Annotated in this window: 54 protein-coding genes and 1 other RNA gene (2 of these 55 running past the window's edge); 30 read left to right on the top strand and 25 right to left on the bottom strand. The window is 45.3% G+C overall.

Features of this window, described 5'->3' with window-relative positions; translation table 11 throughout:
- Positions 1-101 carry the end of a PilC/PilY family type IV pilus protein gene (locus tag IEY18_RS03495; protein ID WP_188917809.1) on the top strand. It extends 3,508 nt beyond the left edge of the window, so the window shows 101 of its 3,609 coding nt (coding positions 3,509-3,609); the start codon falls outside the window, past its left edge; it ends in the stop codon at positions 99-101.
- Positions 102-150: 49 nt separating this feature from the next.
- Positions 151-453 (top strand): TapY2 family type IVa secretion system protein, encoded by a 303-nt coding sequence (locus IEY18_RS03490; protein WP_188917807.1) that lies wholly within the window; start codon positions 151-153, stop codon positions 451-453.
- A gap of 59 nt (positions 454-512) precedes the next feature.
- Here IEY18_RS03490 and norR read toward each other — a convergent pair whose 3' ends face one another.
- The 6 genes from norR to IEY18_RS03460 all read right to left on the bottom strand — a co-directional run bounded on the left by norR (position 513) and on the right by IEY18_RS03460 (position 6,646).
- Positions 513-2,087 carry a nitric oxide reductase transcriptional regulator NorR gene (norR, locus tag IEY18_RS03485; protein ID WP_188917805.1) on the bottom strand — a complete coding sequence of 525 codons (1,575 nt, stop codon included), beginning with the start codon at positions 2,085-2,087 and terminating at the stop codon, positions 513-515.
- A 264-nt stretch (positions 2,088-2,351) separates the two neighbouring features.
- Positions 2,352-3,707 (bottom strand): magnesium transporter, encoded by a 1,356-nt coding sequence (locus tag IEY18_RS03480; RefSeq protein ID WP_188917803.1) that lies wholly within the window; start codon positions 3,705-3,707, stop codon positions 2,352-2,354.
- A gap of 128 nt (positions 3,708-3,835) precedes the next feature.
- Positions 3,836-4,270: an ATP-dependent zinc protease family protein gene (locus IEY18_RS03475; RefSeq protein ID WP_188917801.1), complete on the bottom strand. Its 435-nt coding sequence runs from the start codon at positions 4,268-4,270 to the stop codon at positions 3,836-3,838.
- Positions 4,271-4,320: 50 nt separating this feature from the next.
- A complete protein-coding gene (locus tag IEY18_RS03470; RefSeq protein ID WP_188917799.1) occupies positions 4,321-5,349 on the bottom strand; it encodes a succinylglutamate desuccinylase/aspartoacylase family protein in 1,029 nt (342 codons plus the stop codon).
- Positions 5,349-6,254, bottom strand: coding sequence for a 30S ribosomal protein S6--L-glutamate ligase (rimK, locus tag IEY18_RS03465; RefSeq protein WP_188917797.1), 906 nt, complete (start codon positions 6,252-6,254; stop codon positions 5,349-5,351). Before rimK ends, IEY18_RS03470 begins: the two co-directional genes overlap by 1 nt.
- 50 nt (positions 6,255-6,304) lie before the next feature.
- Positions 6,305-6,646, bottom strand: a complete 342-nt coding sequence (locus IEY18_RS03460; RefSeq protein ID WP_188917795.1) for a MaoP family protein — start codon at positions 6,644-6,646, stop codon at positions 6,305-6,307.
- A 195-nt stretch (positions 6,647-6,841) separates the two neighbouring features.
- Between IEY18_RS03460 and IEY18_RS03455 the strand changes: the two genes are divergently transcribed.
- Positions 6,842-7,726: a LysR family transcriptional regulator gene (locus tag IEY18_RS03455; protein ID WP_188917793.1), complete on the top strand. Its 885-nt coding sequence runs from the start codon at positions 6,842-6,844 to the stop codon at positions 7,724-7,726.
- Between the two features lie 169 nt (positions 7,727-7,895).
- Here the strand turns inward: IEY18_RS03455 and IEY18_RS03450 are convergent, their stop codons facing one another.
- Both IEY18_RS03450 and IEY18_RS03445 read right to left on the bottom strand, forming a co-directional pair.
- Positions 7,896-10,184 carry a nitric-oxide reductase large subunit gene (locus IEY18_RS03450; RefSeq protein ID WP_188917791.1) on the bottom strand — a complete coding sequence of 763 codons (2,289 nt, stop codon included), beginning with the start codon at positions 10,182-10,184 and terminating at the stop codon, positions 7,896-7,898.
- A gap of 194 nt (positions 10,185-10,378) precedes the next feature.
- Positions 10,379-10,840 (bottom strand): methyltransferase family protein, encoded by a 462-nt coding sequence (locus IEY18_RS03445; RefSeq protein WP_188917790.1) that lies wholly within the window; start codon positions 10,838-10,840, stop codon positions 10,379-10,381.
- Positions 10,841-11,004: 164 nt separating this feature from the next.
- Here IEY18_RS03445 and IEY18_RS03440 point away from each other — a divergent pair, with 164 nt between their 5' ends.
- The gene (locus IEY18_RS03440) at positions 11,005-11,160 is read left to right on the top strand and encodes a hypothetical protein (RefSeq protein WP_188917788.1); all 156 of its coding nucleotides are present in this window, start codon (positions 11,005-11,007) and stop codon (positions 11,158-11,160) included.
- A 265-nt stretch (positions 11,161-11,425) separates the two neighbouring features.
- Positions 11,426-13,816, top strand: a complete 2,391-nt coding sequence (locus tag IEY18_RS03435; RefSeq protein ID WP_188917786.1) for a Lon protease family protein — start codon at positions 11,426-11,428, stop codon at positions 13,814-13,816.
- 129 nt (positions 13,817-13,945) lie between these two features.
- Here IEY18_RS03435 and rpiA read toward each other — a convergent pair whose 3' ends face one another.
- From rpiA to IEY18_RS03415, 4 genes are all read right to left on the bottom strand, one after another.
- Entirely contained in the window at positions 13,946-14,599 is a 654-nt protein-coding gene (rpiA, locus tag IEY18_RS03430; RefSeq protein WP_188917784.1) for a ribose-5-phosphate isomerase RpiA, read from the bottom strand.
- Between the two features lie 275 nt (positions 14,600-14,874).
- Positions 14,875-16,014 (bottom strand): glycerate kinase, encoded by a 1,140-nt coding sequence (locus IEY18_RS03425; RefSeq protein ID WP_188917782.1) that lies wholly within the window; start codon positions 16,012-16,014, stop codon positions 14,875-14,877.
- Positions 16,015-16,024: 10 nt separating this feature from the next.
- Positions 16,025-17,290, bottom strand: coding sequence for a GntP family permease (locus tag IEY18_RS03420; protein WP_188917780.1), 1,266 nt, complete (start codon positions 17,288-17,290; stop codon positions 16,025-16,027).
- A 120-nt stretch (positions 17,291-17,410) separates the two neighbouring features.
- Positions 17,411-18,571 (bottom strand): sugar diacid recognition domain-containing protein, encoded by a 1,161-nt coding sequence (locus IEY18_RS03415; protein ID WP_188917778.1) that lies wholly within the window; start codon positions 18,569-18,571, stop codon positions 17,411-17,413.
- A 13-nt stretch (positions 18,572-18,584) separates the two neighbouring features.
- On the opposite strand from IEY18_RS03415, the gene IEY18_RS17455 reads away from it, so the two are divergent.
- Positions 18,585-18,710: a hypothetical protein gene (locus IEY18_RS17455; protein ID WP_268244243.1), complete on the top strand. Its 126-nt coding sequence runs from the start codon at positions 18,585-18,587 to the stop codon at positions 18,708-18,710.
- Between the two features lie 82 nt (positions 18,711-18,792).
- Positions 18,793-19,743, top strand: coding sequence for a DUF808 domain-containing protein (locus IEY18_RS03410; protein WP_188917776.1), 951 nt, complete (start codon positions 18,793-18,795; stop codon positions 19,741-19,743).
- A gap of 104 nt (positions 19,744-19,847) precedes the next feature.
- Here IEY18_RS03410 and IEY18_RS03405 read toward each other — a convergent pair whose 3' ends face one another.
- The gene (locus IEY18_RS03405; protein ID WP_188917774.1) at positions 19,848-20,465 is read right to left on the bottom strand and encodes a 5-formyltetrahydrofolate cyclo-ligase; all 618 of its coding nucleotides are present in this window, start codon (positions 20,463-20,465) and stop codon (positions 19,848-19,850) included.
- A gap of 175 nt (positions 20,466-20,640) precedes the next feature.
- On the opposite strand from IEY18_RS03405, the gene IEY18_RS03400 reads away from it, so the two are divergent.
- Positions 20,641-21,231 carry a type II secretion system protein gene (locus IEY18_RS03400; RefSeq protein WP_188917772.1) on the top strand — a complete coding sequence of 197 codons (591 nt, stop codon included), beginning with the start codon at positions 20,641-20,643 and terminating at the stop codon, positions 21,229-21,231.
- A 121-nt stretch (positions 21,232-21,352) separates the two neighbouring features.
- On the opposite strand, the gene ssrS is transcribed toward IEY18_RS03400, so the two are convergent.
- Together ssrS and IEY18_RS03390 are read right to left on the bottom strand one after the other, a co-directional pair.
- Positions 21,353-21,534: non-coding RNA, 6S RNA (gene ssrS, locus IEY18_RS03395), on the bottom strand.
- Between the two features lie 42 nt (positions 21,535-21,576).
- On the bottom strand, positions 21,577-21,885 hold the full coding sequence (locus IEY18_RS03390; RefSeq protein WP_188917770.1) for a cell division protein ZapA: 309 nt from the start codon (positions 21,883-21,885) through the stop codon (positions 21,577-21,579).
- 269 nt (positions 21,886-22,154) lie between these two features.
- Here IEY18_RS03390 and IEY18_RS03385 point away from each other — a divergent pair, with 269 nt between their 5' ends.
- The 10 genes from IEY18_RS03385 (at position 22,155) to IEY18_RS03340 (ending at position 35,097) form a co-directional block, all read left to right on the top strand.
- Positions 22,155-22,730 carry a UPF0149 family protein gene (locus IEY18_RS03385; RefSeq protein WP_188917768.1) on the top strand — a complete coding sequence of 192 codons (576 nt, stop codon included), beginning with the start codon at positions 22,155-22,157 and terminating at the stop codon, positions 22,728-22,730.
- A 94-nt stretch (positions 22,731-22,824) separates the two neighbouring features.
- Positions 22,825-24,120: a 2-octaprenyl-6-methoxyphenyl hydroxylase gene (gene ubiH / locus IEY18_RS03380; RefSeq protein WP_188917766.1), complete on the top strand. Its 1,296-nt coding sequence runs from the start codon at positions 22,825-22,827 to the stop codon at positions 24,118-24,120.
- 116 nt (positions 24,121-24,236) lie between these two features.
- The gene (locus IEY18_RS03375) at positions 24,237-25,457 is read left to right on the top strand and encodes an FAD-dependent oxidoreductase (protein WP_188917764.1); all 1,221 of its coding nucleotides are present in this window, start codon (positions 24,237-24,239) and stop codon (positions 25,455-25,457) included.
- A 496-nt stretch (positions 25,458-25,953) separates the two neighbouring features.
- Positions 25,954-27,048, top strand: coding sequence for a glycine cleavage system aminomethyltransferase GcvT (gene gcvT, locus IEY18_RS03370; protein ID WP_188917762.1), 1,095 nt, complete (start codon positions 25,954-25,956; stop codon positions 27,046-27,048).
- Positions 27,049-27,127: 79 nt separating this feature from the next.
- The gene (gcvH, locus tag IEY18_RS03365) at positions 27,128-27,517 is read left to right on the top strand and encodes a glycine cleavage system protein GcvH (protein WP_188917760.1); all 390 of its coding nucleotides are present in this window, start codon (positions 27,128-27,130) and stop codon (positions 27,515-27,517) included.
- 218 nt (positions 27,518-27,735) lie between these two features.
- A complete protein-coding gene (gcvP, locus tag IEY18_RS03360; protein ID WP_188917759.1) occupies positions 27,736-30,624 on the top strand; it encodes an aminomethyl-transferring glycine dehydrogenase in 2,889 nt (962 codons plus the stop codon).
- 552 nt (positions 30,625-31,176) lie between these two features.
- Complete coding sequence (locus tag IEY18_RS03355) at positions 31,177-31,806, top strand: hypothetical protein (RefSeq protein ID WP_188917757.1); 630 nt, start codon at positions 31,177-31,179, stop codon at positions 31,804-31,806.
- 664 nt (positions 31,807-32,470) lie between these two features.
- A complete protein-coding gene (locus IEY18_RS03350) occupies positions 32,471-33,754 on the top strand; it encodes an ATP-binding protein (RefSeq protein ID WP_229779708.1) in 1,284 nt (427 codons plus the stop codon).
- Positions 33,755-33,757: 3 nt separating this feature from the next.
- Positions 33,758-34,177, top strand: coding sequence for a hypothetical protein (locus IEY18_RS03345; protein WP_188917754.1), 420 nt, complete (start codon positions 33,758-33,760; stop codon positions 34,175-34,177).
- Positions 34,177-35,097, top strand: coding sequence for a tetratricopeptide repeat protein (locus tag IEY18_RS03340; protein WP_188917753.1), 921 nt, complete (start codon positions 34,177-34,179; stop codon positions 35,095-35,097). The genes IEY18_RS03345 and IEY18_RS03340 overlap by 1 nt, the downstream gene beginning before the upstream one ends.
- A gap of 181 nt (positions 35,098-35,278) precedes the next feature.
- Here the strand turns inward: IEY18_RS03340 and IEY18_RS03335 are convergent, their stop codons facing one another.
- The 3 genes from IEY18_RS03335 to IEY18_RS03325 form a co-directional block, all read right to left on the bottom strand.
- The gene (locus IEY18_RS03335) at positions 35,279-35,680 is read right to left on the bottom strand and encodes a DUF6746 family protein (protein WP_188917750.1); all 402 of its coding nucleotides are present in this window, start codon (positions 35,678-35,680) and stop codon (positions 35,279-35,281) included.
- A gap of 563 nt (positions 35,681-36,243) precedes the next feature.
- Positions 36,244-37,620: a WG repeat-containing protein gene (locus IEY18_RS03330; RefSeq protein ID WP_188917748.1), complete on the bottom strand. Its 1,377-nt coding sequence runs from the start codon at positions 37,618-37,620 to the stop codon at positions 36,244-36,246.
- Between the two features lie 15 nt (positions 37,621-37,635).
- Entirely contained in the window at positions 37,636-38,832 is a 1,197-nt protein-coding gene (locus tag IEY18_RS03325) for a tetratricopeptide repeat protein (protein WP_188917746.1), read from the bottom strand.
- Positions 38,833-39,329: 497 nt separating this feature from the next.
- On the opposite strand from IEY18_RS03325, the gene IEY18_RS17375 reads away from it, so the two are divergent.
- Positions 39,330-39,515, top strand: a complete 186-nt coding sequence (locus IEY18_RS17375) for a type 2 periplasmic-binding domain-containing protein (protein ID WP_229779707.1) — start codon at positions 39,330-39,332, stop codon at positions 39,513-39,515.
- 174 nt (positions 39,516-39,689) lie between these two features.
- Here the strand turns inward: IEY18_RS17375 and IEY18_RS03315 are convergent, their stop codons facing one another.
- Complete coding sequence (locus tag IEY18_RS03315; protein WP_188917744.1) at positions 39,690-40,604, bottom strand: AraC family transcriptional regulator; 915 nt, start codon at positions 40,602-40,604, stop codon at positions 39,690-39,692.
- A 397-nt stretch (positions 40,605-41,001) separates the two neighbouring features.
- Between IEY18_RS03315 and IEY18_RS03310 the strand changes: the two genes are divergently transcribed.
- Positions 41,002-41,358: a DUF2750 domain-containing protein gene (locus IEY18_RS03310; RefSeq protein ID WP_188917742.1), complete on the top strand. Its 357-nt coding sequence runs from the start codon at positions 41,002-41,004 to the stop codon at positions 41,356-41,358.
- A gap of 76 nt (positions 41,359-41,434) precedes the next feature.
- Here the strand turns inward: IEY18_RS03310 and IEY18_RS03305 are convergent, their stop codons facing one another.
- Positions 41,435-42,010: a peroxidase-related enzyme gene (locus tag IEY18_RS03305; protein WP_188917740.1), complete on the bottom strand. Its 576-nt coding sequence runs from the start codon at positions 42,008-42,010 to the stop codon at positions 41,435-41,437.
- 548 nt (positions 42,011-42,558) lie between these two features.
- Here IEY18_RS03305 and IEY18_RS03300 point away from each other — a divergent pair.
- The 3 genes from IEY18_RS03300 to IEY18_RS03290 all read left to right on the top strand — a co-directional run bounded on the left by IEY18_RS03300 (position 42,559) and on the right by IEY18_RS03290 (position 44,438).
- Positions 42,559-42,900: a hypothetical protein gene (locus IEY18_RS03300; RefSeq protein WP_188917738.1), complete on the top strand. Its 342-nt coding sequence runs from the start codon at positions 42,559-42,561 to the stop codon at positions 42,898-42,900.
- A 490-nt stretch (positions 42,901-43,390) separates the two neighbouring features.
- Positions 43,391-43,753 carry a DUF2753 family protein gene (locus tag IEY18_RS03295; protein ID WP_188917736.1) on the top strand — a complete coding sequence of 121 codons (363 nt, stop codon included), beginning with the start codon at positions 43,391-43,393 and terminating at the stop codon, positions 43,751-43,753.
- A gap of 298 nt (positions 43,754-44,051) precedes the next feature.
- On the top strand, positions 44,052-44,438 hold the full coding sequence (locus IEY18_RS03290; protein WP_188917734.1) for a hypothetical protein: 387 nt from the start codon (positions 44,052-44,054) through the stop codon (positions 44,436-44,438).
- A 137-nt stretch (positions 44,439-44,575) separates the two neighbouring features.
- On the opposite strand, the gene IEY18_RS03285 is transcribed toward IEY18_RS03290, so the two are convergent.
- The gene (locus IEY18_RS03285; protein WP_188917733.1) at positions 44,576-45,028 is read right to left on the bottom strand and encodes a dCMP deaminase family protein; all 453 of its coding nucleotides are present in this window, start codon (positions 45,026-45,028) and stop codon (positions 44,576-44,578) included.
- 341 nt (positions 45,029-45,369) lie between these two features.
- On the opposite strand from IEY18_RS03285, the gene IEY18_RS03280 reads away from it, so the two are divergent.
- The 4 genes from IEY18_RS03280 to IEY18_RS03265 all read left to right on the top strand — a co-directional run bounded on the left by IEY18_RS03280 (position 45,370) and on the right by IEY18_RS03265 (position 50,084).
- Complete coding sequence (locus IEY18_RS03280) at positions 45,370-47,400, top strand: MFS transporter (RefSeq protein ID WP_188917731.1); 2,031 nt, start codon at positions 45,370-45,372, stop codon at positions 47,398-47,400.
- Positions 47,401-47,578: 178 nt separating this feature from the next.
- On the top strand, positions 47,579-48,142 hold the full coding sequence (locus IEY18_RS03275) for a hypothetical protein (protein WP_373290709.1): 564 nt from the start codon (positions 47,579-47,581) through the stop codon (positions 48,140-48,142).
- Positions 48,143-48,223: 81 nt separating this feature from the next.
- Entirely contained in the window at positions 48,224-49,102 is an 879-nt protein-coding gene (locus tag IEY18_RS03270; protein WP_188917728.1) for a helix-turn-helix domain-containing protein, read from the top strand.
- A 118-nt stretch (positions 49,103-49,220) separates the two neighbouring features.
- On the top strand, positions 49,221-50,084 hold the full coding sequence (locus tag IEY18_RS03265; protein ID WP_229779706.1) for a nuclear transport factor 2 family protein: 864 nt from the start codon (positions 49,221-49,223) through the stop codon (positions 50,082-50,084).
- A gap of 216 nt (positions 50,085-50,300) precedes the next feature.
- Here IEY18_RS03265 and IEY18_RS03260 read toward each other — a convergent pair whose 3' ends face one another.
- Together IEY18_RS03260 and IEY18_RS03255 are read right to left on the bottom strand one after the other, a co-directional pair.
- On the bottom strand, positions 50,301-51,359 hold the full coding sequence (locus IEY18_RS03260) for an alcohol dehydrogenase family protein (RefSeq protein ID WP_188917726.1): 1,059 nt from the start codon (positions 51,357-51,359) through the stop codon (positions 50,301-50,303).
- Between the two features lies 1 nt (position 51,360).
- On the bottom strand, positions 51,361-51,876 hold the full coding sequence (locus tag IEY18_RS03255; protein WP_188917724.1) for a TetR/AcrR family transcriptional regulator: 516 nt from the start codon (positions 51,874-51,876) through the stop codon (positions 51,361-51,363).
- Positions 51,877-52,174: 298 nt separating this feature from the next.
- Between IEY18_RS03255 and IEY18_RS03250 the strand changes: the two genes are divergently transcribed.
- Positions 52,175-54,655, top strand: a complete 2,481-nt coding sequence (locus IEY18_RS03250) for an alpha/beta hydrolase family protein (RefSeq protein WP_188917722.1) — start codon at positions 52,175-52,177, stop codon at positions 54,653-54,655.
- Positions 54,656-54,711: 56 nt separating this feature from the next.
- Here IEY18_RS03250 and IEY18_RS03245 read toward each other — a convergent pair whose 3' ends face one another.
- Together IEY18_RS03245 and IEY18_RS03240 are read right to left on the bottom strand one after the other, a co-directional pair.
- Complete coding sequence (locus tag IEY18_RS03245) at positions 54,712-55,530, bottom strand: hypothetical protein (RefSeq protein ID WP_188917720.1); 819 nt, start codon at positions 55,528-55,530, stop codon at positions 54,712-54,714.
- 261 nt (positions 55,531-55,791) lie between these two features.
- On the bottom strand, positions 55,792-56,688 hold the full coding sequence (locus IEY18_RS03240; RefSeq protein ID WP_188917718.1) for an AraC family transcriptional regulator: 897 nt from the start codon (positions 56,686-56,688) through the stop codon (positions 55,792-55,794).
- 192 nt (positions 56,689-56,880) lie between these two features.
- Between IEY18_RS03240 and IEY18_RS03235 the strand changes: the two genes are divergently transcribed.
- Positions 56,881-57,258 carry a hypothetical protein gene (locus IEY18_RS03235; RefSeq protein ID WP_188917716.1) on the top strand — a complete coding sequence of 126 codons (378 nt, stop codon included), beginning with the start codon at positions 56,881-56,883 and terminating at the stop codon, positions 57,256-57,258.
- Between the two features lie 184 nt (positions 57,259-57,442).
- On the top strand, positions 57,443-57,671 hold the 5' portion of the coding sequence (locus IEY18_RS03230; RefSeq protein WP_188917913.1) for a DUF3297 family protein. Its footprint extends 20 nt past the window's final position; 229 of the gene's 249 nt are visible here — the first part of the coding sequence; the start codon lies at positions 57,443-57,445; its stop codon lies off the right edge, out of view.

Below are 57,671 nucleotides of genomic sequence, written 5' to 3'. Positions count from 1 at the left end.
AAATCAAACCTGTCCCTGATGATGGCTGTGATCCCGACGACCATAAGTGCCTTGGCGGTGGGGTAGGTGTTAATAAAATTTATTACCATATTGCTGAGTAATATGGCGACAGAACACATATTGAACGATTGATTTTAAGGAAATATTTTTATGGTAAGGACGATATTCTTTGGAATTGCTGTGAGCTTCAGTGTGACAGCGATGGCGGCCAACCCGAATGAGCGAAGTGATTTCAAATGCTATTTGGATACGACCATTGGCCCTAAAATTATGTTGTTTGATTGGAAAAAAAGTGAAAAGGCGAAAGAGATGAACCGCCTTGTAGCTAAACGGCTTGAAGAGCCAAATAGTAATCAAGCATTTCATGTCAAAAAAGTGATTGAGTGCCGGGTCGACAGCAAGTCATTTCGTAATGCGAAAGCCTTTGCCATTGATGATCGTATTGTTCGGTAATATAAGTTTCATCGTAGTGCCCCATACCACAGGTATGGGGCTTTTTATTTAAGTCCGCGTCATTTCAGGCCTAAACGTTTGGCTAATCGGTGTAAATTCCCAGAGTCGAGTTGTAGAGCGCGAGCGGTTGCTGCCCAGTTGCCGTCGTGGCTTTCTAACGATTGACGAATGTAATCAGTTTGAAATTCATCTATTGCTTCTCGCAAGCTGAGATCAGTGACAATCCGGCTTGTGGCCTTAATCTGACTGCCACTCAATGCTGTTTTACTATCTTGTGGTTTGTTGGTGGTTAGCGTTTGGTGCTCGCCACTGAGATCAAAGTGCTCTGTTTTAATCAAGCACGCTTGATTGCCTGAGCTCGCTCTAGCCAGCACCGCGGCGCGATGAATTGCATGTTCAAGCTCTCGAACATTGCCCGGCCAAGGGTGTTGATTGAGTTTTTTCAGGCAGCTTTGGCTTAAACTGAGGGTTTCGAGGCCTAGCTTCTGTCGGCAACGTTCAACAAAGAAACCCGCAAGCAATGTAATATCACTTTCTCGTTCCCGTAATGGCGGCACGACCAGTGGAAATACGCTCAGGCGATGGTATAAATCTGCGCGGAAACTTCCCGCAAGCACTTCTGCTTTGAGATCTTTATTGGTTGCCGCAATGATTCGCACATCGACTTTACGGCTGCGATCATCACCTACTTTTTGTAAATCACCGTATTGCAGAACCCTGAGTAGTTTTGATTGCAGTGTGAGTGGCAACTCGCCGATTTCATCCAAAAATAGCGTGCCACCATCCGCTTTCTCAAACTTACCTTCGCGGTGACTGATGGCGCCGGTAAATGCACCTTTTACATGGCCAAATAGTTCACTTTCAGCCACTGATTCGGGTAATGCTGCGCAGTTGAGGTAAACCAACGCATGTTTGGCTCTAGGCGAACCTTGATGGATTAAAGATGCAACCAGCTCTTTACCTGTCCCTGTTTCCCCTAGTATGAGAGCATTGAGCTCGCTGTTGGCGACGACTTCAATTTCACGATTGAGATGTAACATTGATTGCGACTGACCAATCAATTCAACTCTTGTATTTACATCTTGGGTCGGGGTGTCATCGATTGAAGACTGGGATTGTAAAGCCGCTTTTTCAAGTTTATCGATTAACAAAGCGTTGTTGAGAGAAGCGGCGGCAATCGCACTAAAGCTTCTGAGTTCGTCATTGCTGAAATTATCAAATCTTTCCGGATCAAACGCATCGATCGTCAGTGCGCCTATAAGTTTTTGATCAGCAAAAAGCGGTAAGCCAATGCATGCATGAACTTTAAGTTCATCCCCTTGATTGGGAATTAAGCCATCGTAAGGATCGGCTAAATCGCTTTCGGCAGGAAATCGAACAATATCACCAGCACGAGCAATGGCTTCAAGCCGCGGGTGCTCCGAAATGATAAAGCGTCGACCTAAAACATCTTCACTTAAACCATCAATGGCTAGCGGCGTGAATTGTTGTCCTCGAAATGCCAGTAGTGCTGCCGCATCGCAATGGAGTGTTTGTCTTACTTTATCTAAGAGACGTGTAAATCGATCTTGGGTGGAAATGCCTGAAGTAATATCGAGCGCGATATGGGTTAAGTCGATTTGATTAAGAGCCATCGTAAATCCCTAGTGTGCTGAAGTTGCTATCCACACGAGTCTGTGTCGATTCAATCCAAGCGGGCAATTGTCATATTGACTGTATTTTAGCAGAGTCATCGTGACAATGTTGCGCTGCGCAGAATAGATTTTTATTCAATAAAAAAAGCGCCGCATCGCGGCCCTGAAGTGTTCAAATGTAGAACAAAAAAAGAGGTGAATGTGTCGAGGTGTCTTTACTAGATTGTATTCAAAATTCAAGAGTGAAAAAAACGCGTTTTACGCCTATTGCATTAATAACAAACTGCCGAGACCTAAAAATATTAAAAAACCCACAATGTCCGTTACCGTTGTCAAAATGACCGAGCCAGCAACGGCGGGATCGATATTTAAATGTTTTAAAATAAAGGGGATGAGCGTGCCTGATGAAGCCGCAGCTAAGCTGTTGCAGACAATGGCGACAAAGATAATCCCCCCAAGGACGCTTGAATCAAACCACCAGCTAACGACGACGCTAATGACCAGCCCTAAAAGCAAACCGTTCAGTGCCGCAATTTTTATTTCCTTATCCAACAGCAAATTTAAATTACTGCGACTTAAATGGTTTAAGGCCATTCCGCGTAAAGATACTGCGAGGGTTTGGCTACCGGCGATTCCGCCCATGCTTGCGACAACAGGCATTAAAATAGCGAGCGCGACTACCTGCTGTAATGCGTCTCCAAACCAGCCGATTACCCACGATGCTAAAAAAGCGGTCAGCAAATTTGCAGTGAGCCATATTGCGCGCATTTTGGCGGCGATTGGCACCGGTGTGAAAAGGTCTTCTTCATTTTGTGCGGTATCTGAAGCCAAAATCTCTAGGCTTTTTTCTTTTAATCGCTGCATTAAAAGCGATGTTGCGATGGCACCTATGATCTGACCATCTTTTTGTACGGGTACCCATGCTACGCCTTCAATTGGATTGACGGATTGTGCGGCAGTTGTCATGTCTACTTGATGATCTACAACGTCGAGCATCACCATCAAATCGGCTAACGGGGTGTCAGGCGCACAACGAAGGACCTGTTCAATAGTGCAGTAGCCTAAAAATTCTTTTTGCACGCTAGTGACATAAATGCCGTTGTATTGAATGTCTGGCTTCGCCGCCATTCGTCCGACAATCCTGCCTGCCGTAGTTGAAGGGCGCGATTTGATGATGTTGTAATTCGTGTATCGCCCAACTTCTTCGTCCTGATAGCTTAATGCTTGTTGTAATTGTTCAGTCGCTTGTGTTTCAAGTTGTTCTAAGAAATCCTCAACGCTATCGGCAGGTAATGCCTCAGCATAGGTGATGATGTCCTTCTCATTCGCCTCTGCAAGTAGTGACCTTAGTTGAGGTTGTGATAAAAAACCGATGACGTGTTTGGCGGTTTCATAGTGCAACAGGTGTAAGATGGACCAATAGCGTTCGCAAGGGGTTTCATTCCAGATTGCGTAGCGATATTGCTCGTTAACGGACTCGATGAGGTGCGCAATGTCGGCATCACTGGACTCAACAATGAACGCAAGTGCTGCCGTATCTGTGAAGTCATCTGTTGAGAAAACCGCCATCACTCGAGAGAGAAGTTCGGTTTGAGTGTGCATATTGTCATTAATGATCATGTTTTTTCCTCAACCTATGTCCGAACAAAGCTAAAATAAGTCAATGGCTTTGATGTTACATGGCCTCTAAATACAGCAAGCAATATCTAAGTTGTGCCCGTTGCAACTTGCCGAAAAATGCGCTCTGATTACTCGATAAAAGAGCTGACTATGTAGGTGGATGCAGGGTCAACATATACCCGTTCTCCCATGGCTTGGCGGCCTAATAACATCAAGTAGGTCATATCCTGCCGATTGCTCAAGGTGATTTCGATAGGCCAGAGTTGTTCACCTAACTGGATATTGGTTTTAATCACGCATCGTTGCTCAACTTCCCCGTTTGATGATTTTATCCGTCGAGAGTCGTGCAACGGCGCTCGGCAGTGTACGATTTCAGCCAAGTTATAAACGTCTGGGTGCAAATCGAATTCGACATAGGGCTTACCATTGACCTTGACCTGCTTTAAGTTATCGACGTGCAAAGCGGAGGTTTGCGCGCCAGTATCGATGCGTACATGCAGGTCGCTTATGCCTAGATCGGGGAGGTGGCAGGTTTCTAGGTTGCCAATAATCATTCTGTTCATCGTTGCTCTCTATTTTCTATGTCTGCTCGTGTATGGCTTTGGTTCACCGGCTAAATGGCGATGACTGAAGAAGCTAAGGGTTGTAACTGCTCTTGCATATTTTCAATGTGTTCAGCAACTTCATCATCGTCCTCACCAAAAAATGCAATATGAAACATAGCATCACCTTCTTGTACCAGTGGGATGTTTTGTTTGCCAATGACAATGCCAGCGCGAGAGGAAATAACTTGGCTTATTAAGGCGCCAAGCGGGCTATTAATTTCAGCGAGTACAGCTCCTTTCTCAACCTGAGCTCCGAGTTCGACAAACGCCCTGACAAAGCCACTTGCTGGCGCTCGGCACCAATCGCTGCGATTGGCAACAAAGGGCTCAATTTTTCTTCTGTTACTGCGCTTGCGGATCATCTTTAATGCGGACATCACATTCAGAATTCCCTTCACGCCAGTTTGAATCGATAGCTCATCAAACCGGAGCGCTTGTCCTGCTTCATAAAGCAAAACTTTAGCACCATTGTTTACCGCAGCCTCTCGCAGTGAGCCGTCGCGAACATTTGAATTGAGCAACACTGGAACGCCAAAGGCCTGTGCGAGTGTCAGGGTTTCTAAGTCATCCAAGTTCGCTCGAATTTGTGGCAAATTTGAGCGGTGAATGGCGCCTGTATGTAAGTCGATGCCGTAGTCACAGTGTTTAACTATCTCACTGAGAAAGATATGCGCTAATCTTCCTGCCGGATTTCCTTGTTCAGATCCCGGAAAGCAACGGTTTAGATCGCGTCGATCGTGCATATACCGACTTTGATTTAACACACCATAGACATTCACCATGGGTACTAAAATAAGGCTGCCGCAACTCAGTTTTAAGTGTTGCTGAATCAGTCTTCGAGTAATTTCAATGCCATTGAGTTCATCACCGTGCACAGCAGCACTGATGAACAGTGTTGGCCCTGGCTTTTTGGCTCGGATGATCTGCACTGGGATCGACATCTGTGTATCTGTATACAGTTTCGCAACAGGCAGCTTTAGCTGAACACTTTCCCCCAGCCTGATTTGCAGACCCCCGATGGTGATAACATTTTTCATTAACCTTTGCCTCGGGTTCTGTTGGCATTGGGTTTGGCATTTTTTTCAATAAATTGAAACACTAAGTCTGCAACATCTTTCTTAGTCGCGATTTCAATTCCTTCTAGTCCCGGCGATGAGTTGACCTCCATGACCACAGGGCCATGGTTTGATTGCAAGATATCGACGCCACATAGATTAAGGCCCATCGCTTTGGCTGCATTCACAGCAGTTGCGCGCTCTTCTTTGGACAATCGAACCAACTGTGCGGCGCCACCACGATGAAGGTTTGAACGGAACTCTCCCTCAGCTGCTTGGCGTTTCATGGCGGCTACGACCTTATCACCCACCACGAAGCAGCGAATATCAGCGCCACCCGCTTCTTTGATAAATTCTTGTACGAGAATGTTTGCTTTGAGCCCCATGAAAGCCTCAATAACACTCTCTGCTGCTTTGTTGGTTTCTGCTAAAACCACACCAATACCCTGCGTCCCTTCGAGCAATTTAATCACTAAGGGGGCTCCTCCCACATTTTTGATTAAATCTTGGATTTTGTCTGGCTTACTCGCAAATCCAGTTCTTGGTAGTCCAATGCCTTTACGTGACAGGAGCTGTAAAGAACGTAACTTGTCTCGCGAGCGGCTAATTGCAACCGATTCATTGACACAAAAAGTGCCCATCATTTCAAACTGACGAACTACAGCTGTACCGTAAAAGGTAATGGATGCGCCGATTCGTGGGATCACCGCGTCATAGCGGGGTAAAACTTCGCCATGATAACGTACTGTGGGGTTGCTACTCGTAATATCCATATAACAATGCAAGGTATCAATAATATCGACCTGATGGCCGCGGGCTTCTCCCGCTTCTTTAAGGCGACGGGTGGAATAGAGGTTTTCGTTTCTAGATAAAATGGCGATACGCATTGTCTTTGGCCTTGTGTGTTGACTTGCATGATAAAGATTCATTACGAGCTCTAATCGCTAGCAGCTTCTGGTATGGACGGCTGGGTGGTTTTTCTCCCGCCAGCAAGGGAGAAAAATAGTTTGGGTGTTTGGGTGAGTGTGATGTACTTCATCCACACTCTTTCATAGGGTGTTTTTGCTTCCTTAGCGCCCTGAATAACCTCAACAAAGCGTGCTTCTTCTGTATTGATGGGCATCAAAAATCCTTCTGCCAACGCTCTCATTGTATTGCCGTATTGATGGAGCATTTGTGCCTCTCGACATGAAAAATCACCCGACCGGTTGAAACCGCGAGGGAAATTCACATCGTCATAGAAAGGGGTTGAACCTGTCGAAAATGTTGAAGGTGTCATGGCTAAATATCCTCAAGATTCATTGTCACTATGTTTAAAAAAATCACGTCGATTCTTTAAGCCAATACTGGCTTGTTGCAGGGGCAGCCTTTAGCGCGAAAGGTAGTTTTAAAACGCAGGAAATGAAAACTAAAAATTTCTATCGTCACAACAAAGCTTGTTTGTTAGTCTGCAGCCAGATGTCGGGGAGGGGATATGGACGTAAAAGTATTTAGAACTTTTCTGGAGGTTGCTCGAGAGAAGCATTTTGGACGTACAGCAGACAATCTCTATATTACGCAGGCCGCTGTGAGCGCGCGGATTAAGCAATTAGAATCCTTTTTTGATACATCGCTTTTTGTGCGTGATCGCAATGCTATCAGGTTAACCAGTGCCGGAGAGCGCCTCGTGCCTTACGCTGAAAATATGGTGCGAACTTTGTCTCAAGCCCAAGCGGAGTTGTTGTTGACAAAAGACTATGCCGTTCAACTCACAATTGCTGGAACTCCCAATATCTGGGATGCTTTTTTGCAGCATTGGCTGAGCGTGGTGACAGATGATTTTAGCGGATATTCGTTTCGAGCAGAGATCTTGAGTCAAGAGCAGATTAGTCGCGCTCAGATTGAGCGTACGCTCGATATCGGCTTAACGTTTGATCCGATGAAATCAGATGAGCTGGTTTGTCATCAAGTCGCTGAGCTTGAATTAATTATGGTGTGTTCAACACCAAAATCTGCATTGGAAGCGATGAGCTCTGGTTATGTTTATGTTGATTGGGGAACTCGTTTTGCTTCTGAGCATGCTGAGCGACATAGCAAAATGCCGCCGCCGTATCTACGGACGTCCAATGGACAAATAGCACTCAACTTTATCTTAGAAAAGGGCGGTGCGGCTTATTTACCTAAAACTGTTGTGGCACCGTTTATCGAATCACAACAGCTATATATCGTTTTAGAACAAGAATCGTGGTTAAGGCCTGTATATTTGTCATATCGCGCAGATGCCGCTTCGTTAGAAGCCATTCAGAAAGTGGAAAATCTCATTAGTGCAACCGAGCCTGAATCTCCATTTGTAATTCAGCAGGCAGGTGATGCGTTATAGGTTAGACCTGCGGTAGGAGAATAACGAGGTGCGTTGTTGATTGAAATCCGGCGGTTTGAAGTCGGTGTTCCTGTCGTTCTGAACTAAAAAAAGGGCCGCATCGCGGCCCTGAAGTGTTCAAATGTCGAACAAAAAGAGATGAGAGAGTGTACGCTAATGAAAGCGTGGATTAAGCGTTGCTGGTGATGCCCTCCTCTAAGTTCGGTGAAGACTTTCCTGCGAGGGCTTTACGGATAAGGTCGAACAGGAATGCGCCAAGAAGTAGCCCACCAAAGCCGAACAACACATCACCAGGTACTCGCAACCAGACGAAGGTCTCAACAAGTGAACTATGAATCACCTCGGCCGAGCGGCCATACCAGTAACCGTTTTCAAGAACTGCAAAGAATTGAATGAGTCCCACAGGAAGCAGTGACATAAACACCATTCCCGCGAGGCCTATATTCAGTGACCAGAATGCGCCTTTAAGGTACTTATCGTTCCACTGCATATTGCCTGTTAATCCACGCAAACAGAAGAGCATCAGACCAATTCCCAGCATGCCATATACACCCATAAAGGCAGCATGACCATGTGTCGCGGTGGTGTTTAGACCTTGTATGAAGTACAAAGCAATCGGTGGGTTGATGAGGAAACCAAGAACACCTGCACCAACTAGGTTCCAGAAAGCCGTGGCGACAAAGAACATAATTGCCCATTTATAACGTGCCATCCACGGTGCAGCTGCACGCATACGGTAGCTTTCAACGGCCTCAAACCCAATGAGTGCTAATGGCACAACTTCTAGTGCTGAGAAAATCGCACCCCAAGCAATGACTGAGGTTGGTGTACCTGTGAAGTACAGGTGATGCAAGGTACCAATCAGGCCACCAGTTAAGAAGATGACGGTTGCAAATAGCACTGCAGAGTTCGCGCTACGAGCGCGGATAAGACCTAGGCGAACAAGCATCAGTGCGATAACAGATGTTGCGAATGTTTCAAAGAAGCCTTCCACCCACAAATGGACAACCCACCAACGCCAGTATTCGGCAATCGCTAAGTTGGTGTGCTTACCCATGAATAGGCCTGCACCATAGAATAGGCCAATTGCAACACAGGAAGCGTAAAGCACCCAAATCACCGGTGTCATTTCACCTTGCTTATTCAATGCAGGCTTTATGGCTGCAGTCACGAGGGCTAGCCAAATGAGTAGTCCAACCAACAGTAATATTTGCCAAACTCGGCCAAGGTCAATGTATTCATATCCTTGATGACCAAAGAGGAAGTTCATGTCCAGGTCAAAGTACTGTTGAACGCCAATCCATTCACCAGCCATCGAGCCAAGAACGATAACGACAAGTGCAGCCCAAAGCACGTTTACACCAAGGCGTTGGAATTTGGGTTCATGTCCAGACAGTGCGGGCGCAATGTATAGACCTGTACCGAGCCAGGCGGTGGCGATCCAGAAAACGGCGAGCTGAGTATGCCAGGTTCTTGTCACTGAGTACGGGAGGATTTCGGCAAGCGGGATGCCATAGAAGTTTTGTCCTTCGACAGCATAATGCGCGGTAATTCCGCCCAGCACTACTTGCAGCAAGAATAGGCCGATTGCCGTAAGGAAATACTTACCAACTGCTTTTTGAGATTGGGTTGGCTTATTAAAAAACAGAGGATCTTGGTCCGCAGGTTTAGGCAAAGGTTCATGCTTGCCCGCCGCGTGGTACCACACGAGTGCACCAATACCGGCGATCAGGGCCACAATGCTTAAAATCGACCAAACCACATTACTCGATGTTGGGTTGTTGCCAAGTTGCGGATCGTATGGCCAGTTATTGGTGTAAGTGTGGTCTAAGCCAGGTCGCTCAGTAATAGCTGCCCAAGCCCCCCAGAACAAAAAGGCGTTTAGTTTTTCACGGCGATCTAAAGACGGAATCGTCCCTTCTTTCATTGCATATTGTTCACGCAGTGAGGACATTTTCGGGTCATCACCAAATAGTGCAATGTAGTGATCCATCACGACACCCATAGCGGCAATACGGGTATCAGAAAGAGTGACAAGTGTGATGCCATCAGGCTGCTCAACTACCGTGTTATGACGGACATCTTGACGAAGTGCGAGCTCTAAACCTGCTTGAATTTCCGGCGTGAGACTGGCAAAACTTTGGCTATATCTTTGCTGCGCTGTAATCTCTAACCAAGCTTGTGCTTCACGGTGTAACCAGTCCGCAGTCCAATCGGGCGCAACGTAAGAACCGTGGCCCCAAATGGAGCCCAGCTGGTGGCCACCCATTGAGCGCCAAACCAGTTGGCCTTGTTCAATATCGTTTTTGCTATAAACGGTTTGGCCATTCACATCCACATAGGCCGTGGGGATCGGGGGTTTTTCACGATAGATATCGCTCCCCAAACTTAGCAGTACTGTGAATGAAGCAATCAGCACAACTAGCAGTGCAATTGCGGTGATTTTGTATCTTTTCATAAATCCTCTTACGCAGGGTCAAATTGATATATGACGGCGTAATTGCGGGATTTATGCCAAGTTTATATCTGGTTGATATAATTGATTATTGTTGGTTTAGCGTTCACGAAAGATGTCATTAAGACAGTTTTGTCAATTGGTCTTAATGACATTGAGTGTCAAATGTACAGTGATTTGTGTCACGTGCAATGCCCTTAGAGCCAACGGCGTACAGCGCTTTGGTATTCAAGATAAGCTTTACCAAATATCTCGGTGAGTACGCGCTCCTCAGGCTCTATTTGAAAGCGAGTCATATACGAGGTAAACAGTATTAAAGTCAGTAAGTTTAAGGGATTTTCGAGCAATATAACGAAGCCAAATAGAACCATTGCTAGTCCTAAATACATGGGGTTGCGGGTATAACGGTAAATTCCAGTGTTGACGAGAGCAGACGCATCGCCAATTTGCATTGGGTTGACAGTCGTCTTTACCCTGCGAAATGTTTGCACACCGGCAATACCGATACCAAGACCAAGCGCCGTGCAAGCAATGAGCATTATATATCGAAAGCCGTAGGAGAAAGTCACATTGGGCGTAATGGTTGAAATGAACCACATCAGCAGAGCGGCGATAATGGCTTGCGCCACAGGTGGTATTTTTAACTCCATAAACTGCATGGCAATTCCTTCTTTTTGGTCACAATATTGAAAGTTAACATTTTAAGTATGAATCCTGTTGGCAAATTTGCAATCCGACCAAGGGCACAACTACCCGCAAGTGCTTAAATTATCCCGCAATCGATCGTATCTTGGCTTTGGGCTGCCAATGCTTTGGGCTGCCAATGCTTTGGGCTGCCAATGCTTTGGGCTGCCAATGCTTTGGGCTGTCAGTGCTTGGGTTGCCAGTGTTTGGGGGGCTTGCCGTTGCTTGGGCTGCCGGTGTTTGGGGGGGCAGTATTTGGGTCGGCTTTGCTTTTAGCCTTGTGTTTTTAGTTTGAGTGCCATGGTGGCAACGCCATAGCAATAGCTGACTGAATTGAAGAGATAAGGACTAGAATCTTAGGTGTTCAGGGGGCGTCGTAACACGCTGGAGCGATGAAATGCTGTAAAAATAAGCAGGGCAGAGATATGGCTTAACTTCAAACATTAGCACGATGTTAAGCGCGGATACAATAGACACTATTTTAAATAAAATGATGTTAGACAAATACTTATTGAACAGCTAATAATGGGGTAAGTGACCCAAGAGTAAGCGAGGTGCCTATGCCCGTAAAGCCACTGGCCAGCGAAAATCTTTATCAAGCCGCGACACTCGAGCAGCTTGAAGCAAAATGTAGTTCGACAAAGCACTTAATTCCCCTAGATGACATCGTTGGTCAAGAGCGCGCTCAACATGCGGTTGAGTTTGCGATGTCGATTAAAGAAAAGGGTTATAACATCTATGCGATTGGCCGAAACGGCCTCGGTAAGCGCACCATGATGTTACGTTATCTGAATCGTCATGAGCCACCCCACAACGGCACCGTCTTATATGATTGGTGTTACGTGGTGGACTTTGAACAAACAAGAAGCCCTAAAGTACTGCGCTTGCCTGCAGGCACTGCGAACGGATTCAAAAAAGACATCGAAAAGCTCATGCGGCGCTTGGTGAAAGCCTTCCCCTTAGCCTTTGAAAATGAGATGTATTATACCCGTGCAGAAAAGCTCAAGACGCAACTGGCTGTTCGCCAAGAAACAGTGCTGCAAGAGCTTACTGATGAAGCCAAAAGCAAGGGCATCAGTTTAAACCTGAACACCCAAGGCGAGTATCAGCTGTTTGCCCTTAATGGTGAAGAACCGCACACCGACGAAACCTTTTCGGCCCTCAGCCAAGAAGAGCGCAAAGCATTTGAAACCCACATCGGTGAGATTGAAGTCAAGCTCAGAAGTACTGTTCGGCAGCTGACGGAGTGGGAAGAAGAGTTCTCTACGAAGCAGCAAAAACACGACGAGGAAGTCGCTGAAGAGGTTCTGACTCACTTCATTCAGCCAGTGATTGAAAAGTATCACCATGATAAGGATGTGCGTTTGCACCTCAAAGCGATGCAAAAAGATATTCTCGATAATCTCGATATCTTTATTGGTGACAGTGAAGAGCAGCTTGCCTTATCGTACGCCGCCCTAGATAAAAAAATGCCAAGACGTTACCAAGTCAATGTGTTGGTGTGTCAGCAGGATGATAAATTTCCAATTGTAGTGGAAGAGAGCCCGAACTATCACACCCTTTTTGGTTATGTTGAAAACGCAACCTATCGGGGCACGGTATTTACTGACTTCTCCTTAATCCGTCCTGGTAGTCTGCACAAAGCGAATGGCGGCGTGTTATTGATGGATGCGGTTAAAGTGCTTGAACAACCCTATGTTTGGGATGGTATCAAGCGTTCGCTGCGGTCTCGTAATTTGAATTTAAGTTCTTTAGAACGAGAAGTCTCTCTATCGGGCACGATTTCGCTGGATCCTGAGCCGATCCCTTTAGATGTCAAAATCGTTTTATTTGGCGACCATGAAACCTACCGTCTTTTAGAGCACTACGACCCCGAGTTCACCGAACTCTTTCGTGTGACCGCTGAATTTGAAAACACTATGGTCAGAACGCCAGAATCTGAAGTTCATTATGCTCAGTTTATTGCGAGTATCGTCCATGACAACAATATGCTGCATTGTGATCGTAAAGCGATAGGCCGGATTATCGAATATAGCTCTCGGCGAGCTGATGATCAGAACAAGCTATCGCTACATTCGGCAGATATCGCCAACTTATTGCGGGAAACCAACTATTGTGCGCGAAGCGCCAAAGCGACCATGATCCGCACCAGTCATGTTGAGCAGGCACTTATGCATCAAGAGCATCGCCTCAGTCGTGGCAAAGATACTGTGATGCAAAGCTTTATGAACGGTACCACGCTGATCGATGTGCAAGGTAAAGCTATTGGGCAAATTAATGCGTTGTCTGTACTCGCATCTGGGGATTACCACTTTGGTGCCCCAAGCCGGATTACAGCGACGGCTGCTTATGGAAAAGGAGAGGTATTTGATATTGAACGTCAGGTAGAGTTGGGTGGAAGTATTCACTCAAAAGGCGTGATGATTCTGACGGCCTATTTAAAGTCAGTGCTCGCGAAAAGCGCTCCGATCCCCTTGTCGAGTTACCTTACGTTTGAACAATCCTATGGTGGCGTGGATGGTGATAGTGCATCCATGGCTGAGCTATGTGCCATTTTGTCCGCATTTTCTCAAGTTCCGCTGCGGCAAGATATTGGTATAACCGGGTCGATGAATCAGTTTGGTGAGTCGCAACCGATTGGCGGCGTGAATGAAAAAATTGAAGGCTTCTTTGACGTGTGTGCCATTAAAGGATTTAAAAAAGGCCAAGGCGTGATCATTCCAAAATCGAATGTCCATAACCTCATGTTGCGGCAAGAAGTTGTCGCCGCAGTCAAACGAGGCTGGTTTAATATCTGGGCTATTGAACATGTGAGTGAGGCCATGGAATTACTCACGGGTAAAGAAATGGGCGATTGGCACGAGCAAGGCGGTTACCCAGAAGCATCGCTCCTTGGTATTGCGTATCGACGTGTTATCCAGTTGAATCAAAAGCATAAAGAAGAGCATTAATAGACTTGATGCTGTTTGGATTCGAATGCTCAGTGACTCGTCAACAAAACAGCCCAAATATTCGCGAGAATATTTGGGCTGATTATTTCAGTCGACACTCAATGAGCGCAAAACGTAGCTTTGATTGGATTACGACTTTTTCACGCCGTCGGGAGTTCCCATAAGCAATACATCTGCACCACGGTTAGCAAATAAACCGTTTGTCACAACACCAACAATGGCATTGATTTGAGTTTCAAGCTCTTTGGGGTTCATAATTTTGAGATTATAAACATCCAAAATGACATTGCCGTTATCAGTCACTACACCTTCACGATAAACAGGGTCACCACCCAGTTTTACCAGTTCACGGGCAACGTACGATCGCGCCATCGGGATGACTTCGACTGGAAGCGGGAACTCACCTAAGATATCCACCTGCTTGGTGTTATCCACGATACAGATAAACTTATCAGCAACAGCGGCAATAATTTTTTCACGGGTTAGTGCAGCGCCACCGCCTTTAATCATATCCATGTGGTCGTTTATTTCATCGGCGCCATCAACATATATTGATAACTCGTTGACTGAATTTAAATCAAACACTGGGATCCCCAGAGACTTCATTTTTTCAGTTGACGCTTCTGAGCTCGAGACCGCGCCTTCAATATCTGCTTTCATGGTGGCGAGCGCATCAATAAAGTGGTTGACCGTCGAGCCTGTTCCAACACCCACAATACTGTCTTTTTCAACGTATTCGAGCGCGGCCCAGCCAGCAGCTTTTTTCATTTCGTCTTGAGTCATGTTCAAGCCCTATTTAAAGTTTAAAGAAAAATTTTGCCGCCATTATACGCCTTTTTTATGCGGTGAGTGAGTTTAGATTTGTCGATATATTTGCGCTGAACAAGTGCTGAGAATACGGAGTCTCGGTGACAATGAAGCGGATCAAAAAACTGCCCAGCGACAATAGCGAAACGCTGGGCATGCTACATATTGAGGTAATCGTTGCCTAAAAACGAAAGCCTATAGCGAGATGAGTCGGTTAGGCGAAGCTTGAATAAGCTTCGCTAAATATCGATTTAGTTTGGAAATTTTAAGCCTAGCGTTGCTGCAATGCTGCGGGCGGTACTTTCAATATTAATCGCAGCGTCTTCAATCGCTTCTGCTAAGCTCACCGAGCGAGGGATTACGCTAAATACGGCGTCGATCCCATGCTCAAACACCACGTGGCAGTCTTCGGCAAGGCAACCTGCAATCCCTATCACTGGGATATCAAAAGCTTTTGCAGCGCGAGCGACCCCAATCGGCGTTTTTCCGAAAACCGTTTGGCTATCGATTCGACCTTCACCAGTGATCACAATGTCAGCATCAGAAACCAGTTGGTTAAGTTGCATGGCATCCATGACGATTTCGATGCCAGGTCTTAGTGTTGCATTGAATAGTCCAAGTAAAGCCGCCCCAAGCCCTCCTGCCGCACCAGAACCAGGAATGTCTTTTACGGCGATGCCCAGTTGCTTCTCAACGATGTCGGCATAGTTGGATAAATAGCCGTCGAGAGCTTCAATCATGGCTGGAGTTGCCCCTTTTTGCGGGCCAAATATATGCGATGAACCACGTGGACCACACAGTGGGTTATCAACATCGCAAGCCACTTCCAGTTTGACTTGGGCAAGGCGAGGATCTAAGCCTGAGATATCGATGTGGTGCAGATCCTTTAGATCGCCCCCTGTAGGCCCAATTGGGCTTTGGTTGGCATCAAGAAACCGTACACCAAGCGCCTGAGCCATCCCATTTCCGGCATCGTTTGTGGCACTGCCACCAATCCCGATGATGATATGCTCAACTCCGGAATCGAGTGCGGCTTTGATCAGCTCGCCTGTTCCATAGCTTGTGGTATGTAGAGGGTTACGCTGCGCCACTGGGACATAGTGCAGCCCAGAAGCCGCAGCCATTTCAATCACCGCAGTTTTGCCATCACCCATCAGTCCATAAAAGCCTTTGACCGGCTCTCCCAGAGGCCCGGTAACGGTTTTTTCAATCACAGTTCCTGCTGTTGCATCAACGAGTGATTGCACCGTCCCTTCTCCACCATCGGCCATCGGCACTTTATGGTATTCGGCAAATGGGAGTACTTGCTTAAAGCCAGCCTCAATAGCATTGGCAACTTCTAGCGCCGTTAAACTTTCTTTGAATGAATCGGGGGCAATGACAATTTTCATAGAGACCTCTTTATACAAATAGACCGAATACGCCGAATATTAGGGTCGATACTGCGGCGATACAAAGGCCTACAGCAGACTCATAAGGCACGAGTTTCAAGCGTTCTTTTATATCCATATAAACGGCACCACCCGTTGCATGGAAAAAACTACCATGAGGCATATGGTCAAGAATCGTCGCGCCGGAGTGGATCATTGCGGCGCCTGCTAAAGCGGGTACACCAAGCTCTAGGATTGTTGAACCAAACACACTGGATGCGACTGCTGTTCCCGCTGTTGTTGACGCGGTTGCCAATGACATCGTTGCGCCCGAAATAGGAGCGAGCAAGTATGATGGCAAGCCAGACGCAGTTAGTAAATCAATGAGGCCTGTTTTGAGACCCGAGTTCGCAATTATGCCTGCCAAAGTACCTGTACCCAGTAGCATGACCGCTACGGGAGCCATGCGTCCTAGACCTGAAACTGCAAACTTATTTGCATCGCCAAAGCGACCCATTGCAACTGCACCCATTAGGCCACCTAGTGGCAAAGCGATGAGCGGATCGATATTAAATCCAGCAATAGGACGTAGTGCTAATAGTGAGATTGCCACCATGGGGGCGACCATTGACGCACCAAATGAGGGCAGTCTGCTATGGTCTACTGCTACAATTTCATTCGCTTGTACCTTGCTTCCCTTGTGGATCAGGCGTTTGGCTACAAAGTAAGCAAATACTAGACCACAAAGACCTGGAATAATGCCTGCAGCCATAACAGAGGTGAGTGGTACATCGAATGCATCTGCTGCGGCAATCGCATTTGGGTTCGGTGACATGACGTTACCGGCTTTACCGCCACCGACCATGGCAAGCAAAATGGCCATTTTGGATAAATCAGCTCGCCTTGCAATTGCTAAAGCGATAGGAGAGACCGTGATAACGGCAACATCAACAAAGACGCCAACGGCGGTCAGTATCAGTGTGGCGACTGCAAGGGCTAAAAGGGCTCTCGTTTCGCCCACCTTCTTAACGATGTTCTCCGCGATAGAAGTCGCAGCGCCGGACTCAATTAAGACACCTGCAAGAACACCAGCAGCTAAAATTCGCAAAACTGCGGTGGTAATCCCTTGGGCACCACCAATCATTAGGCTGACGGTTTCAGTAAGAGAGACACCACCAACAATACCACCAATAAGAGCACCAATGAGCATGCCATAAACCGGTGGTACACGTTTTAAAATGAGCGTGATGGCAATGACTAATGCAGCCAAGGCACCAAGTGTAGAGACTTCAACCATTTTTGAGCTTTCCATAGTATGTAGGGTGGCTCAACTGTAAGGGGTTAAAGTGGCATGAGCTTTAGGCGAATTAACAAATAAATCACATAAATAAAGCGAGGTATTTGTGCGTATGCACAATTAATGCTTCTTTTCTGACTCACTCAAAATGGCAAGGTATAGACGGGTTTTATCATTTAAATCACTGATATTTAATGTCGTGATGGCAGAAATTCGCTCAAGTCTGTATCTCAGTGTATTACGATGGATATGTAGTTTTTTACAGGTTTGCGCAAGGTCACAATTTTGCTTGAAAAATGTTTGCAGTGTTTTTAATAACAACCCATGACTGTCATTGGCTTTGAGCTCGACCAGTGGTTGCTGTAAAACTTGTTGTCGCCAATGGTCTGTATCCAGCCCGTTAAGCAATACACTCAATATATGGTCTTGGTAAAACGCGACATGGTTGGTGCTGTCTGTTGCAATTGCATCCATAGTGGCTTTGGCAGAGCGATAAGATTGCGACAATCCTTGCAACGTAGGGAAGTAGTCACCCAAACTAATTTTAATATTAAAGTCCGTATCTGCAGCAATACGCTTCATCAGTTTCTGTACGCGCTTGGCTTCAATGCTGCGTGACCATCCATCGGCATTCATAGTAATGGGTTTTAACACCACAATTTCATTCATTGATACCGAAGGAACGCCGACTAAATTATCTCGCTCTGGATATTCCAACAAATGCACAAGTTGCTGCATATGCTCAGGTGACAAATCTTGCCCTTTTTTAGGGTAGACTTTTAAAATTGCGGCGATGCGGGGTTGAGATAAATCCAAAGCTAAGCGCTCTGCGATGGAAAGCAGCTGTGCATCACTCAATTCTGATCCATTAATCAGTTGTTGTACGAGTTCTTCACGGTGACGTTTATTCCACTGAACTTGGCTCATTAAAACCGCTTGCTCGACGATCAGTTCCGCGGTCATTTTAACGAGCTCGCCATAGTTATAAACCCGCTCTGGGTCGCCGGAAACGCCAACCACACCAATCACGCTTTGTTGATAAACAATGGGTAAATTAATACCGGGGCGTACACCTTTGAGCTGCTGTGCAGTTGCCTGATCAATTTCAACAACGCGATTATCATTTATGGCGAGTACCGCGCCTTCATGGCGTTCATTCAATCGTGATGGATCGCCAGAACCAATAATTCGGCCGTGTTCATCCATGACGTTCACAGAGTATTTAATGATTTTCATGGCTCGCTCTACAATTTGACGCGCGATACTGGTATTCATTTGCATAGATGGACCTGCAATGGCATTGAAAAACTGCGGTTCGAAACAGGATATCGGCAAACCGAAAGAACACCAAGCCCTCATTGCTGGCATTGCGATAGCATCAGCGCATAAAGCCTTGATGTTGCCAATGATGTGTGAATAATGGCTTCCTGCATTAGGTCATGATTGTGGTTGTATCCGTTGTGACTTAGTAAGGATAAATTGATTGGAACAAAGGAGAGTTTATGGCCGGTGCCAGTTTGCTAACGCTACTCGATGATATAGCGACCATTCTAGATGACGTTGCCGTAATGAGTAAGGTTGCAGCGAAAAAGACCGCAGGGGTATTAGGGGATGACCTAGCCTTAAATGCACAGCAAGTTACGGGCGTTGCTGCTGAGCGAGAACTTCCGGTTGTATGGGCGGTGGCCAAAGGATCGTTTCGAAACAAATTAATTCTCGTGCCGGCTGCCTTATTGATTAGTGCATTTGTTCCTTGGTTGGTTACACCACTGTTGATGCTTGGTGGACTATTTTTGTGTTTTGAAGGGTTTGAGAAGGTTTATCACAGTTATACCCATCGTAAACATCAACAAAATGCGGGCGATGAAGCTGCTGCGGCGAAAGCCATGCAAGATCTTGATGACCTCAAAGCTTATGAGCAACAAAAAGTAAAAGGTGCGATTCGAACCGATTTTGTGCTGTCAGCCGAAATTATTGCTATTAGTCTCGGCGTGGTTGCAGAGGCAGATTTTACAACCCAAATGGCCACATTATCAGTGATAGCAATTTTAATGACCGTTGGTGTCTACGGGCTGGTGGCAGGTATCGTCAAACTCGACGATCTGGGTTTGTATATGAGTCAGCGACAAGGGAATGGCAGTGTTAAGGCGTTGACCAGAAAACTCGGTTTAATGCTCGTGAATGCTGCTCCTTACCTCATGAAAGGGCTCACAATTATTGGTACGGCAGCAATGTTTATGGTCGGTGGCGGGATTTTAACCCATGGTGTCCACTGGTTGGCTGAGCAGATTGAACATATCACCGCTGCTGTGGCCAATGTTGCTGCGATTGGTCCTGTATTGGCCGCCATTACGCCGACTTTGCTCAATGCCGTCGTTGGCATTATCGCTGGGGCGATTTTAGTCGCTATTTTGTCTGGAGTGGCAAAATTGAAAGGGCAATCTGCAGCATAATCAACACTGCAATACCCAAATATCTATATGTTTATTCAATTTTTATTGGATATGTGTGTTGGCAAAGTACGCCGATATGAGTTACTCCGAGCTGGCGCTCAAAATCATTCAATGTGTTGTACACAAGCGCTAAAATCAAAGATTTTCTCGGGTGTAATCAGCATCTCTAGAGGAATATCCCAAGCTTCACAGGGGAGCGAAGGCACCTGCTGGCAAGTATGTGCGAATCCAATCGCCAAAGGAGTTTTCCCTCCTTTGGCGCTAACACGTCGATGTGCCAAAGTGCGATCGTAAAACCCCTTTCCCATGCCCATGCGGTTTCCTTGGTGATCAAAAGCCACCAATGGCGTGATCATCACGTCAATTGAATCGGTGCTTCGTAAAGTTTGAATATCCAATTTTGGTTCAGCAATGCCATATGGATTGACAACCATTGGCGTTTCTCGGTGATAGTGATAAAACTGCAAGTTGCCCTGACTAAACGGGTGCAATCGCGGTAACACGACTTCAATATTTTGCTGCCACAATGCTGCAATTAAGCTGTTTGTGTTCAGTTCGCCATCATGGCTTAAATAGATCGCAACCCGTTTCGGACCGAGCGTATTGAGTACTGAAAGCATATGCGCAGTGGCTTGATGTTCAGCAAGGTTTTGTTGCTCTGGCGATAGAGCACGCCTGATTTGGCGGATTTGTTTTCGAATAAGTTGGCGATCAACTGACATGTAAATACCTTAAACGTTGTCTTGCACTCGAAAATACCCTGTAACAGAAATGATTGCGAGCCTGAATGGCTTGTTTCGCGCACCAGTTTGCCTAAGTTTCGGGGACGGTATAGGATAATAAAATAATGTTTATATTGTACCTAAAATGTTGAGAACCCAATAAATGCAACGCTTTATGACCCAATATAGAACGAGCGCCGCTCATGGCTTTACGCTGATTGAGTTGGTTATTGTCGTTTTAATCCTCGGGATTATTGCTGTCATTGTCACACCTAAATTTATTAACTTTACTGATGATAGCCACCAAGTCAGTGTTGAAAACACGGCGGCCGCTTTACGAGCTTCGATCGTCTCCCATCAAGCACTATGGAACATTGATGGGAGTGGAGCACAGGTGAGAGATTTGGTTGGGAGTCAAGGGGATGCATTAGATATGAATGCCCAAGGCTATCCTATCGGGTTGAATGTGACCAACGGACAGCTCAATAACAATCGGATTGGTGTTCAAGGAGAAAACAACATTCATGGCTGCCGAGACATTTGGAATAGCTTGTTAACACAAGCGCCAACGGTTTCGAACAATAACGATGGCGCTGACTACGAGTACTACCGGCACACGGGCGGGCGACTTTGTGGTTTTGTCTATCGAAAAGCCGGAGACACTGTCAATGGTCGAGCCAATGTTCAATTGGGAATTTTGTATGACTCTCGCGTCGGTAGCATTAGCCTGTGTGGCCAAAGTGTTGCTGGCACACCGAGTTGTTAATTTAGGCTTTCTAAACACAGAGTTTTCATTGAGCCCATTGCTTGCGTATAAGCGTGTCGGCTTTTAGCTGTCTCATTTATCTGGTGCACAAAGCTGGGAATGTAATGAGTGTTTGATTGGAATGCTCCCCAAAATATCGCTGCGGGTGTAGCCCTTGAACCGTAGGTTCAAGGCGGGTAAATGTTTACTTCCTAAGGCTTCTCGGTACAAGCCGAGCATGCTCAATGTTAGTAAAAACAGTCACCCTTGGTTTGTAAATATCGGCACAGGGACATTACCTGCTGGCGCATATTCCAGGGAGCAAATTCTTTTCCAATAGACCCAATCACTGGGTATATTTATAGTTTAGTCCTTGTTATTGGAACGCTCAACTAAGGCGTGCTCAATCGTGGACTGCAACAGATGGATGCGTTCATCAACCTGCTTGGCATATTGTTGATTTTTCGCCTGCTCTTCAATTAATTCATAGCCAATATTTAATGCGGCCATAATTGCAATTTCTTCGCGGCTAAGGTTATTGGTTTTTGCCTTTAACCCCGTGAGCTGGTCTTCAAGCTTTTTGGCGACGGCCCGCAACGCGGTTTCTCGTCCTGCCGGACAAGCAATCGAGTAGGTGCGCCCCATGAGGGTAATTTCAATGGCACTGTTACCCATAATCGCTACAAATCCTTATTGATCAGCTGTTGATCCGGACTATATAGGGCAGATATGAAAAGTGCAAGGTAACGGCGTTGCAATTGCTTCAGCTTTGAGTCGTTTGCTGCATCCATAACCATCGTTGATGGAATACTCAGCAAGGTGCTACATCCGCTAACCCCGCGCTTCAACACGCATTTTTATTGGCTCAAGCTGGCATATGCTTGGTGGTCACTGCTATCTCTGCTAGCATTGCCTCTATCTAAACAGATAATTGGATAATTACTATGGCAACGCCTCCTTCACTATGTCTTGAAAAACTGAGTCAAGAGCTCAAAGCGGCTGAAATTGGCCAGCATCCATCTGAAGTCCATGGCGCTTTAGTCGGGTTGATTTGTGGTGGCGTTGAGCAAAGCAAAGAGGCGTGGGTTAAGCCGCTACTTGAGTTGATGAATGATGGACAACCACTCCCATCGAGCCTGCACCAATTAACCGTTGAACTGTTTCAAGATACCGTGACGCGCCTTGCTGAGTTCGAATTTGGCTTTAGTCCACTACTGCCAGAGGAAGAAGAATCGCTGAGTACTCGAGTTGAAGCGTTATCTTTGTGGGTTCAGTCATTTCTGACGGGAGTTGCGATCGTTCAACCTAAATTAAACCAAGCATCAGCAGATGTTCGAGAAGTGATTAAAGATCTCGCAGAAATTGCCCAAGTCGAGTTTGATGTCAGTGATGATGAAGAGTCTGAGCAAGCTTATATGGAGCTTACCGAATTCGCACGAATGTCAGCTATTTTGTGTTACTCAGAATTTGGGCCTGAAATACCAACGTCTGATGAAGAAGAACATAAGGTCGTTCACTAATTTTGTTCGTAAGCGGAGGCGCTTGCGTCGTGCTTTATCACGAGATCGCAATCGCGCTGCCGCTGAAGTTTTGATCTAAGCGATAGAGTGAGACATGCCCCAATCAACAGAATCCGCGACGCATCAAGTCAACGTTAAAGCAAACCAACCCATACCTGTGGATATTGCCATTGTGGGTGGTGCCATGGCCGGTGCAACTCTGGCTTTAGGGTTGCTTAATGCAGCGAAGCGCTTTCCTCGCCCAATACACATTGCCGTGATTGAAGCGCAAACGGTGACCAATAAACATCCTGGTTTTGATGCTCGCTCGATTGCAATCGCCCATGGCTCGGTTGAGTCGCTTAAAACACTAGGGCTGTGGCAAAGCTTGGCGCATTTGGGCACGCCCATCTCTGATATCCATATTTCTGATCGTGGTCATTTTGGAATGACAGAACTCAATAGCCAGCAGTTCAATGTCAGTGCTATGGGTCAAGTTGTGGAATTAGAACGAGTGGGTCAGGTGCTTTTTGAGCAACTGCAGCAAGCGAGTGAAACTGATGCCGCGCATACACAAGCCAAATTGTCGCTGTTTTGCCCGGCCAAGCTTGAACAGATTTCCGCAAGCACTGAGGCGCAACATTTAACGCTAGATACCGGTGAGCGGATCGATGCTAAATTGGTGGTTGCAGCCGATGGCTTAAACTCAAAAGTTCGACAAGCCTATGATTTGCCTTTAGCGCAGCAACATTTTGCTCAGCAGGGCATTATTGCCAATATCGTGACTGACAAACCGCACGAGCATTGGGCTTGGGAGCGATTTACCGAAACAGGGCCGCTTGCTCTATTGCCCATGAGTGATACCCAAGGGCAACCACGTTTATCGCTTGTTTGGGCACTGGATGATGAGCAGGCCGAACAATTGCAAGCCGCACCAAAGGCTGAGTTCTTAACACGCCTTCAGGCTGCGTTTGGCACAAGAGCTGGACGTTTTATTGATGTCGGTGAGCGTCACCGCTATCCACTGAGTCTCAGTTACATGCAACGCCCGATTTACCATCGAAGCGTGTTTGTGGGGAATGCAGCGCAAACTTTGCATCCAATTGCAGGGCAAGGCTTTAATCTTGGGTTGCGTGACGTTGTGTCGCTTATTGATGTCATTGAGCAGACGATGCAAACACATGGAGACAAGAGCGATTTAGGCAGCGTTGCCGTCACGCATGGCTATATGAATGCGAGGCAACAAGACCGGACCGACACCATTCGCAATATTGAAAGTTTAGTGAGAGGATTTTCCAATCAACACTGGCCGTTAGTGGCGGGGCGGAATATAGGGCTGCGGCTACTGTCATGGTTTCCTATGTTCAAGCATCCGGTGGCAGCAAAAGCCATGGGGTGGCGCGCTAAATAGTTTGCGTTAATTTCTACAACAAGCATCTTGAGTCGTTGCACACGGTTGCAATATTAAGCTGGCAAAATTGACTAACCAAAGCCAAAACATATCCAATTGAATTGAGGAGTAAGGGCATGTACCACACACAAACCTATGATGTTGCCGTTGTTGGAGGCGGTATGGTGGGTCTCGCAACGGCCATTGGTCTTGCTGAAAAAGATCTCAACGTGGTGGTGATTGATGCCGGCGAAACCCAAGCGGTAACGGGTGCACCAAAGCTTCGAGTCAGTGCAATTAACAAAGCGAGTCAAAGGCTTCTAGATAATTTGGGTGCTTGGCAATACCTCGATGAAGGTCGTATGTGCCCATACGACAAAATGCAGGTGTGGGATAAAGATGGTCTAGGAAAAATAGCATTTGATGCAAGTGAGCATGGCGAGCACCACTTAGGTGCGATTATCGAAAACCAAGCCATAAGCTATGCGCTCGCGCAGCGCGCATCTGAGTTCAGTAACATTCAACACATTGAAAACCAGCGTTTAGAAAAGTTGGCCATTGGTGAGCGAGAAGCATGGCTAACCCTCGACAATGGTGAAAACCTAAGTGCTGCACTTGTAGTTGCTGCCGACGGCGCCAATTCATGGGTGCGTCAGCAAAGCAAAATTCCACTGACCTTTTGGGATTATGGTCATCACGCCATCGTGGCAACAATTCGGACCGAGCTGCCTCATTTAGAGACGGCGCGACAGGTTTTCCTCAAAGATGGCCCCTTAGCATTTTTGCCACTCTATGAAGACAACTTATGCTCAATTGTTTGGTCAGTGCCGCCAGAGCAAGCCAAAGCGTTGCAAGCCGGTGGTCGTGAAAACTTTGAGCGTGCGCTAACGGCAGCTTTTGATGGTCGACTTGGTCTATGTCAACTTGAAAGCGAGCTGCAGGCATTCCCATTACGTATGCGTTTTGCACGCCATTTTGCTCGCCACCGTCTGGTGTTGGCAGGTGATGCCGCGCATACCATTCACCCATTGGCAGGCCAAGGAGTGAACTTAGGCTTTTTAGATGCTGCAAGCATTGTGCAAACCTTAGCAGAGATAAAAGCCAGTGGAAAAGATATTGGTGACTACAAAGCACTGCGTTCATTAGAGCGTTGGCGTAAAGCCGAAGCGATGGAAATGATTGCTTCTATGGAAGGCTTTAAACGATTGTTTGCCGGAGACAACCCGATTAAAAAAGCGGTGCGAGATTTTGGACTAAATATTGTTGATAACGTGTCCCCCTTAAAGTCAGTATTTTTGCAGCAAGCCATGGGCAACAAATTTAATTTGCCTGAGTTGTGTCGCGCCACCCCAAAATAATGGCTTTGAATGGTGAGATGCCATGACCCAATTTGCGCTGAATAAGCACTGAACTTTTACGTTCAAACCTGAAGCCCTAGATCCGATGACTTAGGGCTTTTTTGGTCCCTCCACTTTGTGTCCCTCGCTTTACCCTTGAGCTGGCCTAAACTGCGAAAAGTGAATTCCCAATAATAGAAAAACGTGATCTTTATCGTGTTTTTGTGCGGTAAAAATACAACTCTCTTACCTAATACACTGATATTTATCAAGGTTCCTTTTGCTGTATTAAGTTTACCTCTAATCTGACTTTAGGAAACATGGTAAAAAAAGTTTCTGATTAGAAAATATTTTTGTATACATGATGCTGGTGCGGCGTATAATTTGCGCATTATTCAAACCCTGTTTGATACCTTGCAAACGACATGATTTGCAGTTGGTGATTCAACGGGGTTGGTGCCGTTGGCTGCAAAGTTAATGGTGATAGCCCAAAGCAAAAATCCAAAAAGAGATCACAATGGCTAATAAGACTGTACTGCACGACAAACACCTAGAATCAAACGCGAAAATGGTTGATTTTCACGGTTGGGATATGCCACTGAATTACGGCTCGCAAATTGAAGAGCATAATGCCGTTCGTCAAGCGGCGGGTATGTTTGATGTGTCTCATATGACCGTTGTGGACGTGACGGGCAGTGATGCTAAAGTCTTTTTGCAAAAGCTACTCGCAAACGATGTTGCTAAATTAAAAGTGGCAGGCAAAGCGCTTTACGGTGGCATGCTCAATCACGATGGTGGTGTGATTGACGATTTAATTACTTATTACCTGACTGAAACCCATTACCGTATCGTGGTGAACTCAGCGACCCGAGTTAAAGATCTGGCTTGGATCAATGATCAAAGCCAAGGCTTTGACGTCGAAATAAACGAGCGACCTGAGCTGGCAATGATTGCCGTACAAGGCCCCGAGGCCAAAGCTAAAGCGGCGCAAGTATTTGATGCGTCGCAAAACCTAGCCGTAGCAGAGATGAAGCCATTCTTTGGTGTGCAAGCGGGTTCTCTGTTTATTGCCACCACAGGTTATACCGGTGAGGCTGGTTATGAAATCATCGTTCCTGAGGACGAAGCCGCAGCGTTATGGCAAGCATTGCTTGAGGCTGGCGTAAAACCTTGTGGTCTAGGAGCCCGTGATACCTTGCGTCTTGAGGCGGGAATGAACCTCTATGGTCAAGATATGGATGAAGCCGTGAACCCACTGGCTGCGAACATGGGCTGGACGATTGCATGGGAGCCGAGTGAGCGTAATTTTAATGGCCGTCAAGCACTTGAAACTATTAAAGCGCAGGGTACCGACAAACTAGTTGGCCTTGTGATGGAAGCCAAAGGTGTGTTACGTCATGGGATGGCAATCTTTTTCACCGATAGCGAAGGTCAAGAGCACCAAGGCGTGATCACCAGCGGTACTTTTTCTCCAACCTTGGGCTATTCTATCGCCATGGCGCGCGTACCTAAGACCATTGGCGATACGGCTGAAGTCGAAATGCGTAAGAAGCGCGTACCTGTTAAAGTAATCGCACCTAGCTTTGTGCGTAATGGTAAGCAAGCATTCTAACTGATTGAATTTTGGCGTTTCACAGAGAGGCAAACTCAAGTGAAGCGCAATTGTGAATTAAGGAACAAGGATTACAACAATGAGCAACATTCCAAGTGAACTCAAATATGCATCTTCTCACGAGTGGGTTCGTAAAGAGTCAGATGGTAGCTACACCGTAGGTATTTCAGAGCACGCCCAAGAGCTACTTGGCGATATGGTATTTGTTGAGTTGCCAGAAGTCGGCGACACCGTAAACTCAGGTGAAGACTGTGCAGTTGCCGAGTCTGTAAAAGCGGCGTCAGACATCTACTCACCACTGACGGGTGAAGTGGTTGCCGTGAACGAATCTTTGGAAGATTCCCCAGAATTAGTAAACAGCGATGCCTATGGCGATGGTTGGTTCTTCCGCGTCATGCCAACTGACGAAGCTGAGCTCGATAACTTACTCGATGCTGAAGGCTATCAAGAAGTCATCGACGAAGAATAAGTACGCAAACTAGCAAAGCCCCAGCCTAATCGCGGGGCTTTGTTGCATTATCAGTTCGAATGATTCGACGCTTGCTTGCACGCTGATAATGTTGCCAACTCAGACTTTTCTATGAGTCTTTGTTGCATCCATTACGACACAATAACGAGACCGATAACTGCGAGAGTGATTTGCGCTGCGGATCTGCATATCGGCACCAAAACGGAACTAGGTTGACCATGACCACACAAACGCTTACCCAACTCGAACAACACGAACTCTTCTTGCGCCGTCACATCGGCCCTGATGCCGCTGAGCAGCAAGCAATGCTCAATGAAATTGGCGCAGAATCACTGGATGATCTGACTCAACAAACTGTCCCTGAGGCGATTCGTTTGCAGCGGGAACTGTCAATCGGTGACTCCCACAGTGAGTCCGAAGGATTGGCCTATATTCGAGATATTGCAGCTAAAAACCAAGTGTTTAAGAGCTATATTGGTACGGGCTATTATGGCACTGAAGTTCCGAATGTTATTTTGCGCAACGTGCTCGAAAATCCGGGTTGGTATACGGCCTACACTCCGTATCAGCCTGAAATTGCACAAGGTCGCCTTGAAGCGATTTTAAACTTTCAGCAAGTGTCGATGGACTTAACCGGCCTTGACCTCGCATCAGCATCACTGCTTGATGAAGCCACCGCAGCAGCGGAAGCCATGGCACTTGCCAAGCGAGTGTCTAAAGCGAAAAAAGCCAACATCTTCTTTGTGGCAGATGATGTGTTCCCGCAAACCTTAGACGTGGTCAAAACCCGTGCAGAGTGTTTTGGTTTTGAAGTGGTTGTCGGTCCTGCCAATGAAGCCGTGAATTACGAGCTGTTTGGTGCGCTATTTCAATATACCAATCGGCAAGGTCAAGTCACCGACTTTACCGAGCTATTTGCAGCATTGAAGGATAAAAAAGCCGTGGTTGCGGTAGCTGCGGATATTATGTCGCTAGTGATGTTGAAGTCACCTGGTTCTATGGGCGCAGATGTGGTGTTTGGTAGTGCCCAGCGCTTTGGCGTGCCGATGGGATATGGTGGTCCACATGCGGCGTTTTTCGTCGCGCGCGATGCCCATAAACGCTCTATGCCGGGTCGCCTCATTGGTGTATCAAAAGATACCCGAGGTAATCAAGCCTTGCGCATGGCAATGCAAACCCGTGAGCAACATATTCGTCGCGAAAAAGCTAACTCGAATATTTGTACTGCGCAGGTATTACTGGCCAATATGGCCTCATTTTATGCGGTATTCCATGGCCCACAAGGGCTGAAATTAATTGCCGAGCGTATCCATCGTTTTGCCGATTTATTTGCCGCAGGTCTACAAGCCAAAGGCATCGAACTTGTGAACGATACATGGTTTGATACGGTTTCGTTCAAAGGTGTTGATGTCGCCGCCATTCAGGCGCGCGCTTTAGCTGCGCAAATTAATTTGCGTTACGACGATGATGGTGTCGTTGGCGTGAGCTTTGATGAAACGACAACCCGTGAAGATTTAACAGCTCTATTTGATGCAGTATTAGGTTGCGATCATGGTCAAGAGGTTGCAGCGCTAGATGCGCAAGTCGTGGCGGCGAGTCGCCAGTCCATTCCTGCTGAGCTGGTGCGCAAAGATGCAATTTTGACCCACCCAACATTTAATCGTTACCAAAGCGAAACAGAAATGATGCGCTATATTAAGCGCCTAGAAAACAAAGATTTAGCCTTGAATCATTCGATGATCTCACTGGGATCATGCACCATGAAGCTGAATGCTGCTGTCGAAATGATCCCGGTCAGCTGGCCACAGTTTGCCAACATGCATCCTTTCTGTCCGTTAGAGCAAGCCGCTGGCTATACCCAGTTAATCGAAGAGCTGTCGACAGATCTTGTTGATATCACAGGCTATGACGCCGTGTGTATTCAACCAAACTCAGGCGCTCAAGGTGAGTACGCAGGGTTGCTGGCGATTAAGAAGTATCATGAGTCTCGCGGTGAAGCCCACCGTAATATCTGCCTCATTCCACAATCGGCCCATGGCACCAACCCTGCCTCAGCTCAACTCGCAGGGATGAAAGTGGTAGTCACTGCTTGTGATAAAGAGGGCAACGTTGATCTTGATGATCTGAAAGCCAAAGCCGCTGAAGTAGCAGATCAACTCTCTTGTATCATGATTACCTACCCTTCAACACACGGTGTGTATGAAGAAACCGTCTCTGAAATTTGCGATATCGTGCATCAACACGGCGGGCAAGTTTATTTAGATGGTGCCAACATGAACGCGCAAGTAGGTCTCACGTCACCGGGCTTTATTGGGGCGGATGTATCGCACTTGAACCTCCACAAAACCTTTGCAATCCCTCATGGTGGTGGTGGTCCAGGCATGGGGCCGATTGGCGTGAAGTCTCACCTCGCTCCATTTGTGGCAGGGCACACGCTCGTGAAGCCAGGCCGAGAAAGTGATAATAATGGCGCAGTGTCAGCTGCACCATATGGTAGTGCGAGTATTTTGCCGATCACCTGGATGTACATTAAATTGCTCGGTACCAAAGGGGTTACGCAAGCGACTCAAGTTGCATTGTTAAATGCCAACTACATCATGAAAAAGCTCAGTAATCATTACCCTGTGCTGTACACGGGTCGAAATGATCGTGTTGCCCATGAGTGTATTATTGATTTGCGTCCAATCAAGGAAAGCTCGGGTGTCACCGAAATGGACATTGCGAAACGACTGAACGATTACGGTTTCCACGCACCGACGATGAGTTTCCCTGTTGCTGGCACCTTAATGATTGAGCCGACTGAGTCGGAATCAAAAGTGGAGTTAGACCGCTTCATTGAAGCTATGATTGCCATTCGTGGTGAAATTACGCAAGTGGAAGCAGGGGATTGGCCGAGTGATAACAACCCGCTGCATAATGCACCTCATACCATGGCGGATATCATGGATCCTGCGTTCGAAGAGCGCCCATACAGCCGTGAAACCGCCGTGTTCCCAACCACAGCCGTGAAAGAAAATAAATTCTGGCCAACCGTCAATCGCATTGACGATGTGTTTGGGGATCGGAACCTTATGTGTAGTTGCGTGCCGATTTCTGATTACGAGTAATTGCTGCTTAGTTGATAAATGTTAATTAAGTTTGTGACTGTTTTAATGAAGTTTGTGACCGTAATTAAGATTGTGACTGGCTAGATTACGAAATATTCTGCATTACGTTAAAAAGCGAACCAGAGATGGTTCGCTTTTTTTTACAACTCACTTTTGCCCCTTTTCGCGTTATGAACTAGCTAGGCGAGGCATAGCTTTTCTAATGGATGCAAGGATACGGCTCCAGCCAACCCTCTTTATCCATAACTTACTAACGATGACGACATCGTAGCAATCAATCCGGTTTGTTCTGTAGAGCTCAATTCGGTGAAGACAAGGCTGACCGCTGTCATTGTCTGTTATTTCAATCACACGTCTCAGCTTGGGTGTGGTCAGTTTATCATGTTGATCTCGCTCCTTGCAGATCTTGTTACTATATGATTTGATGACGTTTTGTTGATACTTGCTGGTTTTCCGGTACGTAGTGCACCTCCTACCTTGTAAGGTAGCAGAGCTTGCAAGGTCACACTAGTAAACTGTTAAGCACCTATACCGAACACAGATAGGATTACGATGTTTGAAGAATTAATGAATCACAAAGAATGGATTTTTAGTGGCCTTGGAATTGTTGTTGTCGGTGGCCTAATTACAATAATAAAGAAAGTGAAATTTTCATCTCTGAGAAAGAGAGCGTCATCTCTTTACGGAGTCTTAGCTAGCGTATTTAAATCAAACGAAGATATTCTTAAAAACATTAATATAGATCTTCGTCCTCGAAATGAGCCATTTGAATTATGGCTGCATGATCTGCCAAAGAGCCAGTTTTGGCTAAGGGGAGTAAACTTAAATCCCTTCGATATTGAGATTAAGCAAATTTCAATTGAATTTAACTATGGTGGCATGTCTGCAAAGTGCAACGAGTTCTTACATGACAGGTATCTTCATGGCCTCTCTATTAATGACGCAATTCTTGTAGAAGATGACTTAACAGGTGAGCAAGCTGACTATATTGCTGAGTATGAGGATAACCCCCGAAGTAAAGTTACGATTAAGGCAGTACTAAAGACGCCATCCAAAGAGGTTCTATACGAAAATCGCTATTTAGAAGGTGCTTTACCATCTTTAGTCAATGAGCAACTTCGTAAAGAGAAAATGCTTAACAAATCAAAGCACACGGACGCAGATGCCTGCGCCGGTGTTTGAGTCGTTGATGCATAAATCATGAAAAATTGTGCTCACGAAAATGTAACTTGTTTAAATCAGTATGATTTGATTCGTAAGTATCACTGTAAAGATTGCAATGAAGTCATGATGTGCTCATGCGATCAAGAGCATGGTGAGAGATTTCTACCTCATCAGCTTAATATGGGTTCTTGGAAAGGTTCAAGAGAAAGGATTCCTGTTACAATAGGGTTTCAGGAAAAAATATGTCCAGTCTGTAGAGGGCTAAAGGCTGTAGCTGCACCAAAAGCCCCTATGTTAATTTGCATCCAAAAGTGATCCACTTTACCCCTTGGTTTGCACCGAAAACAGATCCATGTACAGTCAATGCAGTGGAACAGAGAATGAATTTTTGAATCGCCACTGATTTCCTAGACTCCTTTTAGTTATTGAAAAAACAGTAGTTTATGCTAGAGTGATTCCAATCTAAGAATATGCGTAAATGCACATGCGCACGACTAAGCTGTTATACATAAACCTCGACGGGGACTAGGGGGGCTGTCCAAAACGGACATAGATTGTTAAGTTTCGAGTTGCAAGAGTTTGAAATTGAAAGTCCCTAGCCCCCTAATTTGTTGGAATGGTCGATTCTATTTACAATCGGGCGCTCGTTGCTTGATAAACCAGATTATAACGGAGACAACTTGTGGACGACGCTGCATTACAAGGTTTACTTGCTGCATTTAAAGCCGCACCCTCTGCAGAACTTGCGAAAGTTATATGTGTTTCGCAAGTAAATAAGGGCGATATAGAGCAAGCATTAGTCTATTTAGTATATGTTGAGAGCCCATTCAGTAAGGAAAACATGGAAAAATGGGAAAATGCATTTACCTCAGGCACGCTTGCGGCATTAAATTCAAGTAACATTTCCACTCTTGCTTCCGAATTCTTGCGCTTACAACACGAAGATATAGCGAAAGATATTTACAGAACTGCTGTTGATAATGATCTAATTCCCAGAACTTCTGAACTGGATTCACTGTTTTCAGTGAGCACAGAGTCAGTAAAGTTACGAGTAGTTGAAAAAGTAGATTTTGAAAGCGTGACAGATCTTTCTCGCTATCGTCAAGCCACTACAAACTTTTCTGACGTAGTCGGTTTACACAAAATAAAGAAACAGATTAGCAAAAAAATTATTCTTCCTCTGCAAAAACCATCTTTGTTCCAGCGGTTCAAAAAGAAAGTTGGTGGTGGTGTTCTATTGTTTGGCCCGCCTGGGTGCGGTAAAACCTTATTGGCTAGAGCCACAGCAGGTGAATGCAATGCTTCGTTTTTTAACATTGAAATATCAGATGTGTTGGATATGTACATTGGCGAGTCTGAACAAAAACTACATGCTATATTCGAAAAAGCCCGCGCTGAAACTCCAAGCGTACTTTTTTTTGACGAGCTTGAAGCTCTGGCTGGTAAACGCGAACATACTCGCAATAGTTCTTCTAGTAATATCATTAGCCAATTTTTAACGGAGTTGGATGGTTTTTCTCAGAATAACGAAGGCGTGTTGGTGCTCGCGTCCACCAATGTTCCCTGGGCAATTGACCCCGCTTTTTTACGACCCGGCCGGTTTGACCGAATGTTTTTTGTTCCACCACCCGATAAAGACGCGCGCGCCGCCATTCTTGAACATCACATGAAAGAGCGCCCAGTGAAAGGTGATATTAGCTATCCACGCTTCGCTTCACAAACGTCTGGTTATTCTGGAGCCGATCTAGCCAATTTGGTTGAAATGGCCGTAGACGAAGCCATTGATGAATCAATTACCCGTGAAGTTGACATTCATATTGAAGATCGCCATTTTAAAGACGCATTAATAGAAAGCCGGCCAACCACAGCTGAGTGGCTTACCACTGTAAGAAATTATGCACGCTACGCCAACGATGGCGGGCGCTATAATGACGTGTTAGATTTTCTAAAAGCGCACGGGAAATAATTTATGGCCACTTACCAAATTATTGATGAGCCCAAAACTAGGGCGTTAGATCGCTTAATTGTAGACCCGACCATAATACTTTTCGTGGGCATATTTTTACCTTTCATTTGGAACCCTCCGTTTTTAGGTCGCTTTTGGATACCTCTTGTATGGCTTTTAGTTAACGGCTTTCTATTGGGCAGCCCCACAATTAAAAAAGAACTAGTTTTTGCAATACTCGGTTCAATTTGTTGGTTTTTCATACCAGTGCTCGTTGATTCAATAGTCCAGCTTAGCGGTTGGAATATTCCAACCGAAAACGTACGACCATACAGCCAAATAGTGGGAATGGGTGTGTTTTTCTTTACGCTGTATATGGTTGTATTTTTACAATCGGCACCTTTTGCTATATTCCAATACCTTAAAAATCAGGCGAACCGATAATGGAAGATTACCGTTTAGAATCGGCCTGGCGACATTATCGTTTTGGCCAACATGAAATGGCCATAGACCTTTTAAAACAGTTGCTTGCAAACGATCCAAACAGCCCTATTTCTCACGCGCTTCTCGCGGCAAATTTGCTCTCCATGGGCAGGTTGCATGCCGCCGAATACGAATTGCAAATAGCTATGGAGTTAGACCCAAACTCCAGTTTCTTGTATTTAGTCTACGCCCGAATTGATTTGTTTAAAAACAAACCAAATCTTTCTATGGAGCACTGCGCTGAAGCTTTAAGGCTTGAACCAGAGAATGTTGAAGCACATTTGCTAAAAGCACACATCCATCAAATGCAAAAGCAGTGGGAAGACGCACACGAATGCCTTTCTAATGCTGCCAAATTAAATCCACTTCATTTGGGTGTTATCGTTGCTTTTGGTGACCATCACTTAAGCAAAGGCGACGCTAAGCAAGCATTATACTTTGCAACCGAGGCGTTGGGTTATAATGCAGAAGATCAAGATGCCAACTTGTTAATGGGTGAAGTGCAATTAGCGATGGGTAATGTAAAAGAAGCGGAGTACCATGCAAAATTTGTAATTGCCCATAACCCTAGCTCGAAAGAAGCGTTACAGCTATTTTGCAGTATTAAAATGAGAAAAAACATGTTCATGGGTTTATGGTGGCGGTTCAATGTAAAAGTTGCCGCGCTTAATAACTTGAAAGCTAGCCTTGTTTTGATTGCTGGCTTTGTTCTGTTTAATTTATTGTCTTTAATTATGGCTGATATGGGTTATGAAACTCTTTCTAATAGCGTTTCTTATGCATGGGTTGGCTTGGTTGCATACTCGTGGATTGGCATTCCCATTTACTATTTCGCCCTAAAAAAGGAAATGGCGCAGTTTTCATTTAATCCTGAATTTTAAATCTGGCTTTGGTGTTCTGCTCAAGTTTAACCGGACACATCCTAATTGAGTTATCCCATTGAAATAGTAATCTGAACATGCTCAACTAGATCTTAAAATCTAACTCGTTTATGTCCAGAAACAAGTTTGTCAAAAAGCGTCATGGCTGTGAATATTGGTCGGTGCGCTATTATGCATTCGCCTAAAAACAAAATATGAATCTATCTACTAGATGAAAGTATTCCTCTATGTGCACATTGAGCTGTTCCGGTCGATTATTCTCTGAAGCAATATGGATATCTTCAACAACGGCTGCAATCTCCTTCGCTAGATCTTGCTGTTGTCCACTCAGGTTTTCTACAAAATACGCTACGCTTTTCTCAAGGGTATATGTAATCACATGTATTTGAGATATTTCCTCTAGACTTAGCTCTTTCTTACTGCTCATTTCGACTGTTTTGTCTAAGAAAATTTCTTTAGCTTGCTGCATGGAATTTACATCTACAGCTTGAAGGTGACGAGTGGGTTTCTCTTCCAACTCGTCTGATGCAAGTAAGGAAAAGGAAAAAAGCATTGTAAGAGCCAATAGTAATAATTTTTTCATCTTACTTTCTCCGATCTCGATGACATCTGTCGCGCAAAATTTTGATATTCAGTCGAGTTGCATTGTGAGTTCGATCTTGCGAATAAAGCGCTGTAATTGAAGTTTAAATGTATCATTCGGCAAGCAAATATCAAAAGATACTGAGTCGTAGGGTATACGCATTTCGATGGTGACAATATTATTAATTATCAGGTAGATAGATTTAGTTTTGTTTGTGTGATGGTTACGTCCATTTATTAATATTTAGTTATGAAGCAGATGGATGATACTGCGTGGACTGGCGCCGAGTTGTCGCTGCTCTTCAAAACCGGTGCGCTGTTTGGTCAAAGCGCTCTGAGTAAACTATATTTGGCTGGTTTCCCCATTTTCTTTAGGCGAGTTAGCTGACCAATTCGTCATGACCTTCGATTTAGTCCATGTGTCGCATAGTTATCGAGCTTGTACCCGCAAATTATTGAAGCTTAACCAAGATATTCAAAAGCGAATCCGAGAGGGTTCGCTTTTTTCAATGGACACAGATAGTTAGCCGATTCAGGGGAGTAATTCGGCAAGCCCCTTATTTATTAGTATTCCTTTTGAAGGCAGATAGTTGAATTATCGCCTTTTTTTGACACCGCTTCGGAAATTCGTTTGCCCTTTTTATTGATGTAATAAGATTTGTAGCGATAAGGGCGGTGTCCACAGCGAAGCGACTCTAAGCTTTTATAATCAATTTTGACTAAGGCTTTACCCTCTGAAAAGGAGTAGGCTGCCCATACGTTTTTTTGAGGGGCAATAATCCAATTTCCTTTGAAATCAATATATCCATAGCCTCTTTTTGTTCGCACTGGTGCTAGGCCTTCGCTAAACTCTCCTGCTTTCAAAAACTTCGGTTGGATTACAACTTTTTTGTCACCATTTCTATATCCGTATACCCATTCACCATTCACTTTCTTTTGAAAGGGCTCTAGGTCTATACTTGGCAAAGTGCGGGCTGCTATTTCATTGTATCTATCTTCTTTTCTAACCAGATTGTCTTTATATATTTCATTTATTCTTTTTATTTCCCGTTTATGTTTACGGAGAACATTGTCTTGGCTTTTTCGCAGTTGTGATTTATTTTTGCTTTGAAGCATTTCTACTTCAAATTCGGCAAATATATCATCTTGAGTATTGGAACGAATTGTTTTGTTTTCGTCCTTTTGTCGCTTATCGTTAGACTTTTTCAGCTTTGCCAGCTTATTTTTTTGCTCTTTTTCGACAATCGCTTTAACGAAGCTCATAAAATTCGCATCAAATTTATAAAAGAGACACTTGGCGGCATATTGTGCTCCGTTATGACATTTTGCGTCTTTGAATTTTAGAACGTCGGAGCTAAAGATTTTTTGAGCCCTTTGGAGCCCTACGTAATTCGGTTCTTTGGATACTGAGCCCAAATAGCCATCAATAAATAGCTCATTCCAGTTTGGACTTATTGGAATGTTGAATGAACTACTACCGAATTCACCGATTCCAGGTTTACTGACAATTCCTAAGTCTACGATCATACCGAGTCCTGCTCTTGAGGCGTGCTTAGCATTGAAAACGGTGGTTTGTATTTTTACAGCCGCTTGAATTATATCTACACTTTGAAATACGGAAGCGGGAAGGCAGCTATTCATGTTTGTGGTTTCGCAAGGGTGATAAGTCGTTGTTTGAGTAACCGAGTCTCCTTGTTTAATGCTTACTTTATGTATTTCCCATTGAACTCGACTATCAACCAGAGGTTCTCCAAGAAGTGTCCATAGTTTCCAGTTCACCCTCATTGTGACATCAGCTTCCGCTTTGACGTTGTTGTAGCCTACGTCTACTAACGGAGTCGTGATTCTTCGGGTGAAACTTCCAGAGTGTTCTTTAGCTAAACTAATCGGCACATATAAGAGTGAACAAATTACTATCAAGATGTAGAAAGTGTTTTTCATTTTATTGCCCGGCGCTTAAATTGAAATATTTGCTAGTCGTTGCTTAGCTTGTTCTGCGTAATGCCCACTGGCTTCAGTATTTTTAAGGTATTGTTGATAATGTTCTTTTGCACCTTTAAAGTCTCGGACGTTATATAAAGACTCGGCTTTGTAAAAAATCATGCTATCAGGTAAATTTACTTCCAGTTTTTCCATAAGATCAAAATAGGTAAGAGATAAGGCATAGTCCTTATTTTTAAGAGACTGTGTTAAACCAATTTTGTATTTTCTTTGGCGAGCGGGTAAATCAAGGCTGCGGTCGTTTTCAAACTGCTCTAGTAGGGCTATGTGGCTAGTAATAAATTTCTTTTTTGTCTTTAAGTATTTGTAGTTCTTACAGTCGTTAGAAGTAATGGCTAAGTGACTTGAGTCTTCATCTTCACACCAGCGCTTCATTGATTTAAAGTAATCTAGGGATATTTCATGTAAGTTGTTTGGGCATGTGTTTCCTTTAGGGATATATTCCTCATGATTTAAGCAAAGGTCTACGAGTGACATCGCATAATAATCCCAAACATGGACTTTGTTGTGCTTGAAAAAATAGTTTGCGGACTTTTTAAAATCACCTTTAAGATAAGTAGTGTGCCCGAGGAAACTGCAGTATTTATTCAAAGAATGCTCGTCACATAATTTCTCTGCAAGACCTTTTTGGAGTGCAAGTGTTCTTTTCCCATAGTGCGAATCTCTGTTTGAGATGACGGCAAACCATAGTTCATTTAAAATTCTTGAGTTTTTATTTTTAACAATATCTGAGGCTTTTTGTAGATGGCTAAGGTTACGCTCATAGTAAAGCGGACTTGCGACGAGAAGCCTATACATTCTCCAGTATTCACTATCAATCTTCGTTCGATTATCGTCAAATGATTGCAGTGCATTTACAATCCACAACCCACACTTCTTCGCGTCGACCATGAAAGTGTATTTTTTCCGTACTGGCGGCTTACGTAATCGTTGTTGGTAATGGTTTATTCCTGAACAGTAGTCTTCTGCTAACAGTGCGACTGCTTTAAAGTTCCCGCTTTCAGCTTTGGCTTTATGCCCTTCATGGATGCGAACAACACCTTGTTTTGATTGGTATGTAAGCCTTTCTTGACCACGCATAAGCACGGATCCGCAACCAGAAAGAAAGAGTATGTATATTAAAATGCTGACCCATAAATATTGACGGTTCATACTGAGTTATTCCATTGCCGGAAACGTGTGAGAAAAGGGGCTCATTTTAACGAAAAGCATGATTCGATGAGCACATGTGGCTCACATAAATTGCGATTGAAGCTGCGAGGCTTGGCGTAGGGCTAAATTCAAAGGGGTTTGCCACTCGCTTACGAAACGACGTCCTGATTCATTCTCTGCAATCACAAGTAATTGACTAGACCCAAGAAGCACACCCATAAATGGAGCACATCTTCAATGGTTGCAGCGACCCAACGAAATTGGTCACTGTGGACTTTTTTTAGCATCAACAAACAACACGTCGCCATTTATAAAATCGTCGACTGAACGTTCGAATGCTTTGCCTACCAATTGACTTGGCACTGGCTCAAAGCCGGGTATCATTTCGCCCTCTCGACCGAACTTTAAAGGTTCAATTGATGATTGGTTTAAGCAATATGGCCTAGTGCGAAACGTGGTCGTATCAGCGCCGTGTTTTTCTGTGGTACCACTTTATCTTGAATCCACAGACTCTATTGCGTTTTTTGCCTTCAAAGGCATTGGCGGGACTTCATTTAACTCAAATTGTTATGGATGAAATGCCTGAATCGTTTGATGTAATTGTCGCGCGGCACCCAAGGTTTAGTGATGAACCGTTACAAAAAGGGGTCATCTCTCAACTTGAAGAACACCATATCGATTAAGGGATGTCACACATTTGAGTCGTTACTTGTTATCGTTGCGATCGTCAATAAGTTGCTGATTATCGACGGCTAACATGATGGTTGCGCTAAATTGAAAAGCGAACCCAAGAGGGTTCGCTTTTTTGTGACTCATGGATGCCCTGCGAGCGTTATCCTGAGATCCTGCTTGGGTCGCTATTTGTCTGATTTCAGGGGAATGCAGATATCAAAAATCCATTTGCCTTCAGGATGCTCTTCGGCATTGTTATGGTAGAGCTCGTAGCAGGGTTTATCTGCGCATTCGTATCCGCTGGTGACTAACCAGCCGAAGGCATCATCCCATGCTTGTTGAAACCCATCGCATGGTACTTCAAAGTGGCATACGCCATAGAGTCCGCCAGTGATCGTTTGCAGGGCGACTTTGCCTTCCACAGCGGTTCCGTTGGGCACGCTAACGCAGGCATCAACACGACATTTTTCAGCCGGTGTGACTTCTGGGTTATCCCAGTACACGCTGACGATTTTACCCGTTGCTAAGTGCCCGCGAGGGGCTGCCCATTGGCACAATTCAGTCATGGCTTGTTCGCAGATTTCTTTTCCGTAAGCGCCGATTTTCCGTACATAGGCAACATTGAGTTGCGGCATTTGTTTGATTTCAGCTTTCATTGCACTTCTCCTTTTACTATTCAATTGGTTGATGAATGCAGTATCTGGATCATAAAGTGCCTTGAGTGATAGGGCGTTTTCGCTGTTGCGCTCTTTGTTTCCAATCTTGCTTTTTCGATATTGAGACGGCGTGATGTTGAAACATTGGCGGAATGCTTTGGCAAAATTCTGCGAGCTGGAAAAGCCACATTCCATCGCAATGGTGGTGATATCATCAAACTCATTGGAGAGCAGTCGGTTGGCAGCCGTTTCAAGGCGCAGTCTGCGGGTGAAATCCGCGACGGTTTCTCCTACCACTGCTTTAAAGATCCGATGAAAGTGAAACTTTGAAAAAGCTGCCACTTCAGCAATTTCATCCAGTGACAGATCTCGTTCAAGGTTTTGACTGATATAGTTCATTGCCGCGCAAACCCGAATTTTATAGGCCGCTGTGTTGTGTCCCATTGTAGTCCCTTTCACTCACGTCATTTAGTGGCATGAACGTGTGATCGCCATGCTCCGTTTCACTTCTTATCACATTTCATATAACTCGTGTACCTTTGTGCGACTTGGCTGATGCTCGCCTCAACTAAATTTGTCGCTTCAAACCATAGACAAGAACTTGAGTGAATGTGTTGCGTCGGTGGCCACATTTTTGAGGTGTTGGGTTGCAGCATTGGTATTCCTGATCAAAACCCTTGAATCACGCGTGCTTCTCCTTTTTCAAAAATTAGATGCTATATAATGTCTGTAAATGACAATCGATTGAGCTGTTATCGTCGAAATCTATAGGTTGTGGGGTTATCCCCGTTGCCTCGTGAGATAAGCGAGAATACGCCCAGTACTGGAGAATTAGATTGATATGAGTAGTGTGCAAGCAGAGGCATCTGCTTTTTATAAAGAAGTTGCGAAATCTGGGGTTGTTTGGGGGATCAAAAACAAAGCTGGTTTTCCAGCGCCACGAGGCGTTAGCGGCAAGCAAGCCATGCCATTTTGGTCTTCAGAAAAACGGGCCAAGCTAGTAATACATAGCGTGTCAGCCTATGCCGAGTTTGAACCAACAGCTATCCAATGGTCAGATTTCTGTACCCATTGGGTACCAGGGCTCAAGAAAGATAACTTTTTGGCGGGTATCAACTGGTCTGGTAAGCGTGCTTCTGGTTTTGATATTGAGCCCGACTTATTGCAAGAGGCTGTTGAAACCTTCCGAGAAAGTTAAAGCCTGCTTATTCAACACAAATCGGTGTGGGGATGAAACAGCGGCATCGATTGATGCCGCTGAAAACGCAGGGAGTTTAACGGCCCATCATAAAGAATTCATCATCAGGGCGTACAGCGAGTAAATCCATCATGCGGTTCGATAGGTTGAAGAAGGCTGTGATGCCACCGATATCCCAAATATCCTCATCTGATAACCCATGAGCGTGGAGTGACTCAAAGTCTTCCGTGCTAATTGTCGAAGGTTCCTTGGTCATTTTGAGTGCAAAGGCAATCATCGCTTTTTGACGTGGGCTGATATTTGCCTCACGGTAATTGACCGCAATTTTCTCTGCAAGATACTTATCGCCAGACTCAAGACGAAGCACTGCGCCATGAGACATGACGCAATAAGTGCAGCCATTTTGGTTAGAAAACGCAATGATGAGCATTTCTTTTTCTGCAGCGGTTAAGCCGCTTTCTTTTGCCATTGTTGCTTCATTGTATGCAAGAAAAGCGCGTAACTCAGCAGGTCGGTGTGCAAGGGCAAAAAGTACATTTGGAACAAAGCCGAGCTTCTCTTGGAATGACAGCATTGCATCTTTGATATCTCCAGGAAGCGTATCAAATTCTGGAACGGGGAAGCGGCTAATACTTGCATCAGGTTGTTTCATTATTTAGTCCTTTGATGTTGAATGTCTATCACTTTTAAGTGGTTGCAAGGATTATATTTCTCTTACAAAGAAATAATAATTGGCCGCTTCGTTGAAAGAGTTTTTTGATATTTTTAATATTCCAAATCTCTTTGGAATAAAGGAATGATTGGGCTTATGAGATTCGCGGTTGGATAGATGTTTAATTATTTAGTCTTCACTGCAAAGAGAGCACTGCTGAGTGCTTTCAAGTATTATTCAGTGTCAATGTAGTACCGTTTTGTAGACTTCCCTACATCGAATTTATGCTTAAGCTCATCATGAGCTAAAAAGGCGATATCTAAGGTGCTTGCCGTTATTCGCATACCTAGTTAATTTCTTTTGCAGTTTTATCATGAATGATAAGTTGGGACTTATGCAGAATAAGACGTATCTACACTTGCTGGTAATGTAAAAGTTTATTATTGTCTGCAAGTTAGTGGGGAATCAAAGCCTTAGCCGTTCACATCCTTATCGGCTTATTTGATGAATTGGAATGACGATAATGTCAAAGCTATTTAGAGAAAAAGATGAATACAGTTAATCTTATGGAAATATATGCAGAAAGAGCTCGGCTACAATTGTCGCTGATTTCCTATTTGAAAATTGCTATTTTTATGTCGCTTGGTATGGCTGTTTTTGTCGTTATTATTGTGAATACTTACGGTGCGTCCCATTTTGAACCTGCAGAGCGGTGGCCGTCTGTTGCTTTATGGGTATCAGTGGGCTCTGCGCTATGTACTCTGATTGCAGGAGCTGTAGGCTCAGTTATTTCGTACCCCCTATACGCTTTTTGGTGTAATCAGATTAAAGGTCAGTGGATTTCTGGAAAAATTGCCGCTCAGGTTGAAAACTCTAGTATAAATCAATAGCCCACTCGTCAATAGGTGAGCGATTAGAATGTCAAAGTCTCGCTCAATGTTGCTTTGTCATATCAAACAATGCTGATATCCATCGTTCGTATGATAGGCAAGCTAACGACCCACCACGGTTAAGCCTTCTGGTTCATCAGTAGTGCTTGAAAATCAAAGGCACTGACCGGTTTACAATAATAATACCCCTGTAATTTATGGCTGCTCTTGCAGTCTACCCATTGCCTCAATGCAATGCGGTTTTCTATCGTTAGCTTCGCCATCCATCAAGGTTGTCTATAGCCGCAACTAACTTGACTACCCTTTGCATCAGAATTAATCACGCTCTTATAAAACAGCATTTTACAAATTGTCACTCCAATATCGAAGTTGCTCTCTTATACCTTATTGCAAATGATTATCATTTGCGTTAGTTTGTTTTTAATCGAAGCTGAGGCATTCATGTCTTACCTTTGCATGTGATTTTTGCGACAGATGGAGGGGTTGTCCGGTGGAAAATAGATACAAAGAAGCAATCTACAGGCTAGAAGATAAGCTGATGGCTGAACCTAAGTGTGTTGAGTCATTAAATGAATGGATTTGCAGTTACCATGCGCTTGCAGACATTTATCAGCAACAGGGTGAAGAAAAGCGTGCAATGAAATGCTTATTGATCCCGCATCAATCGATGTTGTTTATGGCGACCCATGATCAAGGTGATGAAGACAAGCGCTTAATTGCATATAGTGCATTGAAGTTTACCCTGCCTCCAATTATGGCGTTCGCAGAAGAACACCCCTTGTGTGAGGGCTGCATGCAGGTTTTACAGCAGCAATTAGAAGCAATTGAAGCGGAGTCGAATATTTTCCATTAGCCTTATTGAGTTGCGGCGAAGAAGTCGGTTCTAGGTTGCACTTCCATGCGATGGGCTCAATAGGTTTAGGCTGTGGGCTAATCGTTGGCGATGTTGCATCTACTTGTTTTGGAACGCTTGTTTTTGCGAACGATAACGCTCAAAATTGAGTGACAATATTGGATGTAAGGATTGGCGATGAATATTCGCAGCGAGTATTCAAAGTCACGCTTGATATTCATTATCCTAAGCAGAAGCTAGATAAGTTCATGGGTGCATGCGCTAAGCTTGTGACCTTTTTTAAAAGATAAAGGCAAACATGCAACAACAACTCCCCATCACCATCGCCCCTGATGACCAATTTTCCGATGCGTTAAAGCCGCTTGTGGCCGAGTTGGAAATGTGGATCAACTTTCAAGCACTCAAAGCAGATTGGTATAGCAATGAAGATTGCACGCTTTCGTTTGATTTTACTTTGGTGCGGTCATTGGCTGAGAAAACACAAGGCCTCTGTGCAGAAAACTGGGTTGAAGCGTCGGGTTATACGTATCATTTCGAAAGTAGCTGTTTATCGACAATTGCGTTTATTGCGCTGGATGATTTAGTTCATTTAGGCGCAGGAATTGAGCCGGCAATAAAAATGCGCCTGATTAATGTCGCCAATGCCATTGCCCAGCAACATGGCCTTGTGCCCTTAACTGTATAGTGGTTTAACGGTAGTCGTGTGGTTGCTTTATAAAACAGAAGTGTCCGCTTGAACGAACACGCAGCTTGTTGAGTGAATCAACAAGCTTAGCATGGGCGTGCTGGAGTTAGCCTGCGGTTCCAATTTCGATTTGGGCTTTATTCTTGTGTGCTAGATGTGTCAACCTGCATCCAGTCGACACTGACACCTGCTTGTTCAAACATATCTTCACTGACTTTAATCTTGTCTCCCCAGCGAGACAAAAAATCTTCGTTGGGTTGTGGGCTATGTACTGCACGTAAACCGGTCTGGATGATCTTGGCAGCGCAGTTGGGGCAAGGGAAGTGGGTGACCCATATTTCACAGCTACTGAGATCTCGTTTGGCATGAAGAATGGCGTTTTCTTCTGCATGGAGTGTTTTGAGTAGTTTCATTTCGCGATTATCGGTTTCAGCACTATCAGACACACCATGGGGATAGCCATTAAACCCTAACGAGACGATACGGTTGTTTTCAGTGATTACTGCGCCAACTTGGGTCGAGGGATCTTTACTCCAAGATGCTACGAGTTCGGCCATTTGTAAAAATCGGATTGCCCATTTTGTCATCATCTAATTGGAAACCTTATGCTCTATTTATCACGTCATTAAGGCGCTATTCTCTATGGTGAACAATGATAAATCAACCTCAAATTGTTGAAGTAACCGAGCGTGTCCCGTTAAAAACATTGTGCTGTTTTGTTTGGGGTTGTGCAGATCTTCGGTAGCAGGGCAGCTGCCTGTTTATTGCGATGTTCCGCGGGTTATATTTGGACTTTGTTTGTGAAATCAGGTATAGATCGCGCACGAATTTATGTGTCAGTTTGCATTTGAAAATCCATGGCTGTGAAATGGTATTTATTTGGGCTGACCTTCCTTTTATCTATTTGATTTTGTTAGCTTAGGCTCGGGCTATGTTTACAACGATTAAACCACTTACTCAGCTGTTTTTAAGTTGTTTTGTTTTTATGGCGGGGAGTGGGCTTGTCAACTTGCTGATCCCGCTTCGGTTATCCGGTGAGTCAATCGGTACCGATAAAATCGGTATGGTTATCGCTATCTATTCCGTTGGCTATTTGCTTGGGGCGAGCTATTCGAAAAAAATATTAAGCCGGGTGGGGCATATTCGTACCTTCTCGTTATGCGGGAGCTTAATGTCTTTTGCCATCTTGATTTGTGCCATCAATATGGACTTATGGGTATGGGCGTTGATGCGTTTAATGATGGGATTTGCCGTCGCGATAGTTATCGCAACATTTGACGGCTGGCTGAGTCAGGTTGCGACGCAAGAAAACCGTGGCAGATTGCTCGCTTTTAACCAGATTATTGTATTTGGTGCGATTTGTATTAGTCAGTTTTTTATTGTGTTTGCGCCGCCATCTGCACCGACTTTATTCATTCTATCAGGCATTTTGTTTTCTATATCCATCGTGCCGCTGGTGGTGAGTCGAATCCATAGCCCAGTGGTAAAGGACTTTGAAAGCCTACCTTTGCGACAAACATTCTCGATTTCTCCTTTGGGTGCGGTGAGTTGCTTGTTTTGTGGTTTGCTCAATGCCAGCTTAATGAACTTACTTCCCTTGTATGCGGGGGCATATGGCGTGGCAGATATGGAGCTTTCTATATTAATGGCTTCTGCTGTTGCCGGTATTATCATGATGCAATTGCCGGTTGGATATTTATCCGATCGCTTTGACCGACGCCGACTAATATTCGCAATCGTGTTGTTGTTGATTGTATTAAGCGTTGCTTTCCCTTTGGCGTTTCAAAATGGTCTGCATCTTGTCGCTTACCTCTTGATCAGTATGATGAGCGGCTTAATTCTTTGCCTTTATCCACTCAGTATTTCAGAGACATTTGATAAAGTTCAGCAAAGCCAGATGCTAGCAGCGATGAGCTCACTGCTTAGTTTCTATGCCCTCGGTAGTATTGTGGGGCCTTATGTTGCGTCGTTGATGATGCAACACATGGGGCCCCAAGGCTTGTTTGTAAATCTTGGCGTACTTGAGTTGCTCTTGTTTGTCTTTGTTGTCTATCGCACGCAAGCACGCGCAAGTTTGCCATTGGAGCAGCAAGAAGCATTTGTTATGAACACGCCAAGCTCTGAAAGTCCGCACCTTGACCCAAGAACTATCTACCAAGAACCTGAGGTGGAGGTCTCTCCGGGGGCTGAGGCTGTCGCTCAATTGGCCACTGAAAACCCAAGCGCGGCGATCGCATTGGCACAGGTGTTAGTAAAAGATGACGAGTCTCAAGCGAAAGAGCTTGCTGCCGCGCTTTCTGATGATGGCCATATTGAAATTACCCAAGTGTACGAATCCATCGTTAAAGAAACGCCACAACAAGATGCTGAACTTGCTAGTAAGCTGATTGCGGAACACCCAGAGCAAATGGAGCCTTTGGTTGAGTACATCATGCAAGATAACCCAGAGAACAGGAACTCAATTTTGTTATCAATTGCAGATGGTTTGCCAAACTTTGGTAGTGCCGCTATTCAAACTGCCGTCGATAATATTGGCGAAGAGCAAACCGATGAGTTAGTTGAATTGACCGAAGAATACTTTAGCCAAGTGAGTGAGCAAGTGACCCAGATGCGCCCTGCTGATCTCGATGCCGAAAATCCAGAGCAGGCGATTGCGGAAGTCTTTCAGCATGTTGTCGACTCGGACTCTCAACAAGTGAAAGATATAGCCCATAGTGCTTCTGAAGCGATGCCCGATGCGTCGAGTATGGTGACCGAGGCCTATGTGCAAAGCCTTGTTCACCAAGAAGACGAGACGAGTGCGCGCCAAGACGAAGTGAATGCAGAGCTTACCGATTATTTGGAACATGTCATTCAGAATCAGCCCGAACTCGCGACAGAAGTCGCGGCCACGATAGTGGATAATGCACCTGAACATGCTGAAGATATTGAAGAGGTATTGCAGGCGTCAAAGGTGGAGTAGCGTTGCCATTTATTGGCGGCAACGTACACTAACGGTTTACCCGCAAGTTCGCTGCAGTATTTATTTTGGCAGCGGTGAAGGCTTGTGGCCAGCATGAGCCCCAGTTTGCTATGCTGCGTAGCATCCAAGGAGAGTCACTATGACCAAAATACCAAATAACTTACTGACGAAAATCGGAATGACCACTGCTGTTGTGATTGGGATGAGTCCGTCGGTAAGCGTGGCAGCCAATGCACAGCAAGTGCAATTTTTTGAGCGGCTAGCCAGTTTATGTGGCAAGGCTTTTGCCGGCCAAGTGGTTTCAACCGATGCTGCTGATGCCAAATTTGCGCAACAGAAGCTGCTGATGCATGTCCGCGAATGCCACGAAACCCAGTTAAAAATTCCCTTCCACGTGGGTGAAGACCGATCTCGCACTTGGGTATTGACCCAAACGGAAGGCGGACTGCGATTAAAGCATGATCATCGACATAAAGATGGCAGCATCGATGCAGTGACCATGTATGGTGGAGATACGCAAAACGGTGGCACTGCGTCATTACAATCTTTCCCAGTTGATCAGGCTTCGATTGAAAACTTCCTTGCGAATGGCTTGAAGGCATCGATTACCAATACTTGGCAGATGGGGGTTACAGCCCATACGTTTAGTTACCGAATGTTCCGCCAAGGTCGAGATTTTAAAGTCGAGTTTGACCTATCAAAAGAGATGCCTCTTCCTCAAGCACCTTGGGGGCATGAATAGTTCTTGGCTGGCTCGCGCGGGGTTATTTGGACCGACGCTATCCTCTGTTTATGTCCTAAGTGGTGAAGGAATAGGTGACTCATGCAGGTACCGACGATCGGATTCAATTATGAAAAATCTAATGATGCTGAGTTGGAGATTTTTGATTTAGAGACACTTGCACAGCGAGACGTAAGCGCGCACTCGCCGCAGAACCCACATCGAATTACCTTTTTTATGATGGTCTTTATTGAGCGGGGCCAAGGTGTGCATATGGTGGATTTCAAATCGTATCCGTTTGAGTCCGGCAGCATTATTTTTGTGCGTAGAGAGCAAGTTCATGCATTTGATTTTTCTGGGAACCCAGCTGGAAAGGTCATCATCTTTACCCAGGCTTTTTTAGATCAAGTTCATGCCAATATGCGGTTGCCAAATTACACCCCCACACACCTCAATCAAGCTCGTTCCCCAGTGTTACTGCTCGACGAATCAAGCTGTCAAAGTGCAAAAAGCATGATTGAGGAAGTCTTAAAAGAGGTTTCTCGTGAGCGCCGAGATCCGCTCATCGTCATGTACCTATTTTGCTCTTTTTCGTTGATGTTACACCGCCTACGTCCTGAAGAGCGCCATGATCTGCTATCACAGGAGCAAAGCGTTAAGCTGGCTAACTTCTTTGATTTGCTGCAAGTCAATTATGAGCGTATTCGAGATGCAAACTGGTACGCGACGCAAATTGGCACTACGTACAAAACGTTGAATATCATTTGTAAGCTCGCCACCGATCTGACGGCGAAGCAGATGATCGATGCATTTGTCACGATTGAAATGAAACGCCGCTTGGTGGTTGGGCGAGTCGCAACCCAGCAGATTGCTTTCGATTTTGGTTTTGAAGATGCTAGCAACTTTGTGAAGTACTTTAAAAATCAAACCCAAATGACACCCAGCCAATTTCAAAAACAGTTTGAGAACGTACAACTTTAAAGGCATTTAGGCGCTATTTACCCCTGAAGTTCGATATTGACCATTTTCCGACTCACTTTGACAAAGACTGCTGTTTGATTCGTTTCTATGATTGTCCGCAAGCAAATCAGAGGACAACATGATGAACAAGCATACTCGCAAAATCGCAGCCGCAATTGTGGCGACAACAGCACTCGGGGCCTCCGCAATCGCGCATGCCGAGCCCTTAACCAATCGGGACAAAGCCGTAGCGGTTATTTCCAGTATTGAAACGGGTGATCCCCTTGCCGTGTCATATATAAATCCAGAGCACTATGTTCAGCACAATTTAGCCGTAGCGGATGGTTTGGCTGGCTTTGCTGCCGTATTACAACAACTCCCTAAGGGAAGTGCTAAGGCCCAAGTTAAACGCACGATTCAAGATGGTGAGTATGTGGCTCTCCATACTGAATATAACTTTTTTGGTGAGCAAGCTGGGTTTGATATTTTCCGTTTTGAAGAAGGATTGATCGTCGAGCATTGGGATAATTTGCAGCCAGTTGCTGCGCCAAATCCAAGTGGGCGAACGCAATTTGATGGTGCCACAGAGGTGACTGACTTGGAAAAAACGGCAGCCAATAAAAGCCTAGTGAGCGAGTTTGTGCAGACGATTTTGATCCAAGGGAAGATGGCGGAGATTGGGCGCTTTATTGGTGATAAAGAGCACGACTATATTCAACACAATGTTGCGGTTGCCGATGGTTTGCAAGGTTTAGGTGTTGCATTGAAGGCGCTTGCTGAAGCGGGGATGCCGATGGTGTACCAACAAAATCACTTGGTGATTGGCGAGGGCAATTTTGTGTTGTCGGTGAGTGAAGGCCAGTTTATGCAGCAGCATGTCGCTTTTTACGATCTGTTTCGCTTAGAACAGGGAAAAATTGTAGAGCATTGGGACACCATTGAGACGATTTTACCAAAGTCAGAGTCAAAAAATGATAATGGCAAGTTTGGCTTTAAACGCTAAATATTAGCAAAACTCTTTGATCATCCTGGGTCGGCGTTATTGTTGAATGTTCGACCCTACCGGCACGTCATGCTGCTCAAAAGCGCAGAGGAAGAAATGGGCAACAGTGTCGTCAGTGATCGCAAGCGTCTTATATAAACCGGAGGATCGATTCGTTGATCCTCGTTTATGATTCAAGTGCGAAAGCCGATCCTGCTGCGCGCTTCACGGTAGAGGTTAAGTTGCATGCTTGACCGTAAGTACCATTTTGCCAACATAAGCTTTTTGTTGAAAAGTCTGTTGCGCCAGTTTGATCTCTTCAAGTGCGAAAGTTTTAGCAATTAAAGGTTTAACATGACCTTGTTCAATATGTTGTATCAGGTGACCGAAAACTTCAGGTTCTAAGACGGTGCAGCCAAAGAAGCTTAAATCTTTGAGATACAAGGTGCGCACATCTAGCGTCACCATTTCGCCGCCGATAGCACCCGCAACTGCATAACGGCCTTTGGGTTTGAGTACGTCTAAAAATTGTGACCATTGCGCTCCAGCAACCAAATCAATCACGACATCGACACTATTCTTTTGTAGGGTGTTCACAAGGTTGTGGTTTCTGTCTATGGCTCGGTCTGCTCCAAGTTCGAGTAAGCTTGATGCTTTACTTGGGCTGGTGATTGCCGTGACCTGTGCGCCACGAGCTTTCGCTAATTGAATCGCAGCAGAGCCGACGCCCCCGGATGCGCCAGAAATTAAAACATGATCGTCTTGGGTCACCGCCGCTCTAGTTAACAGGTTTTCAGCTGTTGAATATGAGCAGGGAAATGAAGCCAGTTCTGCATCGCTCAATGAAGATTGTACAGAGTACGCGTGTTTGGCTGACACGACGGTATATTCTGCAAAACCGCCATTGCATTCGGAACCGAAATACCAAGGTGGGTTCATGGTCGTACCGTTGACATCGCTCAAACATGGCTCGATTAAGACGCGCTCCCCGATTCGAGCGGTGTCGACGGCTTTGCCTACAGCGACAATTTCGCCACAAACATCTGCGCCTTGAATGAGTGGGAGCTTGAGGGCGTGCCCATTCCAGCTGGCATCTTCACACTGATGATCCCCTTTTGAATACCAAGCGAGTCGGGTATTGATGTCTGTATTATTGATACCAGCGGCAGAGACACGGATTAACACTTCATGTTCCCTTGGGATAGGCATTTTGAGGTCTTCTCGGTACTCAAGCATTTCGATGTCACCGTGGCCGATGAGCTGTACACCTTTCATTGTGGTGGGGATGTTGGACATGTCAGCCTTCTTTAAATAGCGATGAAATGGTTTGTTTGGCTGCGTCTGTTGCTTGCTCGCCGAGTAAAGGCCAAGTGCAAGAGACACTCTCATGGAGTAGAAACAATTGGGTGGCGAGACCTGTCCGTAAACTCTGCTCGCCTAAAAAATTGCGTACGGCTTCTTTATGTTGTTGAACCGTTTGCAGAATAAGCTTGTGTTCTGGAAAGGCTGCGATGGCGTTCATCGACATACATCCATTCGGCGCAAAGTCATTCATCCATTGATTGAGCTGGCTAAAGATATGTAACACAGCATCTGTTCCTGCGGATGGAGAATCTTCTAACAGGAAGCGTAGATAGCGTTGGTGGCGATGCTCTAGGGCTGCCACGATCATGGCTTCTTTTGATGGATAATGCTTATACAGGGTTCTTAGGCTAACGCCGCAAGCGTTTTTGAGCTGTGCGACGCTAGGCTCTGCAAAGCCAAGTTCGCTAAATGCTTGCTCTAAACTTTCGGCAATTTGTTTTTTTAACATGTTTTTATTAATGAACCCTAACTAAAGTCGTGCTGTGAATCCTTGGCTTTTCTCAATTGGCGAGCCTTGAAAACCAGCAGTTGTGCCTGCAGGGTAGAGGGTTCGTTCTACCCTGTCAATTTTATTCCCTTGCTCTAACGTTTCTTTACACTTTTATCGGTGTTCTCCATTGGCGTGGGAGTCAAAACCGGATGCATTCATTGATCATTTTTGTCACACTGTGTGCCATAAAAGTTTCCGATAACCATCAGATAACCACCGCCAAAAATCGATACAAATAACTAAAAAAGGATGCTTCATGAAAGCTTTCACTCTGGGTGCGCTAGGTTTTGCTATCGCGATTAGTGGCGTCGCGCATGCCGCCGACATAGATCTTGACCATATTCAGCGTTTAGGACCGGTTCAATCGCCTATTGCGGCACCATTATCATCAAGTGCACATGCAGATACATTGCGAGCCAATGTGGTCGCGAATCTAGCCGGTAATCTTGGGCAGAAGCCGGCGGATTCCGTGCAAGTATTTTCGCAAAAGCTGCGCTGGGAAGACGCCAGTAAAAGCACAGAAGGTCAGGGCTGGTTGGCTTATCGACTCCCAGTTTCAACGACCCGCTTTACACAAGGCACGTTAACGGTGAAGGGACTCGACAACCCACAAGTCTATGTAAATGGTGAGTTGATTAAATCTGATAAAGAAGTGAGTTTAACGCTTGCTACGGGTGATTATCAGGTTTTGGTGCTTGCCGATGGGCTCAAAGGTGCCGAGACACCATTTGCGCTAGATTGGCAGGGTAAAACTGAGGTTGATCAACTGGATTTCAGCCCACAAAAAACTCAACGCTTGTCCGCGCAACAACTCTATGATGCCAAGGTGATTAATCGCCTAGACCTGTCGCCCAATGGCAAATATTTACTCCAGTCCACCATTGAATATCAATCTAGCCAAGGGGATAAGCCGGTTCAGGTGACTGAGCTACGGAAGGTGGCAGACAACAGCGTGATCTATCGCTGGCAAGATCATCGTCCAAGCCACCCTACGTGGTCGAGTGATAGCAAGCAACTCGCATTTGTCGCGAGCAAACAGATTCAATTATTTAATGTGGCAGATTTATCAATTCAAGTGGTTGCTCATGATATCGAACAGGTGTCGGGTCTGCATTGGTATGGCGATAGTTTATTACTGAACTGGACTAAACCATTTAAAGCCGATGAAAAAGCAACGTCTAAGCGCTTTCAAGCATTGCAGGACCGTTGGAGTTATTGGCGTAATCAAAGTCAAATTTTTCAACTCGACGTGGCGTCAGGTTTTATGCGCCAGTTGACGGATAGCAAATTAAGTAGTGACTTTTTAGATAGCAATCTAAACCAAGGCAAGCTATTGCTGACGCGTTCACCTGTCGATTATGCCGAGCCAGCCCATGGGATCACCCAGTTGATTGAATTGGACGTCAAAGACTTAAAAGAAACCTTGATCGGTGAGTACCGCACTTTTAGTGGCGCACTGTATGCGGGTGATGGCATGTATATCACTGCTGGCCCTCGTTTTCATGGTGGGATTGGCATTCAAGATACAAGCATTGAAGTGAATGACTATGATGGCCAGCTGTATTGGCGTGATAACAAGGGCAATCTGACTCCTTTAAGCAAGGGTTTCGACCCAGCGATTACAGGGATGACCAAGCTTAAAAATGACGACTTGGTTTTGACTGTGAAAGATGAGGACCGTGCACCATTGTATCTGTTTGATAAAAGCAAAAAGCGCTTCAAGAAGTTAGAAACTGGCGTGGATATGGTAAACAGCTTTGGCGTCGCGGTTGACCAATCTAAACCTACTTTGGTGTTTGCTGGAACCTCGGCAACCGTGCCACAGAAAGCCTATAAAATGACACTTAATTCAAGCCGCAAACAGCTGTTGTTTGATAGTCAAAAACAAAGCTATGCCAACACTCGAATGGGTGAAATCCAAGATTTTGACTTTGTTAATCAGCATGGCCATAACATTGATGGCCGCGTGTATTTGCCTGCGGACTTTGATGCCAATAAGAAATACCCTGCGCTTGTGTACTATTACGGCGGAACCTCCTCGGTAGGGCGACATTTTACCGGCCGCTGGCCATTTAACTTATGGGCGGCGCAAGGCTATGTGGTTTACGTACTGCAACCGAACGGTGCCACCGGATATGGCCAAGCGTTCAGTGGTCGCCATGTTAACGCATGGGGTAAATATAGTGCGGACGATATTATTGAAGGAACGAAAGCTTTTTTGAATGCCCATAGTTTTGTTGACCCCGAGCGAGTTGGAAATATGGGGGCGTCTTATGGTGGCTTTATGACCATGTATTTGGCAACGCAAACCGATATATTTGCCGCGTCAATGTCCCATGCAGGGATTAGTAATCTCTCTGCATATTGGGGCCATGGCTGGTGGGGCTATGGATACTCTGGTGTGGCGAGTCGCGGCAGTTTCCCTTGGAATAACCCTGAACTATACGTTCAGCAAAGTCCGCTTTATCAAGCCGATAAAATAACGACACCGCTGTTACTCATCCACGGTAATGCCGATACAAACGTACCGGTTGGTGAGAGCCATTATATGTACACGGCTTTGAAGCTACTCGGAAAAGATGTGGAACTGGTTGAGTTTAATAATCAAGATCATCACATCAATACGCGCCTAGCTCGATTTGATTGGTGGGATACTACGATTGCGTGGTTTGATTTGAAATTGAAAAACCAACCTGAGTGGTGGAATAAGCTGTATCCAGAGACCGAAGCACAATAATTCCTGTTTCAGTGGATTTGATGTGAGTGCAAGTTTCTGTTGGAAAAGAGCGAGCCTTAGGGCTCGCTTTTTTGTGGCTGTGGCTGTGGCTGTGGCTGTGGTTTAGGTTTGGAAGTTCCTTGCATGTTTTGGATGCGTTTTTGTATCGCAAGCTTTAGATCGGTTAGATCTGTCTTACCATCACAGCGAAATGGGTAGCCTAAGTTCTCGGCGTTAGGGTTAATTGGCGTTGGGTTTTTAACGATGCGATAGCAGGTATTCCCTTGTTTTATGATGCGGTTTGGGTCAACTGCTGAATCAAAACTACGGCTTGCTTGCCATTGATCGCGCTTGGGCAAATCTAAAAAGATGACTTCACCATCCATTTCACTCAATGAGCGATTTTGAGTGTACTGATTTGATGCCATATTACTGATGCTTGCAATGGCTCGCTCTCGCTGCTTTTGTAAGTAACTTTTTGTAAATCGACGGGTATTTCTAACGGGAAGCGCTTGAGGCTCTTCTGCCTCTTTGGTGCTGACTTGCTTCTTGAGTTGCACATTTAGCGACGCTTCAGATGTCACGGGTTTCTGCTCAAGTTTGCGCTGCTGAATTGTCGGTTTTGTTTGTATCTGTTTCTGGGGTTTGATTTTTGGCGTAGCCTTTAACCCTTGTGCGCGTTTATCGTTGTGCTTTGGTTGCGGAATATAGAGAAAAGCTTGAAGTTTGGCCGCAGATTTTTGGGGATGTTCGACTCGGTTCTTGGCCTGTGGTTGCCACAGCTGTTGCAGCAACATCAGCACAAGCGCATGCGCGAGTGTAACCACAGTGAATATCGCGATTTGTGCAGGCCATGACTTTTTCTTAGCGAAGGTTTGATGAAAGCCTCGCTGCATATCACTCGTGATTACCAATGATGTGTCTCTGTGTGGTTAGGCCGCAATGGGTCATAATTGTTGTAGCGATGCTGCCCAGGTTTGTTCTCGACATCGATGTTGATGGTTGGATGGGGTTTTATGCGCAAAGTTCACAATAAAGATCATTTTCAGTCGCGTTTGGGGCGGTTGCCATCACTGTTGCATGGGAAACCGTATTGAAAACGGAACCGTATTTAACCGTGAATTGGGCTAAAAATAGAGGGCACGAAAGGGGAAGGTCTAAGTGGCTCGCGTTGCACCAGGGCCGAAACCAAAGTGGCGTTTATATGCTTTAGCAAAACTGATGTCACTTTGATAGCCGCAAGCCAAAGCAGCTTTGAGTACAGAGTCCCCTTGTTTGAGTTGTTTATAAGCTAGGTTCAGCCGCTGTTGTGTTAAGTATTCGATGGGCGAGGTCGCGAAATACTTCTTAAAATGGCTGGCGAAACTTGCACGAGAATAACCGCCGATTTCTGCCATGGTGGCAACAGACCACGGTCGCGCTATATCTTGGTGAATCGCGAGCAACACTTTCGCCATTTTGGGATCGTTTAGCGCACTAAAAAAGCTAAAGTCCTGCTGCGGTTGCTTGGCAAAGTGACGCAGAAGCGTTAGAAAAAAAACTTCGCTGAGCCGACTAATAATGGCTTCAGAACCTTCAAATCCCACTTGTGTCTCATCGATAAGTCCTTGGATTAACCCCGCTATGGCACCTTGTTGCTCTTTAGCACGAATAATGATCGTGTCGGGCAACTGCTGAATCATGGGTTGTGATTTGTCTTCATCGAAGTCGAAGTAGCCACAGAGTAAGCCCGTACTCTGTGTCACTTCCAATGAGCCCATTGGGTACGCAACGAGCGCGGTATTTTGTTTTGCAATGGCCAGTTCTTGGCTAAAGCTAAGAATATGGGAAGCGTCGTGGGGAAAAATCACCATATCCCCTGCGTTGATCGGTGTGCCTTGGTGTTGCTCTGAGTGCAAATAGGCCTTGCCTGAGCTAATTAAATGAAAACTTGCTAAGCCTGTTCCTGAAGTGTCAGTTCCCCAAGCGTCACAGACCTGGGAACGATGAAAAATCGTGGCATGAAGATGGAATTGGTTCAGTAGTTTATTTAAAAGCAAGGTTGAGGTTGCCATTTGAAGCCTGAACAATCAGTAAAGGTAGTTTTGAAGTGTATCGAATTGGGTCTAGATAACAATAGCTTGCCGAGATAAGTTGCAAAGTAGACGCACTGACATAAAGCTTAGATGCCAAGGCATAGTGGGGGATTGGCGGAATTTATATCATTTCCACGTCGAATTGATGTTTCATTATAAAAGGATATGGTTATGAAAAAATTATTACTGAGTGTATTCGCGCTGTCTGCAATGGTGTTTAGTGTTGTATCCACTGCGGCAACGCCAACTAAAAACCAAGATGGTGTGGTTGAGATTTACCTTGAGCAACACGGCGGTCATTTTACGGCGCGTGATACGCTTGCAGGACTCAAACCCGGGAAATACCAGTTTATTATTGAGAACAAGACCAATAAGTTGGTCGGGTTCCAGCTGCAAAATTTCACGACTAAGGCGCAATTGGATATGTTTCCGCTAGAGGTGGGTCAAACCAAACGAACTGATGTCGTAGAAGTAACCGAAGAAGGGGTTCGCTTCCGTTGCCCGATTAACCCAACACCTTGGTATGATATTGACGGTATTCGTGGCTAATTGGGACGAATAAAACCTATTGATATGGCAAGCGCTTAGGCGAATGCCCCCGCCCCTCACTTCACCGTGAGGGTTTTCTTTTACTGCCATCATCTGCATTTCACCTCTGTCTTTGCCGTCCTTCTTGAGCATGGCGCAGGGATTCCCTACAATGGCGCACGATTCATTTATGGCAGACCTAATTATGACCGACAATAAAACCAAACCAGACTTACCCGATCGTCTTTCTGTTGATCCTCGTAGCCGTTACCACGTGGCCGAAATTTTTGAATATGAAATTGGTATTCTCGTCGATGGTAAAGAGCGAAATGATGTTGAAGAATACTGTATTAGTGAAGGTTGGGTGAAAATTCCTTCAACGAAAGCCCTTGATCGCCGTGGTCAGCCATTATTGCTGACTAAAAAAGGTAAAG

Origin of the sequence: Shewanella gelidii (genome assembly GCF_014647855.1) — a bacterium.
Taxonomy (GTDB): domain Bacteria; phylum Pseudomonadota; class Gammaproteobacteria; order Enterobacterales; family Shewanellaceae; genus Shewanella; species Shewanella gelidii.
This window is presented reverse-complemented; position numbering and strand designations above follow the sequence as displayed.

Excerpts from the sequence above, each read along its gene's own strand:
- IEY18_RS03490 (WP_188917807.1), top strand. The coding sequence starts at position 151 with ATGGTAAGGACGATATTCTTTGGAATTGCTGTGAGCTTCAGTGTGACA.
- norR (WP_188917805.1), bottom strand. The coding sequence starts at position 2,087 with ATGGCTCTTAATCAAATCGACTTAACCCATATCGCGCTCGATATTACT.
- IEY18_RS03480 (WP_188917803.1), bottom strand. The coding sequence starts at position 3,707 with ATGATCATTAATGACAATATGCACACTCAAACCGAACTTCTCTCTCGA.
- IEY18_RS03475 (WP_188917801.1), bottom strand. The coding sequence starts at position 4,270 with ATGAACAGAATGATTATTGGCAACCTAGAAACCTGCCACCTCCCCGAT.
- IEY18_RS03470 (WP_188917799.1), bottom strand. The coding sequence starts at position 5,349 with ATGAAAAATGTTATCACCATCGGGGGTCTGCAAATCAGGCTGGGGGAA.
- rimK (WP_188917797.1), bottom strand. The coding sequence starts at position 6,254 with ATGCGTATCGCCATTTTATCTAGAAACGAAAACCTCTATTCCACCCGT.
- IEY18_RS03460 (WP_188917795.1), bottom strand. The coding sequence starts at position 6,646 with ATGACACCTTCAACATTTTCGACAGGTTCAACCCCTTTCTATGACGAT.
- IEY18_RS03455 (WP_188917793.1), top strand. The coding sequence starts at position 6,842 with ATGGACGTAAAAGTATTTAGAACTTTTCTGGAGGTTGCTCGAGAGAAG.
- IEY18_RS03450 (WP_188917791.1), bottom strand. The coding sequence starts at position 10,184 with ATGAAAAGATACAAAATCACCGCAATTGCACTGCTAGTTGTGCTGATT.
- IEY18_RS03445 (WP_188917790.1), bottom strand. The coding sequence starts at position 10,840 with ATGCAGTTTATGGAGTTAAAAATACCACCTGTGGCGCAAGCCATTATC.
- IEY18_RS03440 (WP_188917788.1), top strand. The coding sequence starts at position 11,005 with ATGCTTTGGGCTGCCAATGCTTTGGGCTGCCAATGCTTTGGGCTGTCA.
- IEY18_RS03435 (WP_188917786.1), top strand. The coding sequence starts at position 11,426 with ATGCCCGTAAAGCCACTGGCCAGCGAAAATCTTTATCAAGCCGCGACA.
- rpiA (WP_188917784.1), bottom strand. The coding sequence starts at position 14,599 with ATGACTCAAGACGAAATGAAAAAAGCTGCTGGCTGGGCCGCGCTCGAA.
- IEY18_RS03425 (WP_188917782.1), bottom strand. The coding sequence starts at position 16,014 with ATGAAAATTGTCATTGCCCCCGATTCATTCAAAGAAAGTTTAACGGCG.
- IEY18_RS03420 (WP_188917780.1), bottom strand. The coding sequence starts at position 17,290 with ATGGTTGAAGTCTCTACACTTGGTGCCTTGGCTGCATTAGTCATTGCC.
- IEY18_RS03415 (WP_188917778.1), bottom strand. The coding sequence starts at position 18,571 with ATGCAAATGAATACCAGTATCGCGCGTCAAATTGTAGAGCGAGCCATG.
- IEY18_RS17455 (WP_268244243.1), top strand. The coding sequence starts at position 18,585 with ATGGCATTGAAAAACTGCGGTTCGAAACAGGATATCGGCAAACCGAAA.
- IEY18_RS03410 (WP_188917776.1), top strand. The coding sequence starts at position 18,793 with ATGGCCGGTGCCAGTTTGCTAACGCTACTCGATGATATAGCGACCATT.
- IEY18_RS03405 (WP_188917774.1), bottom strand. The coding sequence starts at position 20,465 with ATGTCAGTTGATCGCCAACTTATTCGAAAACAAATCCGCCAAATCAGG.
- IEY18_RS03400 (WP_188917772.1), top strand. The coding sequence starts at position 20,641 with ATGACCCAATATAGAACGAGCGCCGCTCATGGCTTTACGCTGATTGAG.
- IEY18_RS03390 (WP_188917770.1), bottom strand. The coding sequence starts at position 21,885 with ATGGGTAACAGTGCCATTGAAATTACCCTCATGGGGCGCACCTACTCG.
- IEY18_RS03385 (WP_188917768.1), top strand. The coding sequence starts at position 22,155 with ATGGCAACGCCTCCTTCACTATGTCTTGAAAAACTGAGTCAAGAGCTC.
- ubiH (WP_188917766.1), top strand. The coding sequence starts at position 22,825 with ATGCCCCAATCAACAGAATCCGCGACGCATCAAGTCAACGTTAAAGCA.
- IEY18_RS03375 (WP_188917764.1), top strand. The coding sequence starts at position 24,237 with ATGTACCACACACAAACCTATGATGTTGCCGTTGTTGGAGGCGGTATG.
- gcvT (WP_188917762.1), top strand. The coding sequence starts at position 25,954 with ATGGCTAATAAGACTGTACTGCACGACAAACACCTAGAATCAAACGCG.
- gcvH (WP_188917760.1), top strand. The coding sequence starts at position 27,128 with ATGAGCAACATTCCAAGTGAACTCAAATATGCATCTTCTCACGAGTGG.
- gcvP (WP_188917759.1), top strand. The coding sequence starts at position 27,736 with ATGACCACACAAACGCTTACCCAACTCGAACAACACGAACTCTTCTTG.
- IEY18_RS03355 (WP_188917757.1), top strand. The coding sequence starts at position 31,177 with ATGTTTGAAGAATTAATGAATCACAAAGAATGGATTTTTAGTGGCCTT.
- IEY18_RS03345 (WP_188917754.1), top strand. The coding sequence starts at position 33,758 with ATGGCCACTTACCAAATTATTGATGAGCCCAAAACTAGGGCGTTAGAT.
- IEY18_RS03340 (WP_188917753.1), top strand. The coding sequence starts at position 34,177 with ATGGAAGATTACCGTTTAGAATCGGCCTGGCGACATTATCGTTTTGGC.
- IEY18_RS03335 (WP_188917750.1), bottom strand. The coding sequence starts at position 35,680 with ATGAAAAAATTATTACTATTGGCTCTTACAATGCTTTTTTCCTTTTCC.
- IEY18_RS03330 (WP_188917748.1), bottom strand. The coding sequence starts at position 37,620 with ATGAAAAACACTTTCTACATCTTGATAGTAATTTGTTCACTCTTATAT.
- IEY18_RS03325 (WP_188917746.1), bottom strand. The coding sequence starts at position 38,832 with ATGAACCGTCAATATTTATGGGTCAGCATTTTAATATACATACTCTTT.
- IEY18_RS03315 (WP_188917744.1), bottom strand. The coding sequence starts at position 40,604 with ATGGGACACAACACAGCGGCCTATAAAATTCGGGTTTGCGCGGCAATG.
- IEY18_RS03310 (WP_188917742.1), top strand. The coding sequence starts at position 41,002 with ATGAGTAGTGTGCAAGCAGAGGCATCTGCTTTTTATAAAGAAGTTGCG.
- IEY18_RS03305 (WP_188917740.1), bottom strand. The coding sequence starts at position 42,010 with ATGAAACAACCTGATGCAAGTATTAGCCGCTTCCCCGTTCCAGAATTT.
- IEY18_RS03300 (WP_188917738.1), top strand. The coding sequence starts at position 42,559 with ATGAATACAGTTAATCTTATGGAAATATATGCAGAAAGAGCTCGGCTA.
- IEY18_RS03290 (WP_188917734.1), top strand. The coding sequence starts at position 44,052 with ATGCAACAACAACTCCCCATCACCATCGCCCCTGATGACCAATTTTCC.
- IEY18_RS03285 (WP_188917733.1), bottom strand. The coding sequence starts at position 45,028 with ATGATGACAAAATGGGCAATCCGATTTTTACAAATGGCCGAACTCGTA.
- IEY18_RS03280 (WP_188917731.1), top strand. The coding sequence starts at position 45,370 with ATGTTTACAACGATTAAACCACTTACTCAGCTGTTTTTAAGTTGTTTT.
- IEY18_RS03275 (WP_373290709.1), top strand. The coding sequence starts at position 47,579 with ATGACCACTGCTGTTGTGATTGGGATGAGTCCGTCGGTAAGCGTGGCA.
- IEY18_RS03270 (WP_188917728.1), top strand. The coding sequence starts at position 48,224 with ATGCAGGTACCGACGATCGGATTCAATTATGAAAAATCTAATGATGCT.
- IEY18_RS03265 (WP_229779706.1), top strand. The coding sequence starts at position 49,221 with ATGATGAACAAGCATACTCGCAAAATCGCAGCCGCAATTGTGGCGACA.
- IEY18_RS03260 (WP_188917726.1), bottom strand. The coding sequence starts at position 51,359 with ATGTCCAACATCCCCACCACAATGAAAGGTGTACAGCTCATCGGCCAC.
- IEY18_RS03255 (WP_188917724.1), bottom strand. The coding sequence starts at position 51,876 with ATGTTAAAAAAACAAATTGCCGAAAGTTTAGAGCAAGCATTTAGCGAA.
- IEY18_RS03250 (WP_188917722.1), top strand. The coding sequence starts at position 52,175 with ATGAAAGCTTTCACTCTGGGTGCGCTAGGTTTTGCTATCGCGATTAGT.
- IEY18_RS03245 (WP_188917720.1), bottom strand. The coding sequence starts at position 55,530 with ATGCAGCGAGGCTTTCATCAAACCTTCGCTAAGAAAAAGTCATGGCCT.
- IEY18_RS03240 (WP_188917718.1), bottom strand. The coding sequence starts at position 56,688 with ATGGCAACCTCAACCTTGCTTTTAAATAAACTACTGAACCAATTCCAT.
- IEY18_RS03235 (WP_188917716.1), top strand. The coding sequence starts at position 56,881 with ATGAAAAAATTATTACTGAGTGTATTCGCGCTGTCTGCAATGGTGTTT.